Below are 42,774 nucleotides of genomic sequence, written 5' to 3'. Positions count from 1 at the left end.
GGTTTGGCATGGGCGAGATCACCGGCCTTGTGCCCTGCCTGGTGAGGAAGGCGCGGAGGTCATCGGCGTCGTAGGCCTTGTCGGCGATCAGGTCTTCTGGCGGTGGCATGGTGGGGAGAAGCGCTCGGGCGCCACTGATATCGGAGGCCTGTCCCGGCGTCAGGAGGACGGCGGCGATGCGCCCCAGGTCATCCGCGACGGCGTGGATCTTGGTCGTCCGTCCACCCCTCGACCGGCCGATGGCCTGGCTTTGCGCCCCCCTTTACCGCCCGCGGCCGCGCGATGTGCCCGAACCGAGGTGCTGTCCACCATGGCGATGCGCGGGGGATCCGCGCAGGCGACAAGGGCCGCGAAGATCTCCTGCCAGAGGCCACGCTGGCTCCAGCGGTTGAACCGGTTGAACACCGTGGTCCGCGGCCCATAAGCCTCCGGAAGTGCGCGCCACCGCAAGCCCTCGCGAAAGCGATGCAGGATGCCACTCAGAACCCGGCGATCGTCCACCCGCGGTTTGCCGCCGAGCTTGGGCAACAGCGGCTCGATCGCAGCCCATTGCGCGTCGTTCAGCCAGAATAATTCCGCCATGATCCAAACCCTCCGTAGAGACTTGAATCAAAACTCCCGTAGTCATGGCAATAGGTACGGAACCTAGGGTCTCCTGACATCCATGGCGATCCTAGGTGCCGGAAGAGTGATCCTGGTCCAGAATAATTTTATATCAATAGGTTAAGCACGAAGACTTATCATTGAAATTAACTGCACAATCGACAAAATTCTGGCTGCGTTGACGGCTCACGATAAGTTGAAAGGCTGAAATTTCACTAACGGTGCGGGGGGTTAAGTTACTGATTTTTTAGTTGGATCTGTCTACCAAGCTGGCTGTGCGGGTTCGATTCCCGTCACCCGCTCCATTGATTTTGCAGGATTTTTCTGGCCGATCGTCGCCGGTCAGCTTGCCGCCACGCCCCGCTCTGCGGGCGGCAATTCCTGTCGCTACCAATTGCAGGTTGCCGTGAAATTGAATGCATTCAGGGAGGTGTTGTCGCCTCTGCGGCTGATATAGACGAGCCGGCCTTTCCAGCCGTGCTGGGTGCGGAGGGTCAGTCCGAGCCCGGTGTCGAGGGTTGCGCTTGGCGCCGCTTGGGCGCTCACCGGCATGGTCTCGGTGCCGAGAGTCTCGGTGGAAGCGAGCAGGCGGTTGCCGAGATAGGACGTGCCGCCGACCTCGATCCAGGGCTCGAGATCGAGCCCGAAGGTCCTGATCTGGTACCCGGCTCTGGCGCCCGCGCCGATCGCACCGAGATCGTTGCCTTGCCGACCATAGGCAAGATCGAGCAAGCCGGCGCCATGTTCAGCGAAACCTTCCTGGGACACGTGCAGATAGCGTGCGGCAACGAAAGGCCTGATGAAGCCGCGGTCAATATGATCGGTGTAACTGGCGTTGACGCCGGAACCCAGAAACCATCCATGGCCGGTTCCCGTTGCAACCAGACCGCTCGGCGCGAGGCTGCGGCGGGAATTCACGCCGAGATGGCCGAGGCCCAGCGTCAACGCGATCCGCCATGGACCGTGCCGATAGATCCCGTATTCGGAGAGGCTGATCTGGCGGTTTGAGATCTGCTGGTAGGCGGTGTTGCTGCTGCTGGCGGTGCCGGCGACAGCGACGCCGAGAAGGAAGCCGGGCCGGATCCGGGCTCCATAGCCGATGATGGCGCCCCCGTCGGTGATATTCCCGTTATTGGCCTGGCCGAAGCTGCCCAATCCGTGAAGCCAGAAGCCTTTCCGCGAGGCGAGGACCGCATCCGTCGTGTCCAGGATGTCCTGATTGATGATGTAGGCATTGCCGGCGACGCCGCTGCCCGAGGAAAAGGCGAGAGGGCCGACGTTCAGGCTGAGATAGACATTGTCGGCGGTGTACTGGACCTGCGGCAAGAGATAGCTGGCGAGCGCGGAATTGTAGGCGACGGTTGAGAATTGTCCCGAGACACCGCCGCCGGAATGGACGATGTCGTAGCGCGAGCCGGGGCGGTAGATGCCGGAATCGGCATTGACGGCGAGGCCGCCGGCGAGCTGGACGGAGCCCGTCACGGCGAGCTGGCTGTAGCTGATGCCGGGCGCCTGATCGTTGGGGGTGATCTCGATCGAGAGCGTGCTGGCAGGGTTCTGAGCGTAGTTGCCCGTGACGGTCATGACGCCGATGGTGCCGCCAGGGGCGACAATGCCGCCATTGTTCGCGACATCGCCGGCGATGGTGCCGTGACCACGCAGAATGGCGCTGGCATCGACGGTGACCCTGGCGTGCAGAACGGTGCTGACATGGATGCTGTCTCCGACCTCGAAAAGACCATTCGCGACAGTGACAACGGGCGCGCTGCCGGTTCCCGTGTTGGTCTGGCTCGTGGCGTTGTCGATCACCGTGCCTCTGGTGGTGAGGGTTCCGGCGAGGTTGAGCGTTCCGGTCAAGGTCAGGGCATTGGCGGTGGTCGGGTCGAGAGAGGTTCCGGCCGGGCCGGCAAGGCTGCCACCGGTGTTGGCGACATCGATCAGGCGCGCCGTGCCGAACGGCGACATGGCACCGAGCGTGCCGCCGCTACTCAGCAAGAGATTGCCGCCTGCTGCGCCGAGGGCCGAGTCATTCGACACCAGCAGGGTACCGCCCGTGATGCTGGTATTGCCGGCGTAGGTGCTGGTTCCGGCGAGGGTGGTCGTGCCGCCGGCAAGTTGAAGCCCGCCGGTGCCTGCGATGGTGCCGGCGAAGGTGCCGCTGCCGTTGCTGATGATCAGGTTGTTGGCGCCGAGGGCGACGGTGCCGGCGCCGGAGCCGGTCAGGGCGGCAATGGTCTCATTGCCCGATGCGCCGGAGATATCGAACCTGCCGTTATCGATGACGCTGGAAGAGCTGGCGATGGAGCTGGCGCCGGCCAGGGCCAGCGTGCCCGCCGTGATGCTGGTATTGCCGGCATAGGTGCTGGTTCCGGCGAGGGTTTCGGTGCCGCCTGTCAGGACAAGGCCTCCCCTTCCGGAGATGTTCCCGGAGAAGGTGCCGCTTGCACTGGTCAGGGTCAGGGTCTGGTTGCCGAGATATACGGTGCCGGTCCCGGTGAGACCGGCAACGGATGCACCATGGCTGGTGGCTGAAATATCGAAGGTGCCATTGTCAACGACGCCGGATGAATCGGCAATTGCGCCACCAGGGCCAAGGCTCAGGGTGGTTGCGTTGCCGATCGTTGTCGTGCCCGAGTATGTGTTGGCTCCAGCAAGAGTCAGCTGGCCGAGGCCATAGACCATGAGGTTTCCGGTTCCGGAGACCGGCTGCGATATGCTCGTGTCGAAGGTATTCGTGTCGATGGATCCGCCGCCGGCCGCGAGCACGATGGCGTTTCCGCTCGCAAGATCGAAAGTGTTGGAAAACTGAAGAGTTCCGCCGTTGAAGGTGAGGCTGCTGCCCGCCGCGCCCAGGCTGCCTGCCGCCGAGATGGATAACGTGCCCGCATCGATTGTCCACGGTGTTACCGCAGAGGTGGAGCCCGTCAGGGCCCAGGTGCCGTTGCCGGTCTTCCGGTAGGCGGAAAAGCCGAGATATTGAGATCCGATCGTCGACGTATCGAAGCTGTCGTTCACCGTGCCGCCCAGGATAAGGGCGTTGGTTCCGGCTGTGGCGTTCACATCGCCGATGATATTGGAACCCGTGCGGATCTCCAGAGAATTCGTGCCGCCCGTGAACTGAATGGCTTCGGCGCGCGTGCTGCCGTTCCCGGACAGACCACCTGAAATCGTTCCGCTATTGATGATGGAGAGGTTTGTTCCGGTGATTGCGGCGCCACCATTGCCAACTGAACCATTCCCGCCCGTGCTGGCGCCGCCGATCCCGCCATTGCCACCGGAAATACTGCCGGAGTTGATTAGACTACCCCCATTGGTGAGGGCGGCTCCCAGTCCGCCATCTCCCCCCGCGCCGCCGCCGCCATTATCGGTGGTGCCGCCGAAGCCGCCTGTGCCGCCGGCAAGCTGCCCGGCATTGTCGAAGCTGCCGTCGCCCGTGAGAAGCAGCCCCACGCCACCGGACCCGCCACCGCCGCCGCCACCACCCGAGTTGCCGCCGGCATCGCCGCTGCCGCCATGACCGCCGGCCCCTCCGGTGATCGTGCCGGTCGTCGAGTTGCTGGAGCTTCCGCTCCCGGTCACAACGAGGCCTGACCCACCGGCGCCGCCGCCGCCGCCGCCTCCGCCTTCGAGAAGATTGAGCGTGCCGGTTCCGTCGGTTCCGGCATTGCCCGCCCCGCCGGCAACCGCGCCGGCGTTGTCGATCTGCGTGGCATTGCTGCCAACGGAACCGCCGCTACCGCCCGTGCCGCCGGGAGAAGTGCTGAGAATGGACAGCAGAAGGTTGCCGTTTCCGCCATTTCCACCGGCGCCGCCGATGCCATCGGACAAATTGACGCCGCCGCCCCCGCCGCCTCCGGCGCCCGTGCCCAGACCGTTAGTGACCACGCCGACGGCGCTTTGACTTCCTTGCACTCCAGCGGCTTGACCGGATGTCGGGGTTGTCGCGCCGCCGGTACCCCCCGCGCCGGCGGGCGCGAGACCGAGGGTTGCTGCGAGGCCGGAATTGATTCCTCCCCCTCCATCTCCACCGTTTGCCCAAACATATCCTGGTGCAAGGGTTAGAAGTGAAACGGATATTATAAAAAACGCGCGGAGGGCGATTTGGACAAATGATATTGTTGCAGCAGAATCTCGCAATGGACCAGAAGCGTGGACCGTATACTTAATCATGCTTATTCTCATTTTTCTGGACGAATTACATTAAATCAACATAATGAATTAATAATTATTTAATTTATTTTGATAAAATATTTCGGATTGTATCAAATTATTCTTGATCTGAACAATTTCAGACGGGGCGGGCCACAGTCACCGGCGCGTTCGTGCGTATTCGCTCAAGTAAATCCTGGATTTCCGGAGTCATTCATGATTGATGGCGATCGCCGCGATTTCAGAAGCTGGCGATGCGGACTGCACGAAATCTCTGCCCGTCATGAGCGTGGCGCTCGCCCGCGCGCCGGAAGGCCGCCGGCATGTCTTTTGCCTCGCGCAGAGCTGCCGGGATGCCGGGCGGATGGACGAGGAGGCGTGGTCTGCGCGACTCCGGGAGGCGCGCTGCTGCCGGCGGCGCGGGGACGACGGGGCGTTCCTGCGGAGCGCGTTGGCCGCTTGCGGTCAGCGCCCGCATCGGGCCGAGCCGCTCCATCACGTGGCCCGATACCATCGCGAACGCGGGCTGAACGTGGCCGCCGCGATGGTTGCCGGGGAAGGTCCGGCGCTGGATTGTCCCGCTGACGACAAGCGGTTCATCGACGGTTTCGTTTATCGGTGGGGCTTCGCGAGGAGTTGTCGAGCGCCGGGAACCATGGCCGCGATCCGGCGCGGCGGGCACGGGCGGATGCTGGAAAATCAATGATTTGGCGGCCTTTTTGTCCCTGAAATTCACCCGCGAATTTCAGGGGCGGGACACTGGCCCCGGCTCCTTGCCGAAGCGGCATGCCTCGTGCGGGGGACGGGCATGGATGCTGCCGAAATGGCCGTGCGGGCCACGCGCGCGGCATCCGGTCGGGCTGGCGCTCTTGACAGCAGGGCCGGGTCGTTGTGGAAGGCGGATGGACGCGCACGGTGTGCGGGCAGTCCGAGCCCGCAGGGGTGTAGCTCAATTGGCTAGAGCGCCGGTCTCCAAAACCGGAGGCTGGGGGTTCGAGACCCTCCACCCCTGCCAGCCGGAACCCGAGGGCCGGCGCCGGCAGCGATTCTTGTTTTTCGTGGAGCACTCAGACATTGGCGTTCAACCCGGCGAAGTTCTTGCGCGACGTGCGCAGCGAAGCGTCCAAGACCACCTGGCCTTCGCGCAAGGAGACACTGGTGACCACCGGTGTGGTGCTGGCGATGGTCGTGGTGACCATCGTCTTCTTCCTGGTGGTGGACCAGGTGATCGGGTTCGGCATGCGGCTGCTGTTCGGCGTCGGGAATTGAGGTAGGGTCATGGCAAAACGCTGGTACGTGCTGCATGTGTATTCCGGGTTCGAGAAGAAGATCGCGACCCAGATCATGGAAACCGCGGCCCAGAAGGGGCTGGCGGACCAGATCGAGCAGGTGATGGTCCCGGCCGAGGAGGTCGTGGAGATCCGCCGCGCCCAGAAGGTCAACGCCGAGCGCAAGTTCTTCCCCGGCTACGTGCTGGTGAAGATGGAAATGACCGACGACGCCTGGCACCTCGTGCGCGACATTCCGAAGGTCACCGGATTCCTCGGCACCAAGCTCAAGCCGACGCCGATTTCCGAGGCCGAGGCGCAGCGCATGCTGCAGCAGGTGCAGGAAGGCACCGAGCATCGCCGCCCCGCCGTGGTCTTCGAGATCGGCGAGCAGGTGCGCGTGGCCGACGGGCCGTTCACCAGCTTCAACGGCGTGATCGAGGATATCGACGAGGACAAGGGCCGGGTGAAGGTCTCGGTCTCGATCTTCGGGCGGTCGACGCCGGTCGAACTCGAATACGGGCAGGTCGAGAAACTCTGAACCTTTCTCCTCCGTCCTGCCGGTGACGGGGCATCACCCGGCCGGGTGATGCCGATCGCTGAACGGGTGGACGGAGCCGGGAGACGGGCATGGACGGTGCGACAGAGACGATCAGGGTTCCGGCGAACGGGCTCGAATTTGTCGTGGATTCAGCGGGTTCGGGGAAGAAGCTCGCGCTTTGCCTGCACGGGTTCCCGGAATCGCGCTTCTCCTGGCGGTTCCAGCTGCCGCTGCTGGCGAGCCTTGGCTACACCGCCTGGGCGCCGGATCTGCGCGGGTACGGGCACTCCTCGCGGCCGGAGGGGGTGGAGAATTATCGCATCTCGCATCTGCTGCGCGACGTCGCCGGGCTGATCGACGCGGCGAAGGCGCGCGGGATCGACGAGGGGGTGGTGCTGCTCGCGCATGACTGGGGCGGAGCGCTGGGCTGGCTGTTCGTGCTGAACGGGGTGCGGCCGGTCGAGCGGTTCATCGTGATGAACATGCCGCATCCGTACCTGTTCGCGCGCGGGCTCAGGACCTGGAAGCAGCTGCGGCGCTCCTGGTACATCTTCGGTTTCCAGATCCCCCGCTGGCCGGAGCGGGTGCTGGCGGCGAACCGGGCCGCCTGGATCGCGCGGGCGTTTCGCGGCGCCGCGATCGACAAGAGCCGGTTTCCCGACGAGGTGCTGGAGGTCTACCGGCAGAACGCGCTGATCCCCGGCGCGCTGACCGCGATGATCAACTGGTACCGGGCGAATTTCCGCAACCCGTTCCGCGGGCTCGCGCCGGCGAAGCGGCTCGCGGTGCCGACGCTGATGATCTGGGGCGAGCGGGATGTCGCGCTCGGCCGGGAACTGACCGAGGGGACCGGGGCGCTGGTGGACGACCTGACGCTGCGTTACCTGCCGGACGTGTCGCACTGGGTGCAGCAGGAGGCGCCCGAATCGGTGAACGCGATGATCCGGGCGTGGCTCACCGGCGCGCCGGTGCCGGAGCATCCGGCGGGGTGAGCGCGGCTCAGCGTTCGAGCAGGACGCCCTTGCTGGTGCCCTCGACCGCGACCTCGCCCGATTCGAGCAGGGTGAGGGTGCCGGCGCAGATGGCGATGGTGCCGAGGCCGGGCTTGTAGTCCAGCTCGGTGACCTCCCAGCGGATGCGGGCGTGCGCGCCCATCGGCACCGCGCGGCGGAAGCGGAAGCTGAACTCCATGCCGACGGTCGGGCCGAGACGGGCGAAATGCGCGGCGGTGAGGCCCATCATCCGCGCCGTGGTCTCGGTGCCGCTGACGATCAGCCCGCCATAGCGCGAGGCTTTCGCTTTCGCCTCGTCGTGATGCATCGGGTTGGTGTCGCCCACCAGCAGGGCAAAAGCCCGGGACGCACTTTCATGAAAAACGTGATCGGTCTCGAAACTGTGGCCGAGCTTCACCAATTCCGCCATGTTTTGGCCTTCCTCGCGTGTTCTTGTCCGCCGCATCGCACCGTGGCAGTGAAGTTGGACGTCACACCTGCCACAAGGTCCGGAAGGCGTCCATTCGATACCGCGCATCCCGCGCCCTATGATAGTCCGGGAGGTTGTTTTGCCGATCAAACCATTGAAAAAAGCCGTTCTTCCCGTTGCCGGCCTGGGGACGAGATTCCTCCCGGCCACCAAGGCGATTCCCAAGGAGATGTTGCCCGTCGTCGACAAGCCGCTGATCCAGTACGCGATCGACGAGGCGCGGGCGGCCGGGATCGAGCAGTTCTGCATGGTCACCGGGCGCGGCAAGACGGCGCTGATCGATCATTTCGACATCGCCTTCGAGCTGGAGGCGACGCTGGCCGAGCGCGGCAAGCAGGACGCGCTCGACATGCTGCACGAGGAGGTGATGGAGCCGGGCTCGATCGTGACGGTGCGCCAGCAGGTGCCGCTCGGGCTTGGCCACGCGATCTGGTGCGCGCGGGCCTTCATCGGCGACGATCCGTTCGCCATCCTGCTGCCGGACGACCTGGTGCTGAGCCAGACCCCCTGCCTCGGCCAGCTTGCCGACGCCTACCGGGCGACCGGGGGCAATGTCGTCGCCGTCGAGGAGGTGCCGATGGAGCAGGTGCACCGCTACGGCGTGCTCAAGACCGGGGCGACGGAGCGGAATCTGGTCGAGGTGAAGGGGCTGGTCGAGAAGCCGAAACGCGAGGAGGCGCCGTCGAATCTCTCGATCATCGGGCGCTACGTGCTGCTGCCGGAGGTGATCGGCCATCTGGCGCGGATGGAGCGCGGCGCCGGCAACGAGGTGCAGCTGACCGACGCGATGGCGAAGATGATCGGGGCGGCGCCGTTCCACGGGCTGAAATTCGAGGGGCGGCGGTTCGACTGCGGCGACAAGGCGGGCTATCTGGAAGCGCAGATTGCCTTCGGTCTGGTGCGTCCGGACCTGGGGCCGTCGATCCGTCACTTCCTGAAGGCTTATTCCGATGCATGACAAGACCGGTTTCTCGCATCAATTCCCCGCCAGCACGCTGCGCGAATACGATATTCGCGGCATCGTCGGCGAAACGCTGCACGAGACGGACGCCTTCGCGATCGGGCGAACCTTCGGCTCGATGGTCGCGCGCAAGGGCGGCAGCCGGGTGATCGTGGGCCGCGACGGGCGGCTCTCCTCGCCGGCGATGGCGCGGGCGGTGATCGCGGGACTGGTCGCCAGCGGCATGCAGGTGACCGATATCGGCTGCGGGCCGACGCCGATGCTGTATTACGCGGCGACCGTCGCCGAGGCCGATGGCGCGGTGATGGTGACCGGCAGCCACAACCCCTCGAACTATAACGGCTTCAAGATGATGCTCGGGCGCAAGCCGTTCTTCGGCGCGCAGATCCAGGAGCTCGGGCGGCTGGCGGCGGCGGGGAATGTGGAGCCGGAAGGCGAGGGTTCGGTCGAGGAAAAGGATGTCAGCGACGCCTATCTGGCCCGGCTGCTGGAGGACTGGGAAGGCGGCGACCGGATGCTCAACGTGGTGTGGGATACCGGCAATGGCGCCGCCGGCGAGATCGTCGCGCGGCTGGTGCAGGCGCTGCCGGGGCGGCACATGGTGCTGAACGCCGAGATCGACGGGCGGTTCCCGGCGCATCATCCGGACCCGACGGTGCCGAAGAACCTCGAGCAGCTGGTGGCCGCGGTGAAGAAGCAGGGGGCGGATATCGGCATCGCCTTCGACGGCGACGCCGACCGGATCGGCATCGTCGACGATACCGGCGAGATCCTGTTCGGCGACCAGTTCCTCGTGCTGCTGGCGCGCGACGTGCTGGCGGCGCATCCGGGGGCGATGATCATCGCCGATGTGAAGGCGAGCCAGGTGCTGTTCGACCAGATCGCCGCCGCGGGCGGCACGCCGCTGATGTGGAAGACCGGGCATTCGCTGATCAAGTCGAAGATGGCGGAGACCGGCGCGCCGCTGGCGGGCGAGATGTCCGGCCACATTTTCTTCGCCGACAAGTGGTACGGGTTCGACGACGCGATCTATGCCGCGATCCGCGTGCTGAACGCGGTGAACCGGAGCGGCGAGAGCGTTTCCGCCTTCCGCAAGAGCCTGCCGCAGGTGATCAACACGCCGGAGCTGCGCTTCGACTGCGCGGAGGACCGGAAATTCGAGGTGGTGGCCGAGGTGGCCGAGCGGCTGCGGGCGGATGGCGCCACCGTGTCGGAGACCGACGGGGTGCGGGTGACGACCGAGGACGGGTGGTGGCTGCTGCGGGCCTCGAACACCCAGGCCGTGCTGGTGGCGCGGGCGGAGGCGGGGTCGGCCGAGGGGCTAGCGCGGCTGAAGCAGATCCTCGCCTCGCAGCTCGCGGCCTCGGGCCTCGCGCCGGATTTCTCCGGCGCGAATTCCGGGCATTAAGCCACTGAAGTTCAAAGATTGACGATGCGCCCCCGGCCGGAACCGGGGGCGTTTTCGGTTCAGCGCGCGGGCAGCAGGCCGACGAGGCGCTCGGCTTCGGCGACGATCGGCTCGGCGATGGCCGCCGCACGGGCGGCGCCGGCCTGGAGCATGCGGTCGATCTCGGCGGGATCGGCGGCGAGGCGTCTGGTCTCGGCGCCGATCGGGGTGAGTTTCTGCACCGCGAGCTCGGTCAGCCGTTCCTTGAACGGGCCGAAGCCGCTGCCGGCGTGCTGGCGCAGCACCTCCTCGGCGGTGATGCCGGCGAGGGCGGCGTAGATGCCGACGAGGTTGCGGGCCTCGGGGCGGGAATCGAGCTGCGCCGGGCGTTCGGGCAGCGGTTCCGGGTCGGTCCTCGCGCGGCGGATCTTCTGGGCGATGGCGTCGGCATCGTCGGTGAGGTTGATGCGGCTCTGGTCCGAGGTGTCGGATTTCGACATTTTCCTGGTGCCGTCGCGCAGGCTCATGATGCGGGCGCTGCCGCCGATGATGCGCGGGGTGATGGCGGGGAAGAATTCCACCCCGTAATCGTGGTTGAATTTCTGCGCGATGTCGTTGGCGAGTTCGAGATGCTGGCTCTGGTCCTCGCCGACGGGCACCTCGGTCGCGTGATAGGCGAGGATGTCGGCGGCCATCAGGTTGGGATAGACGAACAGGCCGGTGGAGACGGCCTCGCGGTCCTTGCCGGCCTTGTCCTTGAACTGGGTCATGCGGTTGAGCCAGCCGAAGCGGGCGACGCAGTTGAAGATCCAGGCGAGGCGCGCATGGGCGTGCACCGCCGACTGGTGGAACAGGATGCTGCGGGCGGGGTCGATGCCGCAGGCGACGAGCAGGGCGGCGTTCACCCGCGTCTGCTGGCGCAGCGCCTCGGGCTCGACCCAGACGGTGAGCGCGTGCAGGTCGACCAGGCAGTAGATGCCCTCGTTGCCCTCCTGCAGCGCGACCCAGTTCTGGATCGCGCCGAGATAATTGCCGAGATGCGCGATTCCGGTGGGCTGGATGCCCGAAAATATGCGTGCCATGGCCGCTGTATCAGCGCGCTTCGGCGGCCCGGTCAAGCGCCGTTCAGGCGGGTTTGGGGCGGCGCAGGAGCAGGCGCAGCTCGGCCGGGCGGATGGCGCCGAGAAGGATGCCGGCGAGCGCGAAGACGGCGAGGCCGGCGGCGATCAGCAGGGCGAGGCTGGCGACGGGGGCGAGATGCATCAGCGCGGTGCGGCGCAGGGCGAGCAGGGCGAGGGCCATCAGCCCGCTCGCCAGCGCGATGGCGAGGATGCGGCGGGCGAGCGCGCGGTCCGGCGCGAAATCGGCGCGGCGGCGGAGCAGGAGGGCGAGGGCGAGGGCGTTGAACCAGGCGGCGAGGCTGGTCGAGAGCGCGATGCCGACCTGTTGCAGCGGGTGCATCAGGGCGAGGTTGAGGGCGAGGTTGATCGCGACCGCGGCGAGCCCGGTCTTGACCGGGGTGGAGGTGTCGCCGCGGGCGAAGAAGCCGGGAGCGAACAGCTTCACCAGCACGAAGGCGGGCAGGCCGAAGGCATAGACGGCGAGGGCGGCGGCGCTGCGGGCGGCGTCGGCGTCGGAAAAGGCGCCGTGGGCGAAGAGGGTGCGCATCACCGGCAGGCCGATCGCGGCCAGGGCGGCGGCGGCGGGCAGGGTGAGCAGCAGCGAGACGGCGATGGCGCGGTTGAGCGATTCGCGGGCGGCATCGGTCTCGTTGCGGCGGAACTGGCGCGAGAGACTCGGCAGCAGCACGGTGCCGACCGCGGTGCCGATGACGCCGAGGGGGAGCTGGTTCACCCGGTCGGCGTAGTACAGCACCGAGACGGTGCCGGTCGGCAGCAGCGAGGCGATGATGGTGTCGACCGTGAGGTTGAGCTGGGTGACGCCGGCGCCGATCAGCCCGGGGCCGAGGCGGCGCAGCACGGTGCGCGCGCCCGGCGTGAGGCGCGGGACGCGCAGGCGCAGCGGCGAGCCGGCGCGGGCGAGCGCCCAGGCGAGCAGGACGAACTGCACGATCCCCGACAGGGCGACGCCGTAGGCCAGCGCCTCGGGCACGCGCTGGCCGGCGGCGTGCAGGATGAGCAGCGTCGCGATGATGCAGACATTGAACAGGATGGGGGCCGCGGAGGCGGCGGCGAAATGGCCGCGCGCGTTCAGCACGCCGGAGAACAGGGCGCAGAGGCAGATCAGCCAGAGATAGGGGAAGGTGATGCGCGAGAGCCGGACCGCGAGGGCGAATTTCGCCGGATCGGCGCGGAAGCCGGGGGCCAGGACGTCGAGCACCAGGGGCATGAACAGCAGGCCGAGGATGGTGAGGGCCATGAGGAACACCGCCATGATCGCGGTGACCTCCTCGGCGAGGCGGCGGGCCGGGGCCTCGCCCTCCTGCGCGAGGGCGCCGGCATAGGCGGGGATGAAGGCGGCGCTGAACGCGCCCTCGCCGAACAGGCGGCGGAACAGGTTGGGCAGGCGCAGCGCCACGAAGAACGCGTCCGCCGCCGGGCCGGCGCCGAGCAGGGCGGCGATCAGGATGTCGCGCGCGAAGCCGAGCACCCGGCTGCCCATCGTCCAGGCGCCCACGGTCAGCGCATTGCGCAGCATTCTCGCTCCTCGGCGGTTGGCGCCCGGCCGGATCGGCCGGAACGAGCGCAGAGCATTAGCGGGTGGCGGGCACGGTTGCCAGCCTTGGGCGGGCGGGGAGGATGAAGCCGTCGGTGGGATAGATCGTGCGGCCGGGCTCGTGATCGGGCGCGTACCAGACGCGCACCGAGGTCCAGTCGTTCGCGGGCGAGACGTCCAGCACCGGGGTGGCGCGCTGGAGGCGGCCGGGCAGCCAGTTGGCCTGGGTGACGAGGATCTCGCGCGGGCCGAGCACGCGGGTGACGACGGCGACATGGCCCGCGGTCATCGCGCCGTGGCGGCGGAAGACCAGCACGGCGCCGGGGACGGGATGGTGCGCGCGGGGGTAGAGCCCATCGGCCTCGTCCCACCAGCGCCAGGCGTCGCCGGTGAGCTCGATGCCGGAGACGGCGCGGGCATAGGGCACGCAGGTGAGCGTGGTCGGGGTGCCGTATCCGGCGAAGCGCGAGGTGGCGCAGGCGGCGAGCAGCAGCGGCGCCGCGAGGGCGGGCAGGGCGAGTCGCATGGGCAGAGAATACCTGCTAGTCAGCCGGCATGGACACGATTTATCGCGGCGACCTGTCGACCCCGGCGGGGCGGCGCAATGCCTGGATCGACGCGCTGTTCGTCGACCATGCCGTGCTGCGGCTGGGCTGGACCAATTTCGCTCCGGTGAAGCCGGGCGCGCTGTATCGATCGAACCATCCGGTGCCGTTCCAGCTGGCGAAATTCCGCCGGCTGGTCGGGATCAACACGCTGATCAACCTGCGCGGCGAGTGCCGCAACGGATCGGACGCGCTCTCGCGCGAGGCGGCGCGGCGGCTCGGGCTCGATTTCTACGACATGGCGCTGGAATCGCGCGGCGCGCCGCATCGCGACCGCATCCTGCGGCTGGCCGAGATCATCCGCACGATGCGGCGGCCGGCGCTGGTGCACTGCAAGTCCGGCGCCGACCGGGCGGGGATCGCGAGTGCGTTGTTCGTGCTGATCGAGGGCGGCAGCGTGGCGGAGGCGCGGCGGCAGCTCAGCCTGCGCTTTGGCCATATACGGCAGTCGAACACCGGGATCCTGGACGCCTTCCTCGACATGTACGAGGAGGAGGGCGGCGGGATGGCGTTTCTCGACTGGGTGCGCGACGCCTATCGCGAGCAGGCGCTGCGCGAGCGCTACGCGCGCGAGACGCGCAACCGGCCGGGCCGGCGGATCGCGCGGTTCGTCAACGACCGGCTGCTCGCCCGGGAGTGACCGGGCGGCGGCGCGGGCAGGGGCGGGCGGTCAGGCCTCCGGCGGGGCGGCGCTGATCGGGATTTCGCGGGCTTCGGTCGGCGGCTGTTCGCCGAGACCGGGGGCGGCTTCGACGAGTTCGGCCTCGTCCTGCGCCTCGGCAGGCTGGGCATCGCCGCGGCGGGAATGGCCGTTGCCGTGCGGGGCCTGGGCGGCCTGGTTCATCGCGGAAATGATGCGGAAATAATGCTCGGCGTGCTGGAAATAGCTCTCGGCGAGGACCCGGTCGCCGGCGCCGGAGGCATCGCGGCCAAGCTGCTGGTACTTGTCATAGAGCTGCTGGGCGGTGCCGCGGACCCGCTGTTCGGGGCCGTTGCTGTCGAAGACGTGGTTGCGGTTGAGGGGGGTGCCGCCGCTCTGGTAGTTGCGGAATCCGCCGCCGCCGCCACGATTGTTGCGCCCGCGCATACGTTTGATGTTCATCGAGTTGCGTAATCCTGTTTCAGTGCGACCATGCGCGTACCGGACCGTCGGTTCCCTGGTCGAAGCCGGGCAGCGTCTCTCATGGCTTGGTCGTTCAAACGATTTTCGATACGGCTTTTGTGGAACCGGGACCGCGTCGCAGAACGAAGCGATCTGACACAAGCCGCTCCGGCCGCATGAGGCCGGGCACCGAATACAAGGGATATCTAGTCTGATTCGGCCGAATCGACAAATGGTTTTTCACGAATATTTTTCCCGCGCTGCCATGATCACGGCGCGGGGGATGCCGGCGAGGTCGGGTTCGGCGGTGGCGTCCAGCCCGTGCGCGGCGGCGAGGGCGGCCAGCGGCGCGGCCTGGCCGATGCCGGCCTCGAGGATGGCGAGGCCGCCGGGGGCGAGCAGGCGGGGCAGATCGGCGACGATGCGGCGATAGGCGTCGAACCCGTCGGCGCCGCCATCGAGCGCGGAGGCGGGCTCGTGGGCGGCGACTTCCGCCATCAGGCCGGGGATGTCGGCGCTCGGGATATAGGGCGGGTTGGCGAGGATGAGGTCGAAACGGGCGGCGAGGGCGTCGGCCCAGTCGCCGCAGCAGAAGGCGGCGCGGGCGGCGAGGCCGGTGCGGGCGGCGTTGGCGCGGGCGAGGGCGCAGGCGGCGGGCACGCGGTCGATCCCGATGCCGAAGGCGTCGGGGTATTCGGCGAGGGCGGCGAGGAGCAGGGCGCCGGTGCCGGTGCCGAGATCGAGGATCGTGCGGATCGTGCGCCGGTCGGGGCGGTGGCGCAGCGCGGCCTCGATCAGGGTTTCGGTGTCAGGCCGGGGGATGAGGGTGGCGGGCGAGACGGCGAGGTCGAGGCTCCAGAAGCCCTTCGCGCCGGTGATGTAGGCCAGCGGCTCGCGGGCGGCGCGGCGGCGGGCGAGGGCGAAGGCGGGTTCGGGGTCGACCTCGTCGAGCGCCCAGAGTGCGGCGAGATCGACGCCGAGCGCGTGGGCGAGGATCAGGCGGGCCTCGCGGGTCGGGTTCTCGACGCCGCCCGCGGCGAGGATACGGCCGAGTTCGCGCAGGGCCTCGGTGGTCGGGATCATGCGCCGGCGGCGGCGAGGCGGGCGGCCTGGTCTTCCTCGGTCAGCGCGTCGATGATCTCGTCGAACTCGCCGAGCATGACGCGGTCGATCTTGTGCAGGGTGAGGTTGATCCGGTGGTCGGTGACCCTTCCTTGCGGGAAATTGTAGGTGCGGATGCGCTCGGAACGGTCGCCGGTGCCGACCTGGGACTTGCGGTCGGCGGCGCGGCCGGCGGCGGCGGCGGCGCGGGTCTGCTCGTAGAGCCGGGCGCGCAGGATCTTCATCGCCTTGGCGCGGTTCTTGTGCTGGCTGCGCTCCTCCTGCATGGCGACGACGATGCCGGTGGGCAGATGGGTGATGCGGACGGCGCTCTCGGTCTTGTTGACGTGCTGGCCGCCGGCGCCGGAGGCGCGGAAGACGTCGATCCGGAGATCGGCCTCGTTGACCTCGACATCGACGTCCTCCGCCTCGGGCAGGACGGCGACGGTGACGGTGGAGGTGTGGATGCGGCCCTGGGTTTCGGTGGCGGGGACGCGCTGGACGCGGTGGACGCCGCTTTCGAACTTGAGGCGGGCGAAGACGGCGCGGCCGGTGATTTCGGCGATGCCCTCGCGCAGGCCGCCGAGCTCGGTCTCGGTATAGTCGAGGATCTCGAAGCGCCAGCCGCGCAGGTCGGCGTAGCGGCGATAGGCGGCGAAGAGCTCGGCGGCGAACAGCGCGGCCTCGTCGCCGCCGGCGGCGGGGCGGATTTCGAGGATGGCGGGGCGTTCGTCGGCGGCGTCGCGCGGCAGGAGGGCGAGGCGGATCTCGTGTTCGAGCCGCGGCAGGGTCTCGCGCAGGGAATCGAGCTCGGCATCGGCCAGTTCGCGCAGCTCGGGATCGGCGCGGGCGGCCTCGGCCTCGTCGCGGGCGCGCTCGGCGGCGCGGAGCAGGAGGATCTGCTGCTCGACCGGCTCGATCTCGGCCAGCTCCCGCGAGGCGGCGACGAAGCGCTCGCCATCGACCCCGGCGGCGAGCATCGCGCGCAGCTCCTCGGCGCGGAGGACGATACGGTCGAGTTTCTGCTCAAGGGTCATCGCGTCAGCGGGTCATCCGAGGGCGGCGAGAAGCTCGGCGCGGGGGAGCTCGCGCTGGGCGCCGTCGTCGAGGGTCTTGAGCGTGACGGCGCCGCGGGCGAGTTCGTCCGCGCCGATCAGCACGGCGGCGCGGGCGTTGATGCGGTTGGCGCGTTCGAGACGCTTCTTCAGGTTGCCGCGATAGGCGGCCTCGGCGGCGATGCCGGCGCGGCGGAGGGTGGCGAGGATCTCGATCGCGGCGGTCTGCTCGGCCTCGCCCATCGGGATGACGGCGACGGGGCGCGGCGTGGCGGGGGTTGCGGCCAGCAGCATGGCGAGGCGCTCGATGCCCGCCGCCCAGCCGACGCCGGGGGTGGGCGGGCCGCCCATCTGCTCGACCAGCTGGTCGTAGCGGCCGCCGCCGAGCACGGTGCCCTGCGCGCCGAGGGCGGTGGAGACGAATTCGAAGGCGGTGTGGTTGTAGTAGTCGAAGCCGCGGACGATGCGCGGGTTCTCGACGAAGGCGATGCCGAAGGCGGAAAGCGCGGCTTTCAGACCGTCGTAGAACGCGGCGGAGGCGGGGTTCAGGTGGTCGTAGATCCGCGGGGCGTCGGCGAGGAGGCGGATGTCGTTCGCATCCTTGGTGTCGAGGATGCGGAGCGGGTTCTTGACCAGGCGGACCTTGCTCTCGTCGGAAAGCTCGGATTCGTAGCGGGAGAGATAGTCGACCAGGGCGGTGCGGTAGGCGTCGCGGCTGTCGCGGTCGCCCAGCGTGTTGATGTGCAGGGTGATGCTGGCGCCGACGCCGAGCTCGTCGAGGATCTGCTGGCCGCAGGCGATCGCCTCGGCGTCGGCCAGCGGTTCGGCGGCGCCGATGATCTCGAGGCCGATCTGGTGGAACTGGCGGTAGCGGCCCTTCTGCGGGCGCTCGTAGCGGAACATCGGGCCCTGGTAGAAGATTTTCTGCGGCAGGGTCTGGGTGAGGCCGTTGGAGACCAGGGCGCGGCAGACGCCGGCGGTGCCCTCGGGGCGGAGCGTGACGGATTCGCCGGAGCGGTCCTCGAAGGTGTACATCTCCTTGGTCACCACGTCCGAGGTTTCGCCGAGATTGCGGGCGAAGACGGAGGTGAGCTCGAAGACCGGCGTGGCCCATTCGGCGGCGCCGTAGAGGCCGGCGACGCGGCGGGCGGTCTCGACCACGTGGTGATGCCGGCGCGCGTCCTCGCCGATGATGTCCTGGGTGCCGCGCACGGGTTGGGGCTTGGTCAAGGCGGAGATCCTTCAGACAGCGGAGATTGCCGGTGGTTTGCCGGAAATCGCCGCCGCTGAACAGTCCGCGGCGCGCGGGCGGGCTATTCCGCCGCCTGCTTCGCCGCCGCCTTTTCCTCGCGCAGGCGGGCGGCGCGCTGTTCGACCAGCTCCACGACATGGTCGATCATCGCCGCCCCCTCGATCGTGTGGTCGGTCTTGCCGGCGGCGTAGACCATGTGGCGGCCGTTGCCGCCGCCGGTGACGCCGAGATCGGTCATCAGCGCCTCGCCCGGCCCGTTGACCACGCAGCCGATGATGGAGAGGGTGATCGGCTCCTCGATATGGGCGAGGCGGTCTTCGAGCTGGGCCACCGTGTCGATCACGTTGAAGCCCTGGCGGGCGCAGGAGGGGCAGGAGATGACACGCACGCCGCGATGGCGGATGCCGAGCGACTTCAGGATGTCCCAGCCGACGGCGACCTCTTCCTCCGGCTCGGCGGAGAGGGAGACGCGCATCGTGTCGCCGATGCCGGCCCAAAGCAGCGAGCCCAGGCCGATCGAGGATTTGACCGTGCCGGTGCGCCGCCCGCCGGCCTCGGTGATGCCGATGTGGAGCGGGTGGTCGCAGACCTCGGCGAGCTGCTGGTAGGCGGCGACGGCCATGAACACGTCGGACGCCTTCACGCTGATCTTGAATTCGTGGAAGTCGTGATCCTGCAGGATCTTCGCGTGTTCGAGGGCGGATTCGACCAGGGCGTCGGGGTTCGGCTCGCCGTATTTCTCGAGCAGGTGCTTCTCCAGCGAGCCGGCGTTGACGCCGATGCGGATGGAGCAGCCGTGGTCGCGGGCGGCGGCGACGACCTCGCGCACGCGCTCGGCGCTGCCGATATTGCCGGGGTTGATGCGCAGGCAGGCGGCGCCGGCCTTCGCCGCCTCGATCGCGCGGCGGTAGTGGAAATGGATGTCGGCGACGATGGGGACGTTCACCTGGCGCACGATGTCGGCGAGGGCGGCGGTGGCCGCCTCGTCGGGGCAGGAGACGCGGACGATGTCGACCCCGGCGCGCTCGGCGCGGTGGATCTGCGCCACCGTGGCGGCGACATCGTCGGTCGGCGTGTTGGTCATGGTCTGCACGGTGATCGGCGCGTCGCCGCCGACCTTGACCGGGCCGACGCTGATCTGCCGCGACTTGCGGCGGACGATCTGCTGGTATTCGCGGTAATTCATCGGGCTCGCTTCCGTGGAGGGGTTACTGCGCGGTGGAGGCGCCGGAGGGGGCGGCGGCGCTGCCGGAGGCCGGCGGCGTCAGTGGTATATTGTGGAGAACCACGCCCGGCTTTCCGAGGGGGGAGCCGGCGGCGCCGTTGCGGACCAGCTCTGTGCCGCCCGCATTGCCGGTGGTCAGGGTCAGGCCCGGCTCGTTCGGCACCGGCCAGGACTGGCCGGCCTTCAGCACGCGGCTGAACAGGATGGTGCCGTGCGGGCCGCGGACCTGGACCCAGCTATCGGCGCTGGCGCTGATGACCAGCGGGTTGGCGCCGGCGATCGCGGTGGCGGAGGTCGCCGTGCCGGCGCCCGGGGTGGCCGGCGCCGGGGTCGCCGGCGCCGGGGTCGCCGATCCGGGCGTGGCGCCGCCGGAGGCCGATGACGCGCCGGACGATGACGTGGCCGAAGATGCCGAGGCGGACGATGACATGGCGGTTGTCGACCCGCCCGATCCGCCGCTGGCGGTGCCGGACGTGGCGCCGCCGGCGGCCAGGGAGGCCGGCGCGTTGGCGGAGGACGCGGTCTGGTCCGGCGTGGCGGCCGCAGGCGCGGACTGGCCGGCGGCGGACGTGCCGGACGCGGATGCGCCGGACGTGGTCTCGCCCGATGCGGACTGGCCCGACGCGGTCTGGTCCGACGCGGACTGGCTTGAGGTGAACGGGCCCGATGTGGAGGGGCCGGACGCGGATGCGGCCGGGGCGGCGGCACCGTTCGCGGCGAGCTGGTCGGGCGTGGCGCCGCTGCTCGCGGGCGGTGCCGCGGGCGCGGCAGCGGCCTTGGGCGCGGGCGGGGATTTGGGGACGGCGAGCGGCGCGAGCTTGGCCGGCACCGCGGGGACCATCCGCGCCATTTTCAGCTCGTGCTCGGAATGGCGGTACCAGAGGAAATAGCCGGCGATGCCGATGACCGCGACGACGAAGAGCACGGCGCCGGGCGGCACCGCGCGGTCCGGCACCGGCTGGGGAAAGGCGAGGTCCGGCTGGCGCGGGCGGGTCATGCCCTCGGCGCGGAAGCGGCGGAGGATTTCCTCGGGGTCGAGCCCCATCGCCTCGGCATAGGAGCGGATGAACCCGGCGGCATAGGTCGGCGCCGGCAGGGCGGCGAGGTTGCCGGCCTCGATGGCTTCGAGGAAGACCCGCCGGATCTTCAGCCGCGCGGCGATGTCCGGCAGTTTCCAGCCGAGCCGCTCGCGGACGGCGCGCAATTCGGCGCCGACACTCGCGGGACCCCGGGAAACCGTCGCATGGGGGGCGGGGATGGTCAGGTCGAAATCGTGGTCGCCGTTCATAGTACCCATGAAAGCTCGTGGAACGGTTAGGGTCGGGTCACGCCGCGCCGGGATCGCACCGGAGCGCCACCGGTGCCCGCCTGTCCCGTACGGTATCGGATGCGATATGCCCCCTGTAGCGCGTTCGGGCTAGATCGGCAAACCGTGCTCCCGCGCCCAGGCGGTGAGCGGCTCGCGCAGCGAGCTGCCGGCGGCGCCGGCGCGGCGGAGTTCGCGCAGCACCGGGCGCAGGGCGGCGAGGTCGGCCTCGGCGAACAGCGCCTTGACCGGCAGGATCGAGGCGCCGGACATCGACAGCGTGTCGACCCCGATGGCGGCGAAGACCAGGGCATCGAGCGGGCGGCCGGCGGACTCGCCGCAGATCGAGAAACCGACCTCCTCCTCGGCGCAGGCGGCGGCGAGACCCTCGATCAGTTCGAGCACCGGGGCGGAGAGCACGTCGTAACGGCCGGCGAGCTTCGGCGTGCCGCGATCGGCGGCGAAGAGGAACTGCATCAGGTCGTTGGTGCCGAGGGAGACGAAATCGGCCTCGGCGAGCAGGCCGGGGAGCTGGAACAGCAGCGAGGGCACTTCGAGCATCGTGCCGATCTCGATGCGGTTCGGCATCTCGTCGAGCCGGGCGGCCTCGGCCTCGAGCAGGTCGCGCGCGGCGCGGAATTCGGCGACCGTCGCCACCATCGGGAACATCACCGAGAGATCGAGTCCGGCCGCGCCCATCAGCAGGGCGCGGAGCTGCTTGCGCAGGATGGCCGGACGGTCGAGCCCGACGCGCAGCGAGCGCCAGCCCATCGCCGGGTTTTCCACCTGGTCGTCGGCCTCGCCGGGGAGAAGCTTGTCGGCGCCGAGATCGAGCGTGCGGAAGACGACGCGCTTGCCGTCGGCGCGCTGGAGGACGCGGCGGTACTCGGCCGCCTGGGCGGCGACGCCGGGGACGCGGGCGGCGGCGAGGGCGGCGATCTCGGTGCGGTAGAGGCCGATGCCCTCGGCGCCGGTGCGGGTGAGCTGGTCGATCTCGAAGGCGAGGCCGACATTGAGCATCAGCGTGACCTCGGTGCCGTCCCGGGTGCGGGCCGGACGGTCGCGGAAGACGGCGAGCTCGGCGGCGCGGGCGCCGCGGGCGGCGAGGGCGCGGTCATACAGCGCGGTGACCTCGGGGTCGGGGCGGAGGATGAGGGCGCCGGATTCGGCATCGAGCAGCACGGGATCGCCCTGGCGGGCGGCCTCGGTCGCGCCGGCCTCGACGGCGATGGCGGGGATTTCCAGCGCGCGGGCGAGGATCGCGGCGTGGCCGCCGGTGCTGGCCTCCTCGATCGCGACGCCGGCGATGCCGCGCTGGTGCCAGTCGAGCAGTTCGGCGGGGCCGAGGCGGCGGCAGACCAGGACCATGCCGCGCGCATCCTCCGGCTTCGCGGTGCCGGCGCCGAGGGCGGCGAGCATGCGCTCGATCATGTCCTCGATATCGGCGACGCGCTCGCGCAGATAGGGGTCGGCCACCTTGCGCATGCGCCGGCGCAGCTCGCTGCCGACCTGGTCGACCGCGGCCTCGGCGGTCAGGCCGTCGTTGATCGCGGCGCGGACGCGCTCGAGCCAGCCGGTGCCCTGCGAGATCAGGCGATAGGCCTCCAGCACCTCGCGGGTGGCGTGGCCGGTGGGCAGGTGCTCGGAGACCAGGCTGTCGAGCGAGGTTTCGGCATCGGCCATCGCCTGGTCGAGGCGGACGAGCTCGGCCGCGGTGTCTTCCGCGAGGACGTGGCGCGGGCCGGGCGAGCGGCCGAAGGGCAGGGCGGTGCCGCGGACGATGCCGGGGGCGAGCGGATGGCCGGAATAGCGCCGGGCCAGCGCGTCGCCGAAGCCGGCGGCGGCGATGTCGGCCGCACCCTGGCTGGCCAGGATCTCGCCGATCAGCATGGCGATGGTCGAGATCGTCTCGACCTCGAGCGGGGTGTAGACGCGGGGCTCGGAATTCTGCACCGCGATGACGCCGAGGGTGCGGCCGGCGCGGCGGATCGGCACCGCGAGCATCGAGGCGTAGCGTTCCTCGCCGGTTTCGGGGCGGTAGGCGAATTCGGGGTGGTTCTGCGCGTCCGGCAGGTTGAGCGCCTCGCCCTTGGCGGCGGCGAGGCCGATGATGCCCTCGCCCACCCGCACCCGCGTGTGGCCGACCGCGGCGATGCGCAGCCCGTGGGTGGCGGCGAGTTCGAGCATTTCGCCGGCGCGGGCGACATAGACCGAGCAGACCTCGACCGCGAGTTCGGCGGCGATCAGCTCGACCAGCTCGGCGAGGCTGGAATTGCCGGCGCTCAGCCGTTCGCGCAGCTTCGCGAACAGCCGCCGCGAGGCGGCGAGCGGGATGGTGCGCGGGCGGGGCGCGCCCTTAGGCCGCTTCGATCGAGGCATCCGGCTGGCGGACGGTGGCGCGCGCGGCGAAGGCGGCGTCGGCCTGGGCGATGAGTTCGGCGATGATCTCGGCCACCGGCTGGATCGCGGTGACCATGCCGACCGACTGGCCGGCCATCACCGAGCCCTGCTCGACATCGCCCTCGATCACCGCGCGGCGGAGGGCGCCGGCCCAGAAATGCTCGATCGAGAGCTGGGCCTGCTCCTTGTCGAGCTCGCCGGCCTGGAAGCGGCGGATGGTCTCGGCCTGGTGCTCGACGAAGCGGGCGGTGCCGGCATTGGCGAGGCCGCGCACCGGGATGACCGGGAAGCGGGCGTCGAGCTGGACTGAGGGAATCGCGTCGCGCGCGTTCGCCTTCAGGAAGGCGGCCTTGAAATTGGGGTGGGCGATGCTCTCGGCGGAGGCGGCGAAGCGGGTGCCGAGCTGCACGCCGGCGGCGCCCATTTCGAGGAAGGCGAGGATCGCCTCGCCGCGGCCGATGCCGCCGGCGACGAAGACCGGGACCTCGGTGATGACGGGCAGGATTTCCTGCGCCAGCACGGCGAGCGAGACCGGGCCGATATGGCCGCCGGCCTCGGAGCCCTCGATCACCAGCGCGTCGGCGCCGCTGCGGATGAGGCGTTTCGCGAGCACCAAAGCGGGGGCGAAGCAGACGAGCTTCGCGCCGCCCTCCTTCACCGCGCGGACCGCGGCGGCGGAGGGCAGGCCGCCGGCGAGGACGACATGGCCCACGCCGTGGCGGACGCAGACCGCGATCAGCTCCAGCAGCTGCGGGTGCATGGTGATCAGGTTGACGCCGAAGGGCTTCGTGGTGAGCGCCTTGGTCGCGGCGATCTCGGCATCGAGCAGTTCGGGGGTCATCGAGCCGCAGGCGATGACGCCGAAGCCGCCGGCATTGGAGATGGCGGAGACGAGGTGGCGCTCGCTGACCCAGCTCATGGCGCCGCCCATGATCGCGGTCTCGGTGCCGAGGAAGGCGCGGCCGCGGGCCCAGAGCGGATCGAGCGCGCTCATGCGACGTCCAGCCCGTAGGCGGTGTGCAGGGCGCGGACGGCGAGCTCGGTGTATTCGGCGTCGATCAGCACGCTGACCTTGATCTCGCTGGTGGAGATCACCTGGATGTTGATGCCGCGGGCGGCGAGCGAACGGAACATGGTGCCGGCGACGCCCGCATGGCTGCGCATGCCGACGCCGACGACGGAGATCTTGGCGACGTCGGGGTCGGTCGCGAGTTCGGCGAAGCCGATCTCGTCGCGCTTCTCGTCGAGCACGAGGCGGGCGCGGGGCAGCTCGGTCTTGTTGAGGGTGAAGGTCATGTCCGTGGTGCCGTCGGCGGAGACGTTCTGCACGATCATGTCGACATTGATGCCGGCCTCGGCGAGCGGGCCGAACACCGAGGCGGCGACGCCGGGGCGGTCGGGCACGCGGCGGACGGTGACCTTGGCCTCGTCCCGCGAATAGGCGATGCCGGCGACGATTTCCTGTTCCACGATTTCATCCTCATCAACGACCAGCGTTCCCGGCGCATCCGTGAAGCTGGAGAGAACCTGCACCCGCACACGCTCCTTCATCGCGAGTTCGACGGAGCGGGTCTGTAATACCTTCGCACCAACCGAGGCGAGTTCCAACATCTCCTCATAGGCGATGGCGGGCAGCTTGCGCGCCTTGGGGACGATGCGCGGGTCGGTGGTGTAGACGCCGTCGACATCGGTGTAGATGTCGCAGCGGTCGGCCTTCACCGCGGCGGCGACGGCAACCGCCGAGGTGTCCGACCCGCCGCGGCCGAGGGTGGTGACGCGGTTGTCCGGCCCGATGCCCTGGAAGCCGGCGATCACCGGGACCTGGCCCATCTGCATGCGGCGGATCAGCTCGGCGCCGTCGATCGCGTCGATCCGCGCCTTGCCGTGCTGACCGTCGGTGCGGATGGGGATCTGCCAGCCGGTCCAGGAGCGGGCATCGACGCCGATGGTCTGCAGCGCGACGGCGAGCAGGCCGATGGTGACCTGCTCGCCGGTGGCGACCACCGTGTCGTATTCCCGCGCGTCGTAGAGCGGGGAAAGCTCCTGGCACCAGGCGACGAGCTGGTTGGTGGCGCCGGCCATCGCCGAGGTGACGACCGCGACCTCGTGCCCCTCGTCCACCACGCGCTTGACGCGCGCGGCGACGTTGCGAATCCGGTCCAGATCGGCGACCGATGTGCCGCCGAATTTCATCACGATGCGCGCCATGTGATCCGATCTTGCCGTGAAACTGGTATCGACGCGGGAGCGGCGCTTGCTGCCATCTCCCGGCAGGCTCACATAGCGAGCGGCAGGGAGAAGGGCAATGCGGGCGGAAGAGGACGTGAGCATGGATGACGGGCAGGGCGCCGGACGGGCGGACGCGGCGGAGGTGCGGAAATTCGACGCGCTGGCGGCGCGCTGGTGGGACCGGCACGGGCCGATGCGCGCGCTGCACGCGATGAATCCGGCGCGCAGCCGGTGGATCCTCGACCATGTCGCCGCGGCGCGCGGCGGCGCGGCGGGGGTGGCGGTGCTCGATGTCGGCTGCGGCGCGGGGCTGCTGGCCGAAAGCCTGACCCGCGCCGGATGCAGGGTGACGGCGATCGACGCCGCGGGCGAGGCGATCGCCGCGGCGCGGGCGCATGCCGAGGCGCAGGGACTCGGGATCGACTACCGCGCGACCACGGCGGACGCGCTGGCCGAAGCCGGCGCGCGGTTCGACGTGGTGACGGCGCTGGAGGTGATCGAGCACGTGCCGGACCCGCAGGGGTTTCTCGACACGCTGGCGGGGCTGCTGAAGCCGGGCGGGTTACTGTTCATCTCAACACTGAACAGAACGCCGCAATCGATTGTTTTTGCAAAATACGCGGCGGAGTACGTGCTGGGTCTGGCACCGCCCGGCACGCATGACTGGCGGAAATTCGTCACGCCGGGAGAGCTGGCCGCGATGTGCCGCGCCGCCGGGCTGCGGCTGGCGGCGACGGCGGGGATGGTGCCGGCGCCGCTGGCGGGCGGATTCCGCATCGCCCGGGATACGCGGATCAACTACATCGCGATGGCGGTGGCGGGCTGAGGCCGGCCGCTTCGGAGTCGCGGCAGGCGGCGAGCAGCCAGTCGCGGAAGGCGGCGAGGCCGGGCGGGCGGCGGGCCGGGTTTTCCAAAAGGTAATAGCCGAGGCCGGTGGTGACCGGCGGGGCGGCGGCGCAGGCGAGGCGGCCGGTTTCCAGCGCGCCGGCGATCAGCGGGTGCCAGCCGAGGGCGATGCCCTGGCCGGCGATCGCCGCCTGCTGGACCAGGGAATAGGTGTCGAACGTGGCGTCGCCCGGGCGGGGCGGGCGGTCGATGCCGTGGGCGGCGAACCAGCCGCGCCAGGTGAGCCAGGGCGCCGGGTGGCGGGGTTCGAGATGCAGCAGGCGCATCCGGGCGAGGTCCGCCGGGCCGGCGGGGGCGCGCAGCAGGGCGGGGCTCGCCACCGCCGAGACGGTTTCGCGGAACAGCAGGTGCGCGGCCCGGCCCGGCCAGGCGCCGGTTCCCATCAGGATCGCGACATCGGCGGGGTCGGCCAGCGGGTCGGCGAGGAATTGCGAGGCGACGATGCGCAGCTCGGTCGCCGGGGCGGCGGCGGCGAAGGCGCCGAGGCGGGGGATCAGCCAGTCGCCGGCGAAGCCGTAATCGGTGGCGACGGTCAGCGGGCGCTGGCCGGACAGGGCGCGGATGTCGTCCCGCGCGCGCTCGACCGCGGCGCGCGTGGCCGCCGCCGCCTCGAACAGGATCTGCCCCTCCGGCGTCAGGCTGACGCCGCGATGGCGGCGGTGGAACAGGCGGCAGCCGAGATGCGCCTCGAGCCAGCCGACCTGGTGGCTGACCGCGGGCTGGGTGGCGCCGAGCTCGCAGGCGGCGCGGCTGAAATTGAGATGCCGGGCCGCCGCCTCGAACACCGCGAGGGCGGGCAGCGCGGCGCGCCAGTTGCCATTAGCCATGCTGATGGGTTCCATTCATCGATTCGGTCTTCAAGCGGGCCCGGTTTCAAGGCAGCGTGCCGCCGGATCGATATTGGACGCAAGGGGAGATGGCGAGAGATGATGCCTGGGACTGATGGCAACGGAGCAGACAAGGCGGCGGACGGGCGGCCCAATATCCTGATCGTGATGGCCGACCAGCTCGGCGCGCGGGCGCTGCCGGCCTATGGCAACCAGGTCGCGCTGACGCCCAATATCGACGCGCTCGCCGCCGGCGGGGTGGTGTTCGACAACGCCTATTGCAACAGCCCGCTCTGCGGCCCCTCGCGCTACGTGTTCATGAGCGGGCAGCTGCCCTCGGCGATCGGCGCCTTCGACAACGCGGCCGAGTTTCCGGCGATGCTGCCGAGCTTCGCGCACCACATGCGCGCCGCCGGATACCGCACGATCCTGTCCGGCAAGATGCATTTCTGCGGGCCGGACCAGATGCACGGATTCGAGGAGCGGCTGACCACCGACATCTACCCGGCCGATTTCGGCTGGACGCCGGACTGGACCGATTTCGCGACACGGCCGAGCTGGTACCACGATATGAGCTCGGTGCGCGAGGCGGGGCTGTGCGTGCGGACCAACCAGATGGACTATGACGACGAGGTGGTGTTCGCGGCGCGGCAGAAGCTGTTCGACCTCGCGCGCGATGACGACGGGCGGCCGTTCTGCATGGTGGTGTCGCTGACGCATCCGCACGATCCCTTCGCGATGACGGAGGAATACTGGAACCTCTACGACCACGACGCGATCGACATGCCGCGGGTGCGGACGGCGCCGGCTTCGATGGACCCGCATTCGCTGCGGCTGCGCCACGTGTCGAACATGGACAACGAGCCGGTGACCGAGGCGCAGGTGCGCAACGCGCGGCACGCCTATTACGCGGCGATCTCCTTCGTCGACCGCCAGCTCGGCCGGCTGCGCGAGACGGTCGAGGCGTGCGGGCTCGCGGCGCGGACGGTGACGGTGATGACCGCCGATCACGGCGAGCTGCTCGGCGAGCACGGGCTCTGGTACAAGATGAGCTTCTTCGAGGACGCGTGCCGGATTCCGCTGATCGTGCATGCGCCGGGGCGGTTCGCGCCGGCGCGGGTGGGGGCGGCGGTGTCCTCGGTCGACATGCTGCCGACGCTGGTCGGGCTCGGCGGCGGGAGGGTGCCGGCGGAGCTCGCCTGCGACGGCACCTCGCTGCTCGGCCATCTCGAAGGGCGCGGCGGGCATGACGGCGCGTTCGGCGAATATCTCGCCGAGGGGGCGATCGCGCCGATCGTGATGATCCGGCGCGGGCGGCACAAGTTCATCCATTGCCCGGCCGATCCGGACCAGCTCTTCGACCTCGAGGCCGATCCGGACGAGCGGGCGAACCTCGCGGCGGCGCCGGAGCACGCGGCGCTGGTGGCCGCGTTCCGCGCCGAGGTGGCGGCGCGCTGGGACCTCGACGCGGTGCATCGCGCGGTGCTGGCGAGCCAGGCGCGGCGGCGCTTCATCGACGCGGCGCTGCGGCAGGGGCGGCGGAAGTCGTGGGATTTCCAGCCCTTCGTCGATGCCTCGGAACAGTACATGCGCAACCACATGCGGCTCGGCGACCTCGAGAAGCGGGCGCGGTTTCCCCGGCCGGCGGGAGACTGACCCGCCGGCGCGCGGCGGCGCGATGCGGGATGCATGATTTCCGTATCGCGATCCGCGCGAGTGTGGTGATATGCGGTTCCGCCGCATGGCTCGTATGCGGCGAGATCGTGGAGCAGGGCCATGAACGGAAGGGCAGCGAACGCACAAAGGGGCGAGGAGCGGCGACCGCTTTCGGTCGGCATCCTGCTCGCCCATGACTTCACCCTCTCGGCGCTGTCGATGTTCGTCGACACGCTGCGGCTCGCCGCCGACGAATCGGATTTCTCGCGCCCGATCCATTGCCGCTGGACGATCATGTCCGACAGCGCCGCGCCGATCCGCGCGAGCTGCGGGGTGCAGGTGCTGCCGGGCGCGACCTTCCTCGACCCGGCCGGGTTCGACTACGTCGTCGTGATCGGCGGGCTGCTGGCCGGGCTGAACCAGAACGCGGCACCGCTCTGCGCCTATCTCAAGCGCGCCGCCGCGGCGGGGGTGAAGCTGGTCGGCATCTGCAACGGCAGTTTCCTGCTCTGCCAGGCGGGGCTGATGCAGGGGCGGCGGGTCTGCGTGAGCTGGCTGCACTACCAGGATTTCCGCGCGGCCTTCCCCGACCACGAGGTGACCGGCGACCGGCTGTTCGAGATCGACGGCGACCGGATCACCTGCGCCGGCGGGGCCGGGGCGGCGGATCTCGCGGCGCTGCTGATCGAGCGGCATCTCGGCAGCCGGCTCGCGCAGAAGCCGCACCAGGTGCTGCAGCTGACGCGCACGCGCGGCGAGGGGGCGGTGCAGCCGCACCCGCCGGTGGCGCACGAGGTGGCCGACGAGCAGGTGCGGCGCGCGCTGCTGATGATGGAGCAGAACCTCTCCGACCCGGTGCCGATCGCGACCATCGCGCGGCGGCTCGACCTGTCGACGCGGCAGCTGGAGCGGCGCTTCGAATCGGCGCTCGGGCAGCGGCCCTCGCTGCTCTACCGGACGCTGCGGCTGCGTTACGCGCGCTGGCTGCTGGAGACGACGGGCCGCTCGGTCACGGATATCGCGCTGGAGGCCGGCTTCTCGGACTGCGCGCATTTCTCCCGCCAGTTCAAGGCGCTGCACGGGCTGTCGCCCTCGCAGATGCGGCCGGGCATGGCCGGGCGCGACGGCGGCGGCGCCGAGGCGGTCGCGATGCATGCGGGGCCGCGTCCGTTCTGATCCGCGCATGTGAGCAGCGCATGGCCGCCATGCGAGGGGGCTGCGAAATCGTTCTGGCGCGATGTCGCAAAAACGAAAGACGCTGATACACCGAACCGTCACATTCCGTCGCCGGGTTCTGACCCTTTTTGAAAGTGAACGCCATGGCGGATGTCGCTTCCCCTGCACTTCGTGACCTCGTGGCCCGGCGCCGCCGCGGCTACATGCTGGAGCGGGATTTCTATACCGATCCGGACGTCTTCCGCGCCGATCTCGAGTACATCTTCAACCGGCACTGGATTTTCGTCGGCGTGGAGCCGGATGTTCCCGAGCCGGGCGACGTGATGACGCTGAAGATCGGCGACAACGACATCCTGATCTGCCGCGACGACGACGGCGCGATCCACGCCATGCACAATGTCTGCCGGCATCGCGCGGCACGGCTGGTCTCGACCGAGAAGGCGACGGTGGGGCGGCTGGTCTGCCCGTATCACGCCTGGACCTACGGGCTGGACGGCGCGCTCGTGCATGCCGAGCACATGGGCGAGGATTTCGATCATTCCTGCCACGGGCTGAAGAAAATCCATCTCCGCTCGCTGGAGGGGCTGCTGTTCGTCTGCCTCGCCGAGGAGCCGCCGGCGGATTTCGACGAGATGGCGCGGATCGTCGGGCCATATATAGCGCCGCACGAGATCGCCAACTGCAAGGTGGCCCAGCAGATCGACCTGATCGAGGAGGGCAACTGGAAGCTGACGATGGAGAACAACCGCGAGTGCTATCACTGCGCGCTGAACCATCCGGAGCTGACCACCTCGATCTTCGAGTTCGGCTTCGGCTTCGATGCGCGCGAGGACGACCCGGCGCGCGCGGCGCTGCGGCGGAACTATGACGACATGGTCGCGCAGTCGTGCAGCGCCTGGGCGGCGAGCGGGTTTCCCTCCGAGGAGATCGGCCATCTCGACGACATGGTCTCGGGATTCCGGATCGGCCGGATGCCGATGGACCGCGATGGCGAATCGCAGACGCTGGACACCAAGGTGGCGAGCCGGCGCCTGCTCGGCCAGGCCAAGGAGAAGCGGCTCGGCGATCTCTCGTTCCATACCCAGCCGAATTCCTGGCACCATTTCATGAGCGACCACATCGTGACCTTCTCGGTGCTGCCGCTCTCGCCGGACCGCACGCTGCTGCGCACCAAGTGGCTGGTGCATCGCGACGCGATCCAGGGCGTGGATTACGACCTCGAGAACCTGATCCGGGTGTGGCGCGAGACCAATCTGCAGGATGGCGCGCTGGTCGGCCTCGCGCAGGCGGGGGCGTCGGGCGCCGGCTATGTGCCGGGGCCGTATTCGGCGGAAACCGAAGGCCAGGTCGAGGCTTTCGCCAACTGGTATGTCCGCCGCATGGCGGCGCATCTCGGGATCGAGCCGGCGCGATGAACATGACGCCGGCCGAGCGCTGCCGTGCCGCGCGCGACGGCAGCCTGTCCGTCTGGGACCCTGAGGTCGACGACGTGCTGGTCTGCGTCGATGCGCGGCTGGAGACGCACGACGTGCGGACCTTCACCTTCGTCAGCCGCACGCCGTCGCGCTTCAGCTACTGGCCGGGCCAGTTCCTCGTGTTCGACGTGCCGGTGGGCGGGGAGATCGTGCAGCGCTGCTACACGATCGCCTCCAGCCCGACGCGGCCGGACCAGATCTCGATCACGGTGAAGCGCAAGCCGGGCGGCGCGGTTTCGCCCTGGCTGCACGACAATCTGCGGCCGGGGATGGAGATCCGCGCGATCGGGCCGCTCGGGGATTTCAGCTTCGTGGCGACGCCGGGAGAAAAATACCTGTTCCTCTCGGGCGGTTCGGGAATCACGCCGCTGATGTCGATGACGCGGGCGCATCAGGACCTCGCACCTGATGCGGACATCGTGTTCATCCATTTCGCGCGGACGCCGGAGGACATCATCTTCCGCGACGAGCTCGCGGTGATGGCGCGGCAGATGCCGAACCTGCGGGTGATTCCGGTGTGCGAGGCGGATGGCGCCGGCGGGCGCTGGGGCGGGCCGCGCGGGCGGGTGACGCCGCAGCTGCTCTCGCTGCTGGCGCCGGATTTCGCCGAGCGCTGGATCTTCAACTGCGGGCCGCCGGTCTACATGCAGGTGGTGCGCGACGGGCTCGTCGGCCTCGGCTACGACATGCGGTATTACTACGAGGAGAGCTTCGATTTCGGCGTGCCGCCGCCGGTCGAGGAGGTGCTGGCCGCGCAGGGGGCGGAAACCTTCGAGGTGACGTTCAGCAAGTCCGGCCGGACGATCGGGGTGGCGCCGGGGCAGCATATCCTCGCCGCCGCGCGCGAGGCGGGCATGCGGCTGCCCTCGTCCTGCACCAAGGGCGTGTGCGGCACCTGCAAGAGCAAGCTCGTCTCGGGACGGGTGGACATGAAGCACCAGGGCGGCATCCGCCAGCGCGAGATCGACCAGGACATGATCCTGATCTGCTGCTCGACGCCGCTGACCGATCTCGTGATCGAACGCTGATGCCGCGGCCGCTGAACCCCGCCGCGCTGTCGCATTTCGGCTTCCTGCTGCTGCCGAACTATTCGATGATCGCGGTGGCCAATGCGATCGAGGCGCTGCGGATGGCCAATCGCTGCGCCGGGCGGGCGGTGTATCGGTGGAGCCTGCACGCGGTGGGCGAGACGCCGGTGACGGCGAGCAACGGGCTGAGCCTCGGCGCGGTGACGGCGCCGGAGTCAGGGCCGGCGCCGGATATCCTGTTCGTCTGCGGCGGGCTCGACGTGCGCTCGGCCGTGGGGCGGCCGGTGCTCGCGGCGCTGCGCCGCGCGGCGCGGGCGGGCACGCCGCTCGGCGCGCTCTGCACCGGCACCTTCGCGCTCGCCGCCGCCGGGCTGCTCGACGAGTATCGCTGCGCCGTCCACTGGGAGGACATGCCGGCGATGCGCGCCGAGTTTCCGGAGATCGAACTGGTCAACGAGCTGTTCGTGCTCGACCGCAACCGGCTGACCTGCACCGGCGGCACCGGGCCGCTCGACATGATGCTGGCGCTGATCGAGGCGCGGCTCGGCCGCAACGTGGCCGAGCATGTGCGGGCGATTTTCGTGCTCGACCGGATCCGCCCGAGTGCCGAGCGCCAGCCGCTCGACAAGGACGACCGCGGCCATGCCGGGCAGCCGATGCTGGCGCGGGCGATGGTGATGATCGAGGCGCGGCTTGGGGAAAAGCAGATTCTCGGCGAGATCGCCGGCGAACTCGGCATTTCGCTGCGGCAGTTGCAGCGGCTGTTCCGCGCCCATGTCGGCGAGAGCCCGGCGGCGTTCATCCGGGCGCGGCGGCTGAAGCGGGCGCAAGGGATGCTGCAATCGCTGCGGGTGCCGGTGACCGATGTGGCGATGGCCTGCGGGTTCGGCTCCAGCACGCATTTCGCCAGCGCCTATCACGATTATTTCGGACATCCGCCGCGCGCCGAGCGGCGGCCGGGAGGCATTGCATGATCGCCCATGCCGAGGCGCTGTTCCGCCCGCTGACGATCCGCCGGACGACGTTCCGCAACCGGATCATGAGCACGAGCCACGCGCCGGGCTACGGCCGCGACGGCAAGCCGCAGGAGCGCTACCAGCTCTACCACGCGGAAAAGGCGAAGGGCGGCATCGGGCTGACGATGTTCGGCGGATCGTCCTCCGTCTCGCTCGACAGCCCGGCGGCGCCGTGGAACCAGATATCGGTCGCGGATGACAGTGTCATTCCGTATTTTCAACAATTTTCCGAACGCGTGCACGCGCATGGCGCGGCGCTGATGATCCAGCTTACGCATATGGGGCGGCGGACCCGGTGGGATACCGAGAACTGGCTGCCGACGCTTTCCGCCTCGCCGCGGCGGGAGCCGGCGAGCCGGTCGATCCCGCGGGAGATGGAGCAGGAGGATATCGACCGGGTGGTCGCCGATTTCGCGGCGGCGGCGCGGCGGGCGCGCGAGGGCGGGCTCGATGGCTGCGAGCTCTCGGCGGCGCACGGGCACCTGGTCGACCAGTTCTGGTCGCCCTCGGTCAATCATCGCGGCGATGGTTATGGCGGGTCGCTGGAGAACCGGATGCGGTTCGGCTTCGAGATTCTCGAGGCGATGCGGGCGGCGGCGGGGGATGATTTCCTGATCGGCATCCGCATGTCGGGCGACGAGATGCTGGCCGAGGGGCTGAGCCACGAGGATTGCGTGGCCATCGCCGAGGCGCATGCGCGGCGCGGGCTGGTCGATTTCATCAACGTGCTCGGCGGGCAGGCGCGGGACCATCTGGCGCATGCGGTGTCGCTGCCGAACATGTCGTTTCCGGTCGCGCCCTTCCTGCCGCTGGCCAGCGCGATCCGCCGCGAGGTGGAGGTGCCGGTGTTCCACGCGCAGCGGGTCACCGACCTTGCCACCGCCGCGCGCGCGGTGGCGGAGGGGCATGTCGACATGATCGCGATGACGCGGGCGCACATCGCCGACCCGCATCTCGCGCGCAAGCTGCAGGACGGGCGGGAGGACGATATCCGCCAGTGCGTCGGCGCCGGATACTGCATCGACCGGATCTATACCGGGGCGGATGCGCTGTGCATCCAGAACGCCGCGACCGGGCGCGAGGCGACGATGCCGCACGTGATCGGCAAGGCGGCGCGGCGGCGGCGGGTGGTTGTCGTCGGCGGCGGGCCGGGCGGGCTGGAGGCGGCGCGGGTGAGTGCCGAGCGCGGCCACGAGGTGGTGCTGTTCGAGCGGGAGACGGCGCTCGGCGGGCAGATCAACATCGCGGCGAAGGCGGGATGGCGGGAGGCGCTGTCGGGGATTCCGCGCTGGCTCGGCGCGCAGGTGCGCAGGCTCGGCGTGGATCTGCGGCTCGGTGTCGCGGCGGATGCGGCGATGGTGCTGGCGGAACGGCCGGACATCGTGATTCTCGCGACCGGCGGCGTGCCCAATCCGGGCTTCATGGAGGGGGCGGAACTGGTGACGACGACCGCCGCGATCCTGCGCGACGGGATCGCGCTCAGCGGTTCGGTGCTGCTCTATGACGGGATGGGGCAGCACAACGCCGCCTCCTGCGCCGAGTTCCTGGCGAAGCGCGGCGCGCTGGTGGAACTCGCGACCGGCGACCGGATGGCGGCCGAGGAGGTCGGCACCACCAACCAGCCGATCCATCTGCGCGAACTCTACCGCCATGACGTGATCATGACGCCGAATCTCGACCTGCTCGCGGTGCGGCGGGAGGAGAACCGGCTGGTCGCGGTGCTGCGCAACACGATGGATCTCGCCGAGGAGGAGCGGGTGGTGGATCATGTCGTCGTCGATTTCGGCACGCTGCCGGATGACGCGCTTTATGATCCGCTGAAGGCGGGGTCGGTCAACCGGGGGCGGATCGATGCCGGCGCGCTGGTGGCGGGGCGGGCGCAGCCCTGGCCGGAGGACGGATACGCGCTGTATCGCATCGGCGATGCGGCGGCGGGGCGCAACATCCACGCCGCGATCTACGACGCGCTGCGCCTCTGCAAGGATTTCTGATGGCGGGCCTGTTCGTCCTGCTGGCCTGGCTGCTGCTGGCCGGGGTGGTCGCGCAGGGGCTGCGTCTCGCCGCATCGTGGCGGCGGGGCGGGGCGGCGCCGGTGGACTGGGCGCGCGGGCTGGCGGCGCTGCCGCGGCGCTATCTCGTGGATGTGCATGGCGTGGTGGCGCGGCGGGCGGCGGCGGCGCGGATGCACCAGGCGATCGCCGGGGGCTTGCTCGGCGGCACCGCTCTGGTGCTGCTGGGCATCATCCCGGCGCTGCGTGGCGCGGAAATGCTTTGGCTGCTGGCCGCGCTCGGCTTCGGCTTCGCGATTTTCGGCGCGCGGCTGGTGGCGCAGAGGCGGCAGCCGGCGCGGCCGGCGTCGCTTTCCGGCGGGGCGTTCCAGGGGCTGGCGCGGGATCTGGCCGCCTATGCGGCGGGCGGGTTCCTGGCCTCGCTCGGCATCCTGCTCGGGTTGTGGCTGCCGGCGCTGGCCGGGATCGGGCTTGCCGCCTGGGGCGGGGCGCGGCTGGTGGCGGGGATTGCGACCGGGCCGATGCGGCACGCGCTGGCCGGGGCGGTGCATCTCGCGGCGCATCCGCGGCCGGAGCGTTTCGCGGGGGCGGCGGCGAGCGGGCTGTTGCCGGCGCAAAAATTCGGCGTGGCGGCGATCGGCGATTTCGCCTGGAACCGGCTGGCGGGGTTCGATGCCTGCATCCAGTGCGGGCGGTGCGAGGAGGCGTGCCCGGCCTTCGCCGCCGGGCAGAAGCTGAACCCGAAGGCGCTGATCCAGGACCTGGCGACGGCGCTGCATCCGGAGGCGCCGGCCTATGCCGGCTCGCCGCATCCGGGCATTTCGTCGCCGGGCCCGGTGCTCGGGCGGCTGCACGCGGAGACGCTGTTCGCCTGCACGACCTGCCGGGCCTGCGTATCCGCCTGCCCGATGATGATCGAGCATGTGGATGCGGTGGTCGATCTGCGGCGGCATCTGACGCTGGACGCCGGCGCGGCGCCGGGCAAGGCGGACCAGGTGCTTTCGGAGCTGCGCTACGCGTTCAATCCGGGCGGGTTCGAGCCTGGGCGGCGGCTCGATTTCGCCGCCGGCGGGCTGCGCGTGCTGGGCGAGGGCGAGAGCGCCGACATCCTGCTCTGGCTCGGCGACGGGGCGTTCGACGCGCGCTATGGGCGGACGCTGCGGGCGCTGGTGGCGATCATGCGGGCGGCGGGGCTGGATTTCGCGGTGCTGGGGGAGGCCGAGCGCGATTGCGGCGACCTCGCCCGGCGGCTCGGCGACGAGGCGGGGTTCGAGCGCCTCGCGCGCGCCAATGTGGCGGCGCTGGCGGCAAGGCGGTTCGGGCGGATCGTCACCGCCGATCCGCACGCGCTGCATGTGCTGCGGCAGGAATATCCGGCGTTCGGCGGGCACTATACGGTGCAGCACCATACGGCGCTGATCGACGAGCTGATCGGCACTGGCGCGATCCGGCCGGAGGCGGCATCCGGCGGGACGGTGACCTATCACGACCCGTGCTATCTCGGCCGTTATAACGGCGAGTATGACGCGCCGCGGCGGGTGCTGGGGCGGATCGGCCTGGCGGTGAGCGAGATGGAGCGCCATGGCGCGGCCTCGTTCTGCTGCGGCGGCGGGGGCGGCGCGCCGGTTTCGGACATCGCGGGCGAGCGGCGGATTCCCGATCTGCGGATGGCGCAGGCGCGGGAGACGGGAGCGGATATCGTCGCCGTGGCGTGCCCGGGCTGCACCGCGATGCTGGAGGGGGTGACAGGCGCGCGGCCCGAGGTGCGCGACATTGCCGAGCTGGTGCACGCGGCGATGGCCACGGTGCCGGCGGAGGCGCGGGCGTGAGCGCGAAGCGGCGCGATCCCCGGGCCGAGCGCGCGGCGGTGGTGGTGGCCGAGGCGCCGCGCCGGCGGATCGACCGGACGCATCGCGGCGGGGCGGTCGCGCAGGGCGCCACGGTGGCGCCGGCGGCGGCGCCGGTCGTGACGATCGCGGACCCGGCCTATCTGGTGTTCGCCGTGGTGGAGATGGCGGGCGGCGTGCTGTCGCGCCATGACCGGCAGGTGCTGGGGGCGGCGCGGCTGCTCGATGGCGGCGGGACGGCGGCGGTGCTGCTGCTGGCGCCGGGCCTGCCGGAGGACGCCGGTGCGGCGGGGGCGGACCGGGTGATGGTGCTGCCGGCGCGGGACGATCCGGCGGCGCTGGCGGCATCGGTCGCCGCCGCGATCGGCGCGCATCGGCCGCGCCATGTGGTGTTCGCCGAGAGCGCGGATGGCGGGGATCTGGCGCGGCGGGTGGCGGCACTCTGCGACGAGGCGCTGTTCGATGCGGTCGAGAGCCTGTCGGCGCGGCAGGCGATCCGCCCGGCTGCCGCGGGGCGGGCGGAATGGCGGGCGGCGCCGCCGCGCCTGCTGAGCATCGCGGCCGACCGCATCGCGCCCTGGCGCGGGGCGGCGCATGCGGCCGAGCCGGTCGATCCGCCGGCCGATCCGGCGAGGGATGCGGCGCTGGCGGTGCGGCTGTCGCCGCTGCCGGTGGAGGCGGCGAATGTGCGGCTGGACGAGGCGGGATTCGTGATCGCGGCGGGAAACGGGGTGACGGATTTCGCGGGGTTTCGCGATCTCGCGCGCGCGCTCGGGGCGACGCCGGGGGCGAGCCGGGTGGTGTGCGACGCCGGCGCGTTGCCGCGAGCGATGCAGGTCGGCGCGTCGGGCACCGTGCTCAACGCCGACTGCTACGTGGCGTTCGGGATTTCGGGCGCGCCGCAGCATCTGCAGGGGATCGGCACGGTGGAGCATGTGGTCGCGGTGAATACCGACCTGCACGCGGCGATGATCGCGCGGGCGGACCTGGCGGTGGTCGCGGATGCGCAGGCGGTGCTGCCGGCGCTGCTCGCGCTTCTGGGAGCCGAGGCATGAGAATCGTCGTGCTGCTGTCCGCCGGGCGGCATCCGGCGACGGGCGCGCCCTGCCCGGTGCTGGCGGAATTGCAGGCGATCGCGCTGGCGCGGCAGATCGCCGGGGCGGGCGGCGCGGTCGAGGGGCTGCATGCCGGCGGGCGCGACGAGGCGGTGCTGGACGCGCTGGGGCACGGGATCGACGGGCTGACGCTGGTTGCGGCCGGAGCGGCGGACGATCCGCTCGGCGCGCTGGTGGCGGCGCTGGAGGGAAGGATGCCGGACCTGATCCTCGCGGGCCGGCGCGGCCGGGGCGGGGCGGATGGCGGGCTGCTGCCCTACCGGCTGGCGCGGGCGCTGGGATGGCCGATCGTCGCCGATGCGATCGGGGCCGGGATTGCCGGCGGCGAGATGACGGTGACGCAGGCGCTGCCGCGCGGCGGGCGGCGGGCGGCCACGGTGCGCGGGGCGGCGGTGATCACCGTGCATCCGGCGGCGCCGGCGGCGCTGCCCTATGTGCATCGCGCGCGGCTGGCGGGACGGGTGAGCGAGGTGGCGGGACCGGCGGCGCTGCCGGCGGCGCTGCCGGAAGGAGCGGAAATCAGGCCCTACCGGGCGCGGCCGAAGCTGATCGGCGATGTCGGCGGCGGCGGTTCGGCGGAGGCGCGGCTGCAGGCGGTGAGCGAGACGCGGGATGCCGGCGGGCGGGTGATGCTGCGGCCGGCGCCGGACGAGGCGGCGGCGGCGATCCTCGAGTTCGTGGCGCGGTTCAGGCCCCGCAAGGCCTGACGCCCGGATCACCTTCCGATCCTGCGGGATGATGCCCGCTTCATCGATGTGGCAGAGCGCGACATCCGATCCATCCGGACCGGAAAGCGCGTTTCATCGATATGACAGAGCGCGACATCCGATCCATCCGGATCGGAAAGTGCTCTAGCACTCGATGAAATTGGCGGCGAGGCCGCCGAGCGAGGTTTCCTTGTATTTCGTGTTCATGTCGGCGCCGGTCTGGCGCATCGTGGCGATGACCTGATCGAGCGAGACGCGGTGCGAGCCGTCGCCGCGGGCGGCGAGGGAGGCGGCGCTGATCGCCTTGATCGCGCCGAAGGCGTTGCGCTCGATGCAGGGGATCTGCACCAGGCCGCCGACCGGATCGCAGGTCATGCCGAGATGGTGTTCCATGGCGATTTCGGCGGCGTTCTCGATCTGCGCGTTGGTCGCGCCGCGGGCGGCGGCGAGGCCGGCGGCGGCCATCGAGGCGGCGACGCCGACCTCGCCCTGGCAGCCGACCTCGGCGCCGGAAATCGAGGCGTTGGTCTTGAACAGGCCGCCGATCGCGGTGGCGGTGAGGATGAAATCGTGCAGGCCGGCGCGGCTGGCGCCGGGGCAGCTGTCGCGATAGTAGCGCAGCACGGCGGGAATGACGCCGGCGGCGCCGTTGGTCGGCGCGGTGACGATGCGCCCGCCGGCGGCGTTCTCCTCGTTCACCGCCATCGCGAACAGGCTGACCCAGTCCATCGGCTCGTGGGGTGCGAGATCGTTGCGGCTGGAATCGGCCTCCAGCCGGGCGCGCAGGGCGCGGGCGCGGCGGGTGACGCGCAGGCTGCCGGGGAGCATGCCCTCGGCGGCGAGGCCGCGCTCGATGGCGCTCATCATCACGTCGATGACCAGGTCGATATGGGCGGTGACCGCCTCCGGCGGGCGCAGCGCGGTTTCGTTGGCGCGGACGATCGCGGCGATGGACAGGCCGGTCGCCGCGCCGATGCGCAGCAGCTCTTCCATGGTGGCGAAGGGGTGGGGCACGTCGTCGGTGATGGCGCCGAGATCGGCCGGTTCGTCCTCGCGCAGCACGAAGCCGCCGCCGACCGAGCACCAGCGCTCGCGGGCGAGGAGGGTGCCGGCGGCGTCGTGCGCGGTGAGTTCCAGCGTGTTGGGGTGGCGGGGGGCGGCGGTTTCGAAATCGAAGACCAGGTCCGCCGCCGGGTCGAAGCCGATCTCGTGCCGGCCGGCGAGGGTGAGGCGGCGCGCCGCGGCGACGGCGGCGACCAGGGCGTCCGCCCGGTCGGGGTCGACGGTTTCGGGCGCCTCGCCGGACAGGCCGAGGATCACCGCCTTGTCGGTCGCGTGACCCTTGCCGGTCCAGGCCAGCGAGCCGAGCAGGGTGACGGTGACGCGCGCGGTGCGGGGCAGCAGATCGGCCTCGGCGAGAGTCGCGGCGAAGCGGTGCGCGGCGCGCATCGGTCCGGTGGTGTGCGACGAGGACGGGCCGATGCCGATCTTGAACAGGTCGAAGACGCTGATCATGCTTTGATGCTTCTGTTGCTTGATGGGGCTGGCCGCCTGGTCCGGCCGGATGGGTCGATCCGGCCGGGGGAAGCCCTAGTCGGGATACTCCCGCCCGATGGCGGCGAGAAGGCCCCAGAGATAGGGGGCGAAGGAGCGCCAGACCTCGATGTGGAAGCGGGTTTCGGCGGTGCGCCAGAGCACGATGTCGGCCTTGCCGAACAGGGTGCGGGTGGCCATGCCGACGGGGAAGGCGGCGAGGTCGAGATCGAGCGGGCAGAGGGCGTTGAGCATCGCCGTGCAGTCCGGCCCCTCGATCGAGACGCCGAGCTGGCGGTGGGAAATGTCGGCCAGCGCGTAGTCGCGCGGCGTGAGAGCCGCGGCGAGGGCGGCTTCGAACGCCTCCCAGGTGTCGGCGACGGGGGCGAGGAGCAGGAACTCGTCCGGTCCGAGGCGGATCGCGGTGCGGGCGCCGGACTCGGTGGCGCGGTTCATCCCGAGGGCGAGATCGACCCCCAGCGCCGCGCCGGCGGCCTCGACGGCGGCCGGCTTGACGCGCAGCGAGACGCGCGTGGCGCGGGGCATCTCGCGCACCCGGCGGTCGCCGACGAGGCCGGCGAGCGGGGAGGCGAGGCGGGTCTGCATCACGTCAGCCATCGAGCCTGGCTCCTTCACGGTCGTAGAATACCGGATCGGTGAGGCGGACCGGGATCGCGCGGTCCGCGAGTTTCACATGCAGCGTGTCGCCGATGCGGTCGCGCCCGCCGCGCACCAGGGCGAGGGCGATGGAGCGGCCGAGCGTCTCGCTCCAGTAGGCGGAGGTGACGTGGCCGAGGATCTCGGCGGGCGGCGGCCGGCTGGGATCGGCGACGAGGTGGGATCCTTCCTCGAGCACGATATCGCCGGGCTCGGTGAACAGGCCGACGAGCTGCTTGCGCCCGGTCTGGCCGGCGAAGGCGGCGCGGTCGAGCGCGCGCTTGCCGACGAAATCGGGCTTCGCCTTGCCGATCGCCCAGGCGAGGCCGACATCGTCGGGCGTCGCCGTGCCGTCGGTCTCCTGGCCGACGATGATGTAGCCCTTCTCGGCGCGCAGAACGTGCATCGTCTCGGTGCCGTAGGCGGTGATGTCGTGCCGGCGGCCGGCGTCGAACACCGCCTCCCAGACGGCGCGGCCGTAATCGGCGGGGACGTTGATCTCGAAGCCGAGCTCGCCGGTGAAGCTGACGCGGAAGAGCCGGGCCGGGATGCCGGCGACGCGGCATTCGACCATGCTCATGTGCGGCATGGCGGCGCCGGAGATGTCCGCCCCCTCGACGAGCGGGGCGATCACGTCGCGCGCGCGGGGGCCCTGGACGGCGATGACCGCGTATTGCTCGGTGGTGGAGGTGAGCCAGACATCGAGCTCGGGGAACTCGGTCTGCAGGTAGTCCTCCATCATGGCGAGCACGCGCGGGGCGCCGCCGGTGGTGGTGGTGACGTGGAAGCGGGTGTCGGACAGGCGGCCGATCACGCCGTCGTCGATCACGAACCCGTCCTCGCGCAGCAGCACGCCGTAGCGCAGGCGGCCGGGTTTCAGCTTGGTCCAGGCGTTGACGTACATCCGGTTGAGGAACTCGGCGGCGTCCGGCCCCACGACCTCGATCTTGCCGAGGGTCGAGGCGTCGAAGATGCCGACGCTCGCGCGCACGGCGCGGCATTCGCGGGCGACGGCGCTGCGCATCGTCTCGCCGCCGCGCGGGAAATAGCGGGCGCGTTTCCAGATGCCGACATCCTCGAACACCGCGCCCTGTTCCGCCGCCCAGTCGTGGATCGGGGTGTGGCGCTCGGGCTCGAACAGCGCGCCGCGGGCGTAGCCGGCGAAATAGCCGAAGGGGACCGGCGTGTAGGGCATGCGGAAGGTGGTGGTGCCGATCTCGGGGATCGGGCGGCCGAGCTCGGCCGACATGATGCCGAGCGCGTTCATGTTGGAGAGCTTGCCCTGGTCGGTCGCCATGCCGTTGGTGGTGTAGCGCTTGACGTGCTCGACCGAGCGGAAGCCCTCGCGCAGGGCGAGCGAGATGTCCTTCGCGGTGACGTCGTTCTGGAAGTCGATGAAGGCGCGGACCGAGCCGGGGTTGCGGCCGTGCGGCGTGGCGCCGAGGAAGCCGCCGGTGGCGGCGGGGGCGTTGGCGACCGC

At 70.2% G+C, this 42,774-nt stretch carries 37 protein-coding genes and 1 tRNA gene; 18 read left to right on the top strand and 20 right to left on the bottom strand.

All coding sequences use genetic code 11. The features are described from left to right. The 3 genes from RT91_RS23065 to RT91_RS22835 all read right to left on the bottom strand — a co-directional run. On the bottom strand, nt 1-178 hold a 178-nt coding region (locus RT91_RS23065; RefSeq protein ID WP_408735343.1), incomplete at its 3' end, for a transposase. Beyond that, a complete protein-coding gene (locus RT91_RS16865) occupies nt 160-582 on the bottom strand; it encodes an IS5 family transposase (RefSeq protein WP_035186015.1) in 423 nt (140 codons plus the stop codon). The genes RT91_RS23065 and RT91_RS16865, both read right to left, overlap by 19 nt. A gap of 408 nt (nt 583-990) precedes the next feature. Then, nucleotides 991-4,431, bottom strand: coding sequence for an autotransporter-associated beta strand repeat-containing protein (locus RT91_RS22835; RefSeq protein ID WP_162491920.1), 3,441 nt, complete (start codon nt 4,429-4,431; stop codon nt 991-993). A 544-nt stretch (nt 4,432-4,975) separates the two neighbouring features. On the opposite strand from RT91_RS22835, the gene RT91_RS16855 reads away from it, so the two are divergent. The 5 genes from RT91_RS16855 to RT91_RS16835 all read left to right on the top strand — a co-directional run bounded on the left by RT91_RS16855 (nt 4,976) and on the right by RT91_RS16835 (nt 7,553). Next, the gene (locus RT91_RS16855; RefSeq protein ID WP_035188608.1) at nt 4,976-5,458 is read left to right on the top strand and encodes a hypothetical protein; all 483 of its coding nucleotides are present in this window, start codon (nt 4,976-4,978) and stop codon (nt 5,456-5,458) included. Nucleotides 5,459-5,690: 232 nt separating this feature from the next. Beyond that, nucleotides 5,691-5,767 (top strand) — tRNA-Trp (locus tag RT91_RS16850). 59 nt (nt 5,768-5,826) lie between these two features. After that, complete coding sequence (secE, locus tag RT91_RS16845) at nt 5,827-6,021, top strand: preprotein translocase subunit SecE (protein WP_007421768.1); 195 nt, start codon at nt 5,827-5,829, stop codon at nt 6,019-6,021. Nucleotides 6,022-6,030: 9 nt separating this feature from the next. Next, nucleotides 6,031-6,561, top strand: coding sequence for a transcription termination/antitermination protein NusG (gene nusG, locus RT91_RS16840; protein WP_007421769.1), 531 nt, complete (start codon nt 6,031-6,033; stop codon nt 6,559-6,561). 89 nt (nt 6,562-6,650) lie between these two features. After that, on the top strand, nt 6,651-7,553 hold the full coding sequence (locus RT91_RS16835) for an alpha/beta fold hydrolase (protein WP_011941934.1): 903 nt from the start codon (nt 6,651-6,653) through the stop codon (nt 7,551-7,553). Between the two features lie 7 nt (nt 7,554-7,560). Here RT91_RS16835 and RT91_RS16830 read toward each other — a convergent pair whose 3' ends face one another. Then, entirely contained in the window at nt 7,561-7,983 is a 423-nt protein-coding gene (locus tag RT91_RS16830; RefSeq protein WP_007421771.1) for a MaoC family dehydratase, read from the bottom strand. Between the two features lie 118 nt (nt 7,984-8,101). Here RT91_RS16830 and galU point away from each other — a divergent pair, with 118 nt between their 5' ends. Together galU and pgmG are read left to right on the top strand one after the other, a co-directional pair. Then, nucleotides 8,102-9,001 carry a UTP--glucose-1-phosphate uridylyltransferase GalU gene (gene galU, locus RT91_RS16825; RefSeq protein WP_035188603.1) on the top strand — a complete coding sequence of 300 codons (900 nt, stop codon included), beginning with the start codon at nt 8,102-8,104 and terminating at the stop codon, nt 8,999-9,001. Continuing rightward, nucleotides 8,994-10,412: a phosphoglucomutase/phosphomannomutase PgmG gene (pgmG, locus tag RT91_RS16820; protein ID WP_007421773.1), complete on the top strand. Its 1,419-nt coding sequence runs from the start codon at nt 8,994-8,996 to the stop codon at nt 10,410-10,412. Before galU ends, pgmG begins: the two co-directional genes overlap by 8 nt. A gap of 59 nt (nt 10,413-10,471) precedes the next feature. Here pgmG and trpS read toward each other — a convergent pair whose 3' ends face one another. From trpS to RT91_RS16805, 3 genes are read right to left on the bottom strand one after another with little or no spacing between them, the layout of a single operon-like run. Next, the gene (gene trpS / locus RT91_RS16815; protein WP_007421774.1) at nt 10,472-11,473 is read right to left on the bottom strand and encodes a tryptophan--tRNA ligase; all 1,002 of its coding nucleotides are present in this window, start codon (nt 11,471-11,473) and stop codon (nt 10,472-10,474) included. A 43-nt stretch (nt 11,474-11,516) separates the two neighbouring features. Continuing rightward, entirely contained in the window at nt 11,517-13,049 is a 1,533-nt protein-coding gene (gene murJ / locus RT91_RS16810) for a murein biosynthesis integral membrane protein MurJ (RefSeq protein WP_013639665.1), read from the bottom strand. Nucleotides 13,050-13,104: 55 nt separating this feature from the next. Next, entirely contained in the window at nt 13,105-13,593 is a 489-nt protein-coding gene (locus tag RT91_RS16805; protein WP_007423793.1) for a CHAP domain-containing protein, read from the bottom strand. Nucleotides 13,594-13,622: 29 nt separating this feature from the next. On the opposite strand from RT91_RS16805, the gene RT91_RS16800 reads away from it, so the two are divergent. Then, on the top strand, nt 13,623-14,312 hold the full coding sequence (locus tag RT91_RS16800; RefSeq protein ID WP_007423792.1) for a tyrosine-protein phosphatase: 690 nt from the start codon (nt 13,623-13,625) through the stop codon (nt 14,310-14,312). A 30-nt stretch (nt 14,313-14,342) separates the two neighbouring features. Here RT91_RS16800 and RT91_RS16795 read toward each other — a convergent pair whose 3' ends face one another. From RT91_RS16795 to RT91_RS16755, 9 genes are all read right to left on the bottom strand, one after another. Beyond that, nucleotides 14,343-14,774, bottom strand: a complete 432-nt coding sequence (locus RT91_RS16795) for a DUF4167 domain-containing protein (protein WP_011941930.1) — start codon at nt 14,772-14,774, stop codon at nt 14,343-14,345. Nucleotides 14,775-15,014: 240 nt separating this feature from the next. Continuing rightward, entirely contained in the window at nt 15,015-15,857 is an 843-nt protein-coding gene (prmC, locus tag RT91_RS16790; protein ID WP_013639667.1) for a peptide chain release factor N(5)-glutamine methyltransferase, read from the bottom strand. After that, nucleotides 15,854-16,912 carry a peptide chain release factor 1 gene (gene prfA / locus RT91_RS16785; protein WP_011941928.1) on the bottom strand — a complete coding sequence of 353 codons (1,059 nt, stop codon included), beginning with the start codon at nt 16,910-16,912 and terminating at the stop codon, nt 15,854-15,856. The genes prmC and prfA overlap by 4 nt, the downstream gene beginning before the upstream one ends. Nucleotides 16,913-16,924: 12 nt before the next feature. Next, a complete protein-coding gene (gene hisS, locus RT91_RS16780) occupies nt 16,925-18,160 on the bottom strand; it encodes a histidine--tRNA ligase (protein WP_035188601.1) in 1,236 nt (411 codons plus the stop codon). Nucleotides 18,161-18,243: 83 nt separating this feature from the next. Further along, entirely contained in the window at nt 18,244-19,368 is a 1,125-nt protein-coding gene (ispG, locus tag RT91_RS16775) for a flavodoxin-dependent (E)-4-hydroxy-3-methylbut-2-enyl-diphosphate synthase (RefSeq protein WP_011941926.1), read from the bottom strand. Nucleotides 19,369-19,390: 22 nt separating this feature from the next. Beyond that, a complete protein-coding gene (locus tag RT91_RS16770) occupies nt 19,391-20,704 on the bottom strand; it encodes a helix-turn-helix domain-containing protein (protein WP_013639670.1) in 1,314 nt (437 codons plus the stop codon). A gap of 120 nt (nt 20,705-20,824) precedes the next feature. After that, nucleotides 20,825-23,092 (bottom strand): phosphoenolpyruvate--protein phosphotransferase, encoded by a 2,268-nt coding sequence (ptsP, locus tag RT91_RS16765; protein ID WP_011941924.1) that lies wholly within the window; start codon nt 23,090-23,092, stop codon nt 20,825-20,827. Then, complete coding sequence (locus RT91_RS16760; RefSeq protein ID WP_007422817.1) at nt 23,070-24,107, bottom strand: nitronate monooxygenase family protein; 1,038 nt, start codon at nt 24,105-24,107, stop codon at nt 23,070-23,072. Before RT91_RS16760 ends, ptsP begins: the two co-directional genes overlap by 23 nt. Then, nucleotides 24,104-25,321, bottom strand: coding sequence for an aspartate kinase (locus RT91_RS16755; RefSeq protein WP_011941923.1), 1,218 nt, complete (start codon nt 25,319-25,321; stop codon nt 24,104-24,106). The genes RT91_RS16760 and RT91_RS16755 overlap by 4 nt, the downstream gene beginning before the upstream one ends. Nucleotides 25,322-25,418: 97 nt before the next feature. Between RT91_RS16755 and ubiG the strand changes: the two genes are divergently transcribed. Beyond that, a complete protein-coding gene (gene ubiG, locus RT91_RS16750; RefSeq protein ID WP_007422819.1) occupies nt 25,419-26,168 on the top strand; it encodes a bifunctional 2-polyprenyl-6-hydroxyphenol methylase/3-demethylubiquinol 3-O-methyltransferase UbiG in 750 nt (249 codons plus the stop codon). On the opposite strand, the gene RT91_RS16745 is transcribed toward ubiG, so the two are convergent. Continuing rightward, complete coding sequence (locus RT91_RS16745) at nt 26,137-27,090, bottom strand: LysR substrate-binding domain-containing protein (RefSeq protein WP_035188598.1); 954 nt, start codon at nt 27,088-27,090, stop codon at nt 26,137-26,139. The two genes, ubiG and RT91_RS16745, sit on opposite strands and share 32 nt — an antisense overlap. Before the next feature lie 84 nt (nt 27,091-27,174). Here RT91_RS16745 and betC point away from each other — a divergent pair, with 84 nt between their 5' ends. The 9 genes from betC to RT91_RS16700 all read left to right on the top strand — a co-directional run bounded on the left by betC (nt 27,175) and on the right by RT91_RS16700 (nt 39,104). Then, entirely contained in the window at nt 27,175-28,731 is a 1,557-nt protein-coding gene (gene betC / locus RT91_RS16740; protein WP_035188596.1) for a choline-sulfatase, read from the top strand. 120 nt (nt 28,732-28,851) lie between these two features. Next, entirely contained in the window at nt 28,852-29,907 is a 1,056-nt protein-coding gene (locus tag RT91_RS16735; protein ID WP_007422822.1) for a GlxA family transcriptional regulator, read from the top strand. A 143-nt stretch (nt 29,908-30,050) separates the two neighbouring features. Next, nucleotides 30,051-31,322 carry an SRPBCC family protein gene (locus RT91_RS16730; RefSeq protein ID WP_011941920.1) on the top strand — a complete coding sequence of 424 codons (1,272 nt, stop codon included), beginning with the start codon at nt 30,051-30,053 and terminating at the stop codon, nt 31,320-31,322. Continuing rightward, on the top strand, nt 31,319-32,410 hold the full coding sequence (locus RT91_RS16725) for a hybrid-cluster NAD(P)-dependent oxidoreductase (protein WP_007422824.1): 1,092 nt from the start codon (nt 31,319-31,321) through the stop codon (nt 32,408-32,410). The genes RT91_RS16730 and RT91_RS16725 overlap by 4 nt, the downstream gene beginning before the upstream one ends. Then, the gene (locus tag RT91_RS16720; RefSeq protein WP_011941919.1) at nt 32,410-33,384 is read left to right on the top strand and encodes a GlxA family transcriptional regulator; all 975 of its coding nucleotides are present in this window, start codon (nt 32,410-32,412) and stop codon (nt 33,382-33,384) included. The genes RT91_RS16725 and RT91_RS16720 overlap by 1 nt, the downstream gene beginning before the upstream one ends. Continuing rightward, on the top strand, nt 33,381-35,417 hold the full coding sequence (locus RT91_RS16715; protein WP_011941918.1) for an NADH:flavin oxidoreductase: 2,037 nt from the start codon (nt 33,381-33,383) through the stop codon (nt 35,415-35,417). Before RT91_RS16720 ends, RT91_RS16715 begins: the two co-directional genes overlap by 4 nt. Beyond that, nucleotides 35,417-37,264: a (Fe-S)-binding protein gene (locus RT91_RS16710; RefSeq protein WP_035188593.1), complete on the top strand. Its 1,848-nt coding sequence runs from the start codon at nt 35,417-35,419 to the stop codon at nt 37,262-37,264. The genes RT91_RS16715 and RT91_RS16710 overlap by 1 nt, the downstream gene beginning before the upstream one ends. Continuing rightward, complete coding sequence (locus RT91_RS16705; protein ID WP_035188591.1) at nt 37,261-38,337, top strand: electron transfer flavoprotein subunit alpha/FixB family protein; 1,077 nt, start codon at nt 37,261-37,263, stop codon at nt 38,335-38,337. The genes RT91_RS16710 and RT91_RS16705 overlap by 4 nt, the downstream gene beginning before the upstream one ends. After that, nucleotides 38,334-39,104: an electron transfer flavoprotein subunit beta gene (locus tag RT91_RS16700; protein ID WP_035188589.1), complete on the top strand. Its 771-nt coding sequence runs from the start codon at nt 38,334-38,336 to the stop codon at nt 39,102-39,104. The genes RT91_RS16705 and RT91_RS16700 overlap by 4 nt, the downstream gene beginning before the upstream one ends. A 144-nt stretch (nt 39,105-39,248) precedes the next feature. Here RT91_RS16700 and RT91_RS16695 read toward each other — a convergent pair whose 3' ends face one another. The 3 genes from RT91_RS16695 to RT91_RS16685 form a co-directional block, all read right to left on the bottom strand. After that, nucleotides 39,249-40,619, bottom strand: a complete 1,371-nt coding sequence (locus tag RT91_RS16695) for an L-serine ammonia-lyase (RefSeq protein WP_007421934.1) — start codon at nt 40,617-40,619, stop codon at nt 39,249-39,251. Nucleotides 40,620-40,694: 75 nt separating this feature from the next. Next, nucleotides 40,695-41,255 (bottom strand): sarcosine oxidase subunit gamma, encoded by a 561-nt coding sequence (locus tag RT91_RS16690; protein WP_013639676.1) that lies wholly within the window; start codon nt 41,253-41,255, stop codon nt 40,695-40,697. Beyond that, nucleotides 41,248-42,774 (bottom strand): glycine cleavage T C-terminal barrel domain-containing protein (locus tag RT91_RS16685; RefSeq protein WP_035188587.1); only part of this gene is annotated, 1,527 nt, incomplete at its 5' end. The genes RT91_RS16685 and RT91_RS16690, both read right to left, overlap by 8 nt.

Origin of the sequence: Acidiphilium sp. JA12-A1, from assembly GCF_000724705.2 — a bacterium.
In the GTDB taxonomy this organism is placed as follows: domain Bacteria; phylum Pseudomonadota; class Alphaproteobacteria; order Acetobacterales; family Acetobacteraceae; genus Acidiphilium; species Acidiphilium multivorum.
Note: the sequence above shows the minus strand (reverse complement) of the source record. Positions and strands in the feature narration are given on the sequence as shown.

Coding starts and splice junctions, on each gene's coding strand:
- RT91_RS16865 (WP_035186015.1), bottom strand. CDS start 582: ATGGCGGAATTATTCTGGCTGAACGACGCGCAATGGGCTGCGATCGAG.
- RT91_RS16855 (WP_035188608.1), top strand. CDS start 4,976: ATGGCGATCGCCGCGATTTCAGAAGCTGGCGATGCGGACTGCACGAAA.
- nusG (WP_007421769.1), top strand. CDS start 6,031: ATGGCAAAACGCTGGTACGTGCTGCATGTGTATTCCGGGTTCGAGAAG.
- RT91_RS16835 (WP_011941934.1), top strand. CDS start 6,651: ATGGACGGTGCGACAGAGACGATCAGGGTTCCGGCGAACGGGCTCGAA.
- RT91_RS16830 (WP_007421771.1), bottom strand. CDS start 7,983: ATGGCGGAATTGGTGAAGCTCGGCCACAGTTTCGAGACCGATCACGTT.
- galU (WP_035188603.1), top strand. CDS start 8,102: ATGATAGTCCGGGAGGTTGTTTTGCCGATCAAACCATTGAAAAAAGCC.
- pgmG (WP_007421773.1), top strand. CDS start 8,994: ATGCATGACAAGACCGGTTTCTCGCATCAATTCCCCGCCAGCACGCTG.
- trpS (WP_007421774.1), bottom strand. CDS start 11,473: ATGGCACGCATATTTTCGGGCATCCAGCCCACCGGAATCGCGCATCTC.
- murJ (WP_013639665.1), bottom strand. CDS start 13,049: ATGCTGCGCAATGCGCTGACCGTGGGCGCCTGGACGATGGGCAGCCGG.
- RT91_RS16805 (WP_007423793.1), bottom strand. CDS start 13,593: ATGCGACTCGCCCTGCCCGCCCTCGCGGCGCCGCTGCTGCTCGCCGCC.
- RT91_RS16800 (WP_007423792.1), top strand. CDS start 13,623: ATGGACACGATTTATCGCGGCGACCTGTCGACCCCGGCGGGGCGGCGC.
- RT91_RS16795 (WP_011941930.1), bottom strand. CDS start 14,774: ATGAACATCAAACGTATGCGCGGGCGCAACAATCGTGGCGGCGGCGGC.
- prmC (WP_013639667.1), bottom strand. CDS start 15,857: ATGATCCCGACCACCGAGGCCCTGCGCGAACTCGGCCGTATCCTCGCC.
- prfA (WP_011941928.1), bottom strand. CDS start 16,912: ATGACCCTTGAGCAGAAACTCGACCGTATCGTCCTCCGCGCCGAGGAG.
- ispG (WP_011941926.1), bottom strand. CDS start 19,368: ATGAATTACCGCGAATACCAGCAGATCGTCCGCCGCAAGTCGCGGCAG.
- RT91_RS16770 (WP_013639670.1), bottom strand. CDS start 20,704: ATGGGTACTATGAACGGCGACCACGATTTCGACCTGACCATCCCCGCC.
- ptsP (WP_011941924.1), bottom strand. CDS start 23,092: ATGCCTCGATCGAAGCGGCCTAAGGGCGCGCCCCGCCCGCGCACCATC.
- RT91_RS16760 (WP_007422817.1), bottom strand. CDS start 24,107: ATGAGCGCGCTCGATCCGCTCTGGGCCCGCGGCCGCGCCTTCCTCGGC.
- RT91_RS16755 (WP_011941923.1), bottom strand. CDS start 25,321: ATGGCGCGCATCGTGATGAAATTCGGCGGCACATCGGTCGCCGATCTG.
- ubiG (WP_007422819.1), top strand. CDS start 25,419: ATGCGGGCGGAAGAGGACGTGAGCATGGATGACGGGCAGGGCGCCGGA.
- RT91_RS16745 (WP_035188598.1), bottom strand. CDS start 27,090: ATGGAACCCATCAGCATGGCTAATGGCAACTGGCGCGCCGCGCTGCCC.
- betC (WP_035188596.1), top strand. CDS start 27,175: ATGATGCCTGGGACTGATGGCAACGGAGCAGACAAGGCGGCGGACGGG.
- RT91_RS16735 (WP_007422822.1), top strand. CDS start 28,852: ATGAACGGAAGGGCAGCGAACGCACAAAGGGGCGAGGAGCGGCGACCG.
- RT91_RS16730 (WP_011941920.1), top strand. CDS start 30,051: ATGGCGGATGTCGCTTCCCCTGCACTTCGTGACCTCGTGGCCCGGCGC.
- RT91_RS16725 (WP_007422824.1), top strand. CDS start 31,319: ATGAACATGACGCCGGCCGAGCGCTGCCGTGCCGCGCGCGACGGCAGC.
- RT91_RS16720 (WP_011941919.1), top strand. CDS start 32,410: ATGCCGCGGCCGCTGAACCCCGCCGCGCTGTCGCATTTCGGCTTCCTG.
- RT91_RS16715 (WP_011941918.1), top strand. CDS start 33,381: ATGATCGCCCATGCCGAGGCGCTGTTCCGCCCGCTGACGATCCGCCGG.
- RT91_RS16710 (WP_035188593.1), top strand. CDS start 35,417: ATGGCGGGCCTGTTCGTCCTGCTGGCCTGGCTGCTGCTGGCCGGGGTG.
- RT91_RS16700 (WP_035188589.1), top strand. CDS start 38,334: ATGAGAATCGTCGTGCTGCTGTCCGCCGGGCGGCATCCGGCGACGGGC.
- RT91_RS16695 (WP_007421934.1), bottom strand. CDS start 40,619: ATGATCAGCGTCTTCGACCTGTTCAAGATCGGCATCGGCCCGTCCTCG.
- RT91_RS16690 (WP_013639676.1), bottom strand. CDS start 41,255: ATGGCTGACGTGATGCAGACCCGCCTCGCCTCCCCGCTCGCCGGCCTC.